The sequence below is a fragment of the Roseobacter sinensis genome, from assembly GCF_025755255.1.
In the GTDB taxonomy this organism is placed as follows: Bacteria; Pseudomonadota; Alphaproteobacteria; order Rhodobacterales; family Rhodobacteraceae; genus Roseobacter; species Roseobacter sinensis.
Genome location: NZ_JALIEB010000001.1, coordinates 1 through 55,038, shown reverse-complemented (window position 1 = coordinate 55,038; position 55,038 = coordinate 1). Strand labels below are relative to the sequence as shown.

Genomic DNA, 55,038 nt, shown 5'->3' with positions numbered 1-55,038 from the left:
TCTCTTGAGCCGCGACTGGGGCAACTGGGCCTTTCTCGGCGCGATCTTCACCACTCTGGAGCTGCCGGTTGATGCGCCCGAGGTCGATCATTGCGGCTCTTGCCGGGCTTGCCTAGACGTCTGTCCGACGGATGCATTTCCTGCGCCTTACCAGCTCGACGCGCGGCGCTGCATTTCCTACCTGACAATCGAACACAAAGGGCCGGTTCCGGAAGAGATACGAAGGCGTATGGGGAATCGTATCTACGGGTGTGATGATTGTCTCGCGGTCTGCCCTTGGAACAAGTTCGCGGTCGCGGCTCGGGACCTGCGGCTGCTCGCCCGACCGGAACTCCGGGAGCCGTCGCTTGATGTGCTGGCACGCCTTGACGATGCTGGCTTCCGGGCGCTGTTTGCCGGCACTGCCGTCAAGCGCATCGGTCGAGACCGGTTTGTGCGCAACGTGCTCTACGCCATTGGCAACTCGGGGTTGCCAGACCTCGCACCCGCCGCCGCCGCGCTCACGGGCGACCCGGACCCGACCGTCGCCGAGGCAGCCGCCTGGGCTGTCGCGCAACTGGCCGCAGGGGACGCATCGTCGTGACGCTGTCGCTGGGGGTGGACACGGGCGGCACCTACACCGATGCGGTGCTGGTCCGGGACGAGGCCGAGGTTGTCGCCTCGGCCAAGGCATTGACCACCCGCGGTGATCTTGCCGAAGGTGTAGAGCAGGCGGTCCGCGCAGTGCTCGACCGGTCGGGTACCGCGCCACGAGAGATCGGGCTCGCCGCCTTGTCGACGACGCTGGCGACCAATGCTCTGGTGGAAGGTCAGGGTGGGCGCGTTGGGCTGATATACATCGGGTTCCGGGCGCGGGATCTGGAGACCCATGGGCTCGCGGCTGCTTTGGGCGGCGACCCGCATCTGATCTGCGCGGGTGGGCATGACCACGCGGGCCAGGAGGCGCAGCCGCTGGATGAGGCGGCGATTATCAGTTTCCTGAAAACCCATCGGGACGGGGTCAGCGGCTTTGCGGTGGCGTCGCATTTCGCGACGCGCAACCCGGCGCATGAGCTGCGCGCGGCCGAGTTGGCGGCTGAGATCGCAGGGCGGCCCGTTTCGGCCTCGCACCAGCTGTCGGCGCGCCTTAACGGGCCCAAGCGGGCGGTGACGGCGGTACTGAATGCGCGGCTCATCGGTATGATCGAGCGGCTGATCGGACGGGCAGAACAGGTCCTCAAGCGTCTCGATATCTCGGCCCCGCTCATGGTGGTTCGTGGCGATGGCGCGCTGGTCGCGGCGGAACAGGCGCGGGCGCGGCCGATCGAGACTATTCTCAGTGGCCCGGCGGCCTCGATCGTGGGCGCGCGCTGGCTCACCGGCGCGGATGATGCGCTGGTCAGCGATATCGGCGGAACGACGACCGACATCGCGCTTTTGCGCGGCGGCCGGCCGGCCATTGATCCTGCGGGTGCCCAGGTCGGTGCCTATCGCACAATGGTCGAGGCGGTGGCGATGCGGACGACCGGGCTGGGCGGTGATAGTGAGGTGCAGGTTGTGGCAGAGGGTCTGAAGGGTGGTCTGACGCTGGGTCCGCGCCGGGTTCTGCCCATCTCGCTCCTGGCCGTAGAGGCGCCGGAGGTCCTGCACGATGCGCTTGAGGCGCAGCTGCGGACCACGGTGCCCGGGGAGTTCGACGCCCGGTTTGTCCGTTCCGTACCCGGCGTGAGCCGCGAGGGCTTGAGCGGCAGGGAAGCGACACTGCTGGACCGGATCGGTACGAGCGTGCGCCCCCTGAGTGAGGTGATACGGGTTCGGATCGATCATGGTGCGCTGGCCCGCCTTCTTGCCCGCGGTTTGGTGCAGACGGCCGGGGTGACGCCTTCGGATGCGAGCCACGTCCTGGGCCTGACCAGCGCTTGGGACGCGACGGCTGCGAAGGCTGCCCTGCGGCTGATGGCACGCAAACGGCTGGGGTCCGGCAAGGTCGTGGCAGCGACGGCGCCGGAACTAGCGCAGATGATCGTGGATCAGTTGACCGCGCAGTCATCGATTGCATTGCTGGAGGCGGCGTTCGCCGAGGAGGCCCACGACTTCGGCGAGGCGCCGCAGGTTCTGGCACGGCACGGGCTCATGCGCGCGGGGCTGGCACAGCATCGCGGCTTGCTGCGGCTAAGTGCCGGGCTCAATCTGCCGGTCGTTGGGCTCGGCGCCTCCGCGGCGAGCTACTATCCCGCCGTTGGCGCGGCCGTCGGCGCAGAGATGATCCTGCCGCAGCATGGCGATGTCGCAAATGCGATTGGCGCTGTGGTGGGCCGCGTGACGATGCGGCGCAGCGGTACAATCACCTCCGTCGGCGAGGGGCGTTTCCGCGTGCATCTGGAGACCGGCCCCACCGATCTGACCGATCGGGACAAGGCCCTCGATCTGCTGGAGACCACGCTGCGCGACGCTGCCCGCGCCGAGGCTTTGGCAGCCGGTGCCGAGGATGTGCAACTGACGGCACAGCGCGACATCCGCTGTGCGACCGTCGAGGAACGCGACGTCTTTGTCGAGGCGGTGGTGACCGTCGAGGCGAGCGGCCGCCCCCGCGTCGCTGCGGGCTGAGGTCGCCGCGGGCCTCGCGGCTGACCCTATTCGGCGGCCTGGGTGCGTTTCGGCAACACCCATCCGGCGCGGGGGAAATGGCAGGTGTAGCCGTTCGGGATACGCTCCAGATAGTCCTGGTGCTCCGGCTCGGCTTCCCAGAAGGCGCCGACCGGTTCCACTTCGGTCACGACCTTGCCGGGCCAGAGGCCGGAGGCCTCCACATCGGCGATGGTGTCGAGCGCTGTCTGCTTTTGCGCCTCGTCCACATAGTAGATCGCCGAGCGATAGCTGAGGCCGACGTCATTGCCCTGGCGGTTCAGCGTCGTGGGATCGTGGATCTGGAAGAAGAATTCCAGCAGGTCGCGGAAGCTGATCACATCCGGGTCGAAGATGATCTCGATCCCTTCGGCGTGGGTGCCGTGGTTGCGGTAGGTGGCGTGTGGTACGTCGCCGCCGGTGTAGCCCACGCGGGTCGAAATCACGCCTGGGCGTTTGCGGATGAGATCCTGCATGCCCCAGAAACATCCGCCCGCCAGAACTGCGCGATGATGGCTCATGATACCTCCTCCACCTGATCGATGTAGTCACCATAGCCTTCCGCTTCCATGTCGTCACGGTGCACAAAGCGCAAGCTGGCGGAATTGATGCAGTAGCGCAGCCCGCCGCGATCGACGGGGCCGTCCGGGAAGACATGGCCGAGGTGGCTGTCGCCGTGGGTCGAGCGCACTTCGGTGCGGACCATGCCCATGGTGGTGTCGCTGAGCTCTTTCACATGGGCGGGCTCTATGGGCTTGGTGAAGCTGGGCCAGCCGCATCCCGATTCGTACTTGTCGGCAGAGGCAAAGAGCGGCTCGCCCGAGACGATGTCGACGTAGATGCCCGGCTCCTTGTTGTGGAGCAGCTTGCCCGTTCCGGGGCGTTCCGTTCCGTTCTGCTGCGTTACGCGGTACTCCTCGAGCGAGAGCTTCGAGATCGCCTCTTGGGTCTTCTGATAGGTCGGCATGGCGGCTCCTTTAACGCTTTGCTCATAAGATGGGTCAAATGCGGCTGAGTTAAAGAGGGGTCAGTGCCTGACATTTGCCGCAGCGGACCTATATCCGCAGCAAGCAGAGATGGAGCACGATATGACACGCTTCAGTGCAGTGATCATGAGCCTGTTCGCCGGGGCCGCGGCACAGGCAGGTGTGGCAGCGCATGAGTTCCCGTCGATCGATGGCGGCACGCTGAACACTGGCGACTGGGCCGGGCAGCCGGTGCTGGTGGTGAACACCGCTTCGCAATGCGGCTTTACTGGTCAGTACGACGGGCTACAGGCGCTCTATGACACCTATCGCGATCGCGGGCTCGTGGTCTTGGCCGTGCCGTCGGACGACTTCAATCAGGAGCTCGCCAGCGCCGAGGAGGTCAAGGAGTTCTGCGAGATCAATTTCGGGCTGGATCTTCCCATGACCGATATCACGCATGTGAAAGGCGCCAGCGCGCACCCGTTCTATCGCGAGCTGGCCGAGGAGACGGGCTTTGTGCCGCGCTGGAACTTCAACAAGGTGCTGATCGGGCCGGAAGGTGACGTGGTTGGCACTTGGGGCAGCTCGACCAAGCCGCAGTCATCCCAGATCACGCAGGCAATCGAGACCCTGCTGCGCTAAGCAATTTTGTCGAACGATCGCATGATGCGGTGAAGGCAGCGCCACCGGGCGCGCCCCGAATGTCGAACCAGCCGTTGTGCGGAGCCGTTTCTAAATTCCACCCCGCCAGACCAGCTGGGCCTTGCCGCCTTCGAGCCCCGGGCTGAGTCCATAGGCGGCCCGGTAGCTCTTGGAGAAATGCGACAGCGACTTGAACCCGCAGGCGACGCAGACATCCGTGACCTTCAGATCCGTTTGCCGGAGCAGATCGCGCGCCTTCTCCAGCCTCAGCCGCAGATAGTACCGCTTCGGCGAGACGCCGATATGCTTGGCAAAGAGCCGCTCGAGCTGGCGCGTCGAGAGCTCCACGAGCGTGGAGATCTCATCTGGCGTCAGGGGGTCCTCGATGTTGTTCTCCATGATCTGCAGCGCCATGGCGAGCTTGCCGTTGCGCACCTGCGCGCGGCCTTGCAGCGTGGCGCGCTGGGCGTGATCGGGCAGGCGCGGGTCGGTATAGACCATCTGGTCGGCGACCCAGGTGGCAAGCTCTGTCCCATGATCGGCCCTGATCCGCTCCAGCATCATGTCCATCGAGGCGGCGCCGCCCGCGGTGGTGAAGACGCGCCCGTCGATCGTGAAGATCGCCGTTTCCATAATCACATCGGGCAGGATCTCGGTCAGCGCCGCGCGGTACTCCCAATGGGTCGTGACCCGCTTGCCCGCAAGCAGTCCCGCCAGTGCCAGCACATAGGTGCCGGAGGAGAGCGCGCCGAAGTCCATGCCGCGCCGGACCTCGCGCCGCAGCCAGTTGATCAGCGCCTTGCTGGTGTTCTTGCCGACGTCTTCGCCTGCGCAAATCACGATGGTCTCGGTCCGTTCCAGTTCGCTGAGCGGTCCGTCGACCCGAATGGTGACGCCGTTATAGGCCGGGACGGGCCCTCCGGTCTCGCTCAACACCCGCCAGCGGTAGTAGGGCCCGCCGCCTGGGTGCCGGTTCGCCAGGCTCAGCGCCTCGAGCGCGCAGGCAAACCCAAGCTGGGAAAAGCCGGGGATCAGCACAAAGGCGTAAGGCTGGAGCGCGTCGCGCGATGTCATCTGGTTCGGGTCCGGGCGCTGGCGGAAAAGCGGGCTGGCCCCGATCCTACTCCCGCGTCGGTGGGCCCGCGTGGTCCGTTTACGCCGCTTTTTGTCGCGAAAGCTGCACAGCGAGGATCCCGAGCGCGATCACGGCGACACCGATCATGTCGAGCGCACCGAGCTGCTCGCCCAGCAGCACGGCGGCGATGGCGACGCCGAGGAAGGGGTTGAGAAAGTGGAAGGTTGCAGCCCGCGTCGCGCCGATCCGGTTCACCAGCCAGAACCACACGAAGGTGGCCGCTAGCCCAGGTACCAACGTGGTATAGATGAAGGCGGCCAGCAGCGGCCAGCTGGGAGAGAGGTGCGGGGTCTCGAAGAGAACGGTGGCGAGCGCCAGCGCGGCACAGCCAACCAGCATCTGAAGCCCCACGATCATCAGGAAGTTGCCGCCCGAGGTGGCGCCGCGTACCGCCAGCGTGGCGACGGTCAGCGCGACGACGCCGATGCCGCAGAGCAGCAGCCCGTCGAGATCGACCCCGCCCGTGATCCGCGTGCCCATGATCAGCCCGACGCCGAGGATCCCCGCGATCAGCCCGGCGATGCCGAGCGGCGGCAGCATCTCCTTCAGAAACAGCCAGCCCGCGAGGGCGACCAGAAGCGGCATGGTCGAGGCGATGATCGCCGCGACCGAGGCCTCGATGGTTTGCATCGCTACGAAGTTGAGCCCCAGATAGACTGCGTTCTGCAGAATGCCGAAAACAATCGTCGCGCGCCACTGCGCCCGCGTCAGATGCCAGGACTGTCCCAGTGCGCGGGCGATGGCGACCCCCAGCAGGCCCGAAATGAGATAGCGCAGGGTGAGCGCCGCGAGCGGAGAGGCATCGGCCACGATGATCCGCGCCGAAGTGAAGGCCGAGGACCACATGAGGGCAAAGGCGAGGCCCGCAAGTATCGCGCGAATGTCCATGAGGCCCCCCAGGTCGGTCCGAGCGCGACCATCCCGGAAATCATGGCCGAGGGCAAGCGTGCTTGTCCGGACCCCGGATCGGTGTCATCAAGCGGCGCGGGGAGGCTTCTATGCTGATCGATCCGAGTGTCATGGCGGTGTTTCTGACCGCCTCCATCGCGCTGGCCCTTGCGCCGGGGCCGGACAATATATTTGTGCTCACGCAGTCGGCGCTGCATGGGCGGCTTGCCGGGATCCTCGTGACGCTGGGTCTGTGCCTTGGGGTGATGGTGCACACCAGTGCGGTCGCCGTGGGGGTTGCAGTGATCTTCCAGACCTCGGCGCTTGCCTTCACGATGCTCAAGGTCGCGGGCGCGGCCTATCTGCTCTACCTAGCCTGGAAGGCGTTCCGCGCAGGTGCCAGCGAGATTGGTGGTGGCGTTGCGCGTCTCGGGCCGCAGGCGCTGTTTCTGCGCGGTGTGGTGATGAATGTCACGAACCCCAAGGTTGCGATCTTCTTTCTGGCCTTCCTGCCGCAATTCGCGGACCCTGCGCGCGGGTCGGTCACCGTGCAGGTCTTTCTGTTCGGGCTGGCCTTTGCGATCTCGGCGCTGCTGATCTTTGGTGTGGTGGCCGTGGCGGCCGGATCGTTGGGCAGCTGGCTGAGCCGGACGCCACAGGCTCAGGTGATGATCAATCGCCTGGCCGGTCTCGTCTTTGTGGGCCTCGCGCTGCGGCTGCTCCTGTCGCAGCGCTCCGCTGTCTAGGATCAGGCGGCGCCATTAACTCGCCTGGCGCTCGGATCTGGCTGACGCGTCACCTTCCGCAGCGCCTGCGCCGATTTTCTCCGAGATCTGTTTGCCGGCCGCGACGAGGATGCGCTTGCAGGTGTCCACGTCGGGATCGTCGCTGGCATGAAGGCGCCGCACATGCGGGATGGTGAGCGCGGCAACCACCTCGCCGCCGTATCCGATGATCGGCACCGACAGGTTCAGCACGCCTTGCACGACGGATGAGGGGCTTTCACAGACACCTGTTGCCGCGACCTGTTCCACGGCGTCCTCGAAGACTTTCATCGCCTCCGGCGTGAAGAATTCGTTGTCGGCGCAGATGTCGCGCCGCTCGGACACCGACAACCGGTAGAGAAGGCTTGCGCCGGAGGAAGTCAGGACCATCGGCACCTGGGCGCCTAGGCGGACGACCGTGATGTTGTTGCCGGGCGAGTCCACCTGCGCGATGACCAGAATGTGGCTGCCATAGGGGATGGCGAGGTGCAGCGACTGGTTCAGGGTCTGGGCGGTCTTCTCCATGATGCTGCCGGCCACGGCCGTCAGCCGCCGGGTCGGTGGAAAGCGATGCGAGAGCTCGAAGAGGCGCATCGACAGCGAATAGCGCTCGCTCTCCTCGTCCAGCAGAACATAGCCGCGCGCGGCCAGCACGAAGAGCATGCGGTAAAGCTCGTTCACTGACCGATTGAGGGCCAGCGCGATCTCGGTCTTTTTCAGACCGTTCGGCTGTGTCGCCAGAAGCTCGAGAATATCGAGCCCTTTCGACAACGCAGGGGCGCTGTACTTCTCGGTGTCACTGGCGATCTTCGTCATTGTCTGCCTGTCCGTCGCGTTCGCAGGCCCGAAGGCCTCAAAGCCCCCATATACCAACCGCGTTGGTCTTGTAAAATGCGGCGCGGTCTTCGGTGGACCACCCCGCCGTCAGGGCGTGCGTGGCCGCGACCCAGGTCTCGAGACCGCCGCCCAGATTGCAGACCGGGCTGTCCGACCCCCACACAAGCCGGTCGTGCCCGAAGGCGTCGACCGTTTCCTCCACGAAGGGGCGCAGGTCGTTCAGTGTCCAGCGGTCGGGGTCGCCATAGGCGATGATGCCCGAGATCTTGGCGCGCACATTCGGGCGTTCGGCCAGGGCACGCAAATCTGTGCGCCAGGGCTCCAGCGCGCCTGTGGCGATATCTGGTACCCCGCAGTGATCGAGGATGAACGTCACCTCGGGCGCATGATCGACCAGCGCGATGGCCAGGTGCAATTGGCGCGGCAGTACGCAGAGATCGAAGGTCTTTCCCGTCCCGCTCAGCCGCTTGATGTTGTCGCGGAACAGGGCCGAGGTGCTGACGTCGTCGGGAACCACATGCAGGACCCGCCGGAACCCGCGCAGAAGCGTCTGCTCCGACACGCGCTCCAGAAAGGCGGGGAAATCGGCATGTTCGGGGCGGCAGGACGAGATGATACCGCGCAGCAGGCCATCCGCCTGGTCGGAGAGCGCGGCGATGACGTCGATCTCCTCCTCGATCTGCGCCTCGGCCACATCCACTTCCATGTGAAAGCAGCCGCTTATGCCAAGCCGCGCCGCAGCCCGGGTATAGGCCTCGAAGGGGTTGTCGCGATTGAGAGCGTCGAAATCGCCCAGCCAGGGATAGCTCAACCGGTCCTTGTAAATCAGGTGCAAATGGGTGTCGAAGAGCATGCGGTGGCCTCCCGGTTGGTCGAGAAGATAGTCGTTGACTAAATATGAAAGTCAAGTTTGTATGTGAATGATGGGGCTCACACCCCAAAACCTGGGAGGAACAGATGGGACATTCGAAGCTGAGAGCGCTGCTGTGCGCGTCGGCCCTGAGCGCGCTTGGTGGCGGAGCGGTGGCCGGAGAATTCGACGGCATCACGTTGCAGGCCAAGCTGATTGGAGGACAGCAGTACGAGGCGCTTTATGCGCGGATTGCGGAGTGGGAGGCCGAGACCGGCGCACAGGTCGAAATCCTGTCGAAGAAGAACCACTTCGAGCTGGACAAGGAGTTCAAATCCGACATCGCGGCCGGAACGCTGGGGTGGTGCGTTGGCTCGAACCACTCCTCCTTTGCGTCGCAATACCCAAGCCTCTACACCGACCTCACGCCATATCTCTCGGCGGAGTTCATCGAGGCCTATGTCCCATCCAACATCGCCGCCTCGAAAATCGGTGACGCCCTGGTCATGTTGCCCCGCGCGCAGTTCGATGTTTCGGTGCTCTACTACCTGAAATCCATCTACGAGGATCCGGAGCGTCAGGCGGCCTACAAGGCCGAGACAGGCCGTGATCTGGCGCCGCCCGACACCTGGGAAGAATACAAGGCGCAGGCGATCTTCTTTACCGACGCGCCAAATTTCTATGGCACGCAATATGCAGGCAAGGACGAGGCCATCGTCGGGCGCTACTATGAGATGGTGATCGCCGAAGGCGGGCAGCTCTTTAACGAGGATTGGTCGCCGGCCTTCAACAGCGACGCCGGCAAGCGGGCGCTGTCGTGGTTTGTCGATCTCTATCAGGCCGGGGCCGTACCACCGGGCACCACGTCCTATCTCTGGGACGACCTCGGGCAGGGGTTTGCGTCGGGGACCATTGCGCTCAATCTCGACTGGCCGGGCTGGGCCGGGTTCTTCAACGGGGAAGACACCTCGAAAGCGGCAGGCGATGTGGGCGTGATCGTGCAGCCGCAGGGCAGCGCGGGCATTCGGACCGGCTGGTCGGGCCACCACGGGTTTTCGGTGACCGAGTCGTGCGAGCACAAGGAGGCTGCCGCATCGCTGGTCGCCTGGCTGACGAATGAGGAGAGCCAGAAGCTGGAGAGCGCGGGCGGCTCGCTTCCCACGCGCACGGCGGTCTGGGATCACGTGCTTGAGGCAGCGAAGTCAGACCCGTTCCGCGCCGAAGCGATCGCGGCCTTTCAGGAAGGATCGGAACACGCCTTCCCCGCCCCGCAGACCCCCTATTGGATCGAGGCAACCAACCTGATCTACCCCGAGCTTCAGGCCGCAATCCTGGGGGACAAGTCGGTCGAGGAAGCGCTGGCCGATGCAGCCAAGGCTGTGGACGAGATGATGCAGGAGAACGGCGTCTATTGAGCCCCGCCACCGGTCCGGGCCCCCACGTGCGCGGTCCGGTGGCTGCGTCCGGTCCGGTACTCTCCTCAAATCAAGGATGCAAGCGATGACGCGCCCCCGCCTTCCTGCGTGGTTTGTCCTTCTGCTGCCCGCGTTCATCGTGCTGGCGGCCGTTGTCCTGATCCCGCTGCTGCTCTCGCTCTACTCCAGCTTCACCTCCTACCGGCTCACGCGGCCCGAGACGCTCTACAACTGGATCGGCACGTTCAATTACGAAAAGGCGGTGCAGAGCGCGCATTTCTGGTCGGCTTTCGGACGAACGGTCCTGCTTCTGACCATCGCGCTCAATCTGGAGATGCTGCTCGGCCTCGGGCTCGCGCTCCTGGTCAACCAGGTGACCTACGGACAACGCCTGCTGCGCACCATCATGATGTTCCCGATGATGTTCTCGCCGCTGTTGGTGGGCTTTCAGTTCAAGTTCATCTTCAACGACAATGTCGGTCTGGTGAACAACGCGCTCCAGTCGCTGGGACTGACCAATGTCGCGATCCCCTGGTTGGTCGACGGGCAACTGGCGTTCATCTCGATCCTGGTGGCCGAGATGTGGTCGTCCACCTCCGTGTTCGCTATTCTGATCCTTGCGGGGCTCTTTGCGGTGCCCCGCGATCCGATCGAGGCGGCGAAGGTGGACGGGTGCACGCCCTGGCAGAGCTTTCGTCACATCACGCTGCCCTACATCATGCCCTTTATCTACATCGCGCTTGCCATCCGGTCACTGGATGTCGCGCGCGCCTATGACATCGTCCAGATCATGACCAATGGCGGGCCGGCGCGCCGCACCGAGCTGATCTGGACGCTTATCGGCCGCACCGGATATGTCGATGCCAAGATGGGATATGCCAATGCCATGGGCTATATCTCGATCTTCCTCGCCATCGCCTTCACGATCTACTTCTTCCGCAAGCTGAACGCCGCGCGGGCCGAACTGGGCATGGGAGGGTGAGATGAACGACGCCCGTCTGCACCGGCTCCGCGCGCGCAGCCTGAAGCTTCTCCAGCTTGCGGCGCTCTTCATCGCCATGTCGATCATCTGCCTGCCCGGTCTCTGGGTGGTGCTGAACTCCTTCCGCCCGACCGTCGAGATCATGGCGAAGCCACCTGTCTGGATCCCGCAGGAGCTGAACCTCGATCACTACCGCGCCATGTTCGGCGACCTGGGCGAAGGCGGTGTACCGGTCATGCGGTACTTCACCAACTCGTTGATCATCTCGGTCACATCGACGGTGATTGCGATCCTTGTGGGCATGGCCGGGGGATACGCCTTTGCGCGCTACCAGTTCAAAGGCAAGGCGGCGATCTTTATCGGGCTGATGCTGACACGCGCCGTTCCGGGCGTCGCACTCTCGCTGCCGCTCTTCATCGTGATGGCGCGCACCGGGCTGATCGACACCCATATCGGGCTGATCCTGGTCTATGTCTCGCTGAACGTGCCGTTCACCATCTGGCTGATCGACGGGTTCTTCCGTCAGGTCCCCGTCGAGTTGGCCGAAGCCGCCGAGATCGACGGCTGCACGCGATGGCAGGCTTTCTGGAAGGTCGAGTTCCCGGTGGCCCGCGCCGGTGTCGCCTCGGCGGGGATCTTCGCCTTCCTGACCTCCTGGAACGAATACGCGCTGGCCAGCCAACTGACTCGCTCGACCTTTTCCAAGACCATGCCGGTGGGGCTGCGCGACTTCACCAGCGAGTTCACCATCAACTGGGGCGGGATGTGCGCGCTGGCGGTGCTGATGATCATCCCCGCCCTGATCCTGACATTCCTCGTACAGAAACACCTCATCGCGGGCCTCACCTTCGGCGGCGTGAAAGGATAGACAGCATGGCACAGGTGACCCTCAGGACGGTGGTGAAGAAATACGGCGCCCTTCAGGTCGTGCATGGCATCGATCTGGATATCGACGACAGTGAGTTCGTGGTGCTGGTGGGCCCGTCAGGCTGCGGAAAGTCCACGACCCTGCGGATGATCGCGGGGTTGGAGCCCATCAGCGGCGGCGAGATTGTCATCGGTGACCGCGTGGTGAACGACCTGCCGCCGCGCCACCGCAACATCTCGATGGTGTTCCAGAATTACGCGCTTTATCCGCATATGACCGTTCGCGAGAACCTTGGCTTCTCGCTGAAGATCGCGAAGCGCGCCCAGGGCGAGATCGACAGGGCGGTCGATGAGGCCGCCGAGATCCTCAGCCTGACCGAGTACCTGGATCGCAAGCCAGGTGCCTTGTCCGGCGGTCAGCGCCAGCGTGTCGCCATGGGGCGCGCCATCGTGCGCCATCCGGATGTCTTCCTCTTCGACGAGCCGTTGTCGAACCTCGACGCGAAGCTGCGCACGCAGATGCGGACCGAGATCAAGAAGCTGCATCAGAAGGTGAAATCCACCATCGTCTACGTGACCCATGATCAGGTTGAGGCGATGACGCTTGCCGACCGCATCGTGATCATGCGCGACGGGCACATCGAACAGATCGGTACGCCGCTGGAGGTGTTTGAAGCGCCTACCAACACCTTTGTCGCGACCTTCATCGGCTCGCCGCCCATGAACCTGCTGGAGGGGCGGGTCGCGCAGGATGCCGTTGCCCTGGCCAATGGCATCACGGTGCCGGTGCCGGAGGCGTTCCGCGCGCATGTCACCGACGGCCAGGAGGTGATCCTCGGCGTTCGGGCCGACAATCTGATGCCAGTGGGGCACGCAATGCCGATGGAAGGGGCGCATGCGGCGTTCGACATGACGGTCAACCTGTCCGAGCCGCTTGGCACCGAAACGCTGCTCTTCGCCACACTTGCCGGCGAGGAGGTTCAGGCGAAGATGCTGAATCCCCGCCCGGTCGCGTCGGGCGAGCAACTGCGCTTTCAGCTGGATCTGACCCGGTGCCACCTCTTTGACGCCCAGAGCCGGCAGAGCTTGAGGTAGTCATGGCCCGGATCGAACATGTCGAGATTTTCATGGCTGACCTGAAGCCCAAGGTCAAACGCACCGATGCCATCCAGAGTTTCGAAAGCCAGGAGACCCCGTTCGTCAGCATCACCGACACCGACGGGCAAAGCGGGCTTGGCTACAGCTATACCATCGGACAGGGCGGCCCGGCGATCATGTCGCTGTTGCGGGCCACGCTCGTGCCGCAGCTGATCGGTCGCGAGGCCGAGGAGATCGGCCGGATCTGGCGGGATCTGCTGTTCTCGACCCACGCCACCAGCGTCGGCGCCATCACCTCGCTGGCCTTGGCCGCAATCGACACCGCGCTTTGGGATCTGCGCTGCAAGCGCGCCGGGTTGCCGTTGTGGCGGATGCTCGGCGGGGCCAAGGCATCGGTGCCGATGTATACGACCGAAGGCGGCTGGCTGCACATCCCGGCGGAGGATCTGGTCTCGGACGCGCTTGCGGCCAAGGCCTCCGGCTTCTCGGGCAGCAAGATCAAGATCGGTCAGCCGCATCTCAGCCAGGACAGGTCGCGCCTCGCAGCGGTCCGCGAGGCGGTGGGACCGGACTACGAGATCATGGTGGATGCGAACCAGTGTTTCACCCGCGCCGAAGCGACGCGGCGCGCCCATATGCTGGAAGAGCTGGGCATCGCCTGGTTCGAGGAGCCGATGCCGGCCGACGATGTGATGGAGCACGCGCGGCTGGCCGCATCCACGTCCGTCCCGGTTGCGGTGGGCGAGAGCATGTATTCGCTCTCGCAGTTCAAGGACTATCTGGTGGCAAGCGGGGCAAGCATCGTTCAGGTCGATGTGGCACGGATCGGTGGTATCACGCCGTGGATGAAGGTCGCGCATCTGGCCGAGGCGCATAATGCGCCGGTCTGCCCGCATTTTCTGATGGAGCTTCACGTGAGCCTCGTTTGCGCGATCCCCAATGCGCCCTGGCTGGAGTATATCCCGCAGCTCGACAGCCTAACCGCATCGCCGATGCGGATGGAGGGCGGGCGGGCCTATCCGTCCGAGGCGCCGGGCCTCGGCATCGACTGGGACATGGACCGCCTGCGTGCTTCCCGGATCGAAGGCCTGTCGGAGACATTCACGCCCTAGGGGCAGGGAGGAGGAGGACGCATGCAGCGTATGGGAATGGTGATCGGCCTCGAAGCGGACCGGGTGGCGGAGTACAAACGTCTGCATGCCGAGGTCTGGCCGGGTGTTCTGAAGATGATCACAGCCTGCAACATCCGGAATTATTCGATCTACCTCAAGGAGCCCGAGAACCTGCTTTTCGGCTATTGGGAGTATCACGGTACGGACTTCGACGCCGATGCAGCGAAAATGGCTGCAGACCCGGAAACGCAGCGGTGGTGGGATGTGTGCATGCCCTGTCAGCGGCCGCTGGAGGCGCGCAAGGCTGGGGAATGGTGGGCGATGATGGACGAAGTCTTTCATCTGGATTGAGCGATGTATGACGAACTGAAGCAGGCCTGGCCCCGCGCCACCCGTCCCAAACCGATTGTGCTCTTTGGGGCCGGGTCCATCGTGACGGACGCACATCTGCCCGCCTACAAAAAGGCTGGCTACGAGGTGCTCGGCGTCTTTGATCCCGACCTCGCTAAGGCACACGCGCTCGCGCAGGCGCAGGGTTTCGAGGCCTTCACCACGCCCGCGGAGGCGGCGAACGTCGGAGACGTGGTTTTCGATCTTGCCACGCCGCCGGATGCCCATGCGGACATCCTGCGGGGGCTTCCGGAGGGCGCGGCGGTCCTGATCCAGAAACCGATGGGCAGCGATCTGGCTGGGGCTTCCGAGATCCTGAAGATCTGCCGCGCGCGACACCTGAAGGCAGCCGTGAACTTCCAGCTGCGCTTTGCCCCGCTGATCCTTGCCCTCTACGATGCGGTCGACCGGGGGCTGCTCGGCCGTATCGTGGATGTCGATGCCTGGCTGGCGCTGGACACGCCCTGGGGTCTGTGGAAGTTTCTCGAGCCGCTGCCCCGCGTCGAGATCAGCCTGCACTCGATCCACTACCTCGACATGATCCGCGGGCTGCTGGGCGATCCGCTGGGGGTTCACGCCAAAACGCTGGGGCATCCATCATCAAAGATCGCGCAGACCCGTACCGCAGCCATTCTCGACTATGGCGAGGAAGTCCGTTGCGCGCTGTCGATCAATCACAATCACGGGTTCGGACGTCGGCATCAGGCCTGCGAATTCCGCATCTGTGGGACGAAAGGGGCCGCCTATCTGCAATTGGGCGTCAACCTCGACTATCCGCGGGGCGAGCCCGATATCCTCGAGCTCAACACCGGGGACGGCTGGCGCGCTGTCGACCTGAAGGGGGCATGGTTTCCCGATGCCTTCGCCAGCCGGATGAGCCAGCTTCAGCGCTTTGCGACGGGCGAGGAAACCACCCTGTTGGGCGGTGTCGAAGATGCCTGGACCACGATGGCGCTGGTCGAAGCGGCCTATGAGAGCAGCGCGCGGCCCGCAACGCCGCTGGCCATGAAACCCCGGTGACAGCGCGGTCGCCGCTCAGAGGAAGAGCTTGCGCCGCAAGGCGGCCTCCTGCCGGCAGATCTTGATGTCACGCTCGAGCAGGCGGCCCTGCGGAGAGGCCGCGATGCTGAAGTGGCGGAAACGGTCAACCCCGCTGGCCAGCGCCACAAGCGGGCGGTCCCCGCTGTCCTGCTTCATCGACGGACGGATATAGCGGATCGCCACACCGATGCGCCGATCCTCGGTGGTGTTCGGCCCCGAGGCATGGAACAGGTGCCCGTGGTGCAGCGACGCCTGACCCGGCTGCAACTCGCACAGGACGGCGTCGGCCTCATCGACGGCAACGGCGATTTCCTGACCGCGGGACAGCAGGTTGTCGTCGGCGTAGGTGTCGACATGCGGCACGATCCGCGTCTTGTGACTGCCCGGCACAAACCGCATGCAGCCGCTTTCACGCGTGGCCGGCGAAAGCGCGACCCAGCAGGTCACCTCCTCGGCATCGTCGAGACCCCAGTAGGTGAGATCCTGGTGCCAGGAGACGATCTTGTCGGACCGGGCGGGCTTGATGAAGAGCGCGGCGCTGTAGACCAGCAGATCCGGGCCGAGGATCGAGGTGACAGCGCGGAGGATCCCCCGGTGCCTGATCAGGGCATCGAAGCTTGGCAACAGCCGATCCGGGTAGGTGCGCAGCAGGCCCAGACGCTCGGCATCGTCTGCCAGCTCCGCCTCGGCGGCCTCGAGGTCATCGCGGAGCGCTCTGGCGTCGCCTTCAGTCAGCACATCGATGGGCAGGGCGAACCCGTCGCGCTCGTAGGTCTCGGCGATGCTGGCCGGTGTTCTGGCGGGGGCGGGTGTGGTCATCATCCTTCGGGTCTCCGGCACATGTCTTGTCGACACCAGTCTGGCACGGGTTTGACCGCCCGAAAAATTGATTTAACAATGAGTTTGCAATCGATTTTTCGGATATGTCATGCGCCTCTCGGGTTTCAACCTCAATCAGCTGACCTATCTCGAAGCGCTGCTGGTTGAATGCAACGTCACCCGTGCGGCGCAGCGGGTTCATCTGAGCCAATCCGCCATGAGCGCCGTTCTGGCGCAGCTGCGCGATCACTTTCGCGATGAGCTTCTCGTCCGCTCGGGCCGAACCATGGTCCGGACCCCGTTTGCGGAAGGACTGATCGCCCCGATGAACGCGCTTCTGTCGCAGGCGCAGTCCTTCGCGGCGCTGCGACCGGGCGCAGGTGTGTCGGGCATCGCGCGGGACCTCTCTGTCGTTGCGTCGGACTACGTGATGCGGAGCTCTGTGGTTCCGGCAATCGAGCGGGCTGCGACCGAGATGCCTGGACTGCGCTTTGACCTTCTGCCGTTGTCCGGCGGCTCTGCCCGGCAGCTCCAGACCGGCGAGGTCGATCTGCTTCTGGCCGGGCAGTCGCTGGATGTGGGCCTGCCGCCGAAAGCGCGTGTCTTCACCGACAGCTTTGTCTGTCTGTCCTGTGCCGAGTGCGGCCCCGAGGCCGGTGCGCTCACGTCATCGGCCTATCTCGAGCGCGACCATGTGGTTGTCCGATACAGCCGGCATCAGACGCTGTTCGATGACGAGGAAGTCCTGCGCCGCGCGGGGCAGAGCCGACGGCGCAAGCTTTCCGTCTGGTCCTATTCGCTTGTTCCAGATCTGATCTGCGGCAAGGGGCTCATCGCGACAGTGCCCGCGCGCGCAGCCCGTCAGATCGCAGCGCGCTGGCCGGTCCGGGTGCACCCCTTTCCCTTCGATCACGACGCGGTCAGCATCTACGCATTCTGGCATTCCAGCCGTGACAAGGACGACGTGCTTGCGCGGTTCCTGCGGATGCTCGCCTGAGGCGCGGCGTCAGGGGAGCGCTCCAGCGTCGAACCAATAAAAAAGGGGCCGCCCGAAGGCGACCCTGAAAAGTCTCAGGTGATCGGGTCTTCAGCCGTTCACGCTGTCCTTGAGCGCTTTGGCGATGGTCATCTTGACCACCTTGTCCGCGTCTTTCTTGAATTGCTCACCGGTGGCCGGGTTGCGCACCATGCGCTCGGGCCGCTCCCGGCAATAGATCTTGCCGACGCCGGGCAGGGTCACGGCGCCGCCACCCGACACTTCGCGTGTGATCAGGTTGCAAACGGCTTCCAGTGCTGCGCCTGCGGATTTCTTGTCGGACCCCATTTCGTCGGCCAGGGCCGCGACCAGTTGGGTCTTTGTCATTGGTTTCGCCATGCTCTTGTTCTCCTTCGCTGCCCGAACAGTTGGGCCTCATAACCGAAATCTACCCGGATGTTGTGTATGAACACAACGATTAGTAGAGCAATGCAAGAAAAAACGTGCAAAATTAACCTATTTTCCGAGGTTTTCGGCCCTCAGAGGAAGGCAGTCTCTTCGAAGGAGCGCAATTTCCGGCTGTGGATACGCTCCAGCGGCATTGTCCGCAACCGTTCCATCGCCTGAATGCCGATGAGCAGATGCCGTGTGACCTGCGTTTTGTAGAAGTCCGAGGCCATGCCGGGCAGCTTCAATTCGCCGTGCAGCGGCTTGTCGGAGACGCAGAGCAAGGTGCCGTAGGGGACCCGGAACCGGTAGCCGTTGGCGGCGATTGTGGCGCTTTCCATGTCCAGAGCGACGGCGCGGGACTGGCTGAGCCGCTGCACCGGCCCCGATTGGTCGCGCAGCTCCCAGTTGCGGTTGTCGATCGTGGCGACGGTGCCGGTGCGCATGATGCGTTTGAGCTCGTAGCCTTCCAGCGCGGTGACCTCGGCCACCGCCTGTTCCAGCGCGATCTGGATTTCCGCCAGCGCCGGGATCGGGACCCAGACGGGAAGGTCGTCATCGAGCACGTGGTCTTCGCGCAGATAGGCATGCGCCAGCACGAAATCCCCGAGCGCCTGAGAGTTCCGCAGCCCGGCGCAATGCCCGACCATCAGCCAGGCATGCGGGCGCAACACCGCGATGTGGTCCGTCGCTGTCTTGGCGTTCGAGGGGCCGACGCCGATGTTGACCAGCGTGATGCCGGAGCCATCGGCGCGCTTGAGGTGATAGGTCGGCATCTGCGGGATTTTGATCGCCTCGGCCAGCGGCTCATCGCCGGTGGTGATGATCGCGTTGTCGGTTGAGACAAAAGCGGTGTAGCCCGAGGCCGGGTCATCCAGCTGCTGACGGGCATAGGCTTCGAATTCCGACACGTAGAACTGGTAGTTCGTGAAGAGCACGTGGTTCTGGAAATGCACCGGATCCGTGGCCGTGTAATGCGCGAGCCGCGCCAGCGAGTAGTCGACCCGCTGCGCCGTAAAGGGCGCCAAGGCGCCCACACCATCCGCTGGCGTATAGGTGCCATTGACGATGTCATCGTTGGTGGTGGACAGGTCCGGTACGTCGAAGACGTCGCGTAGGGTGAAGTCGGCGGCCCCTTCCTGTGGCACGGTGATGCTCGCGTCGTTGGCCACGGCAAAATGCACCGGAATCGGTGTATCGGAGGCGCCGATGATCACCGGCTGATCGTGGTTTTCGATCAGAAGGCCGATCTGCTGCGTGAGGTAGCTGCGGAAGAGATCGGGGCGCGTGATCGTCGCACGAAAGCTGCCGGGTGCCGAGACATGGCCGAAGCTGAGCCGCGTGTCGACTTGCGCGAAGGTGGAGGTCTTGAACATCACCTCCGGGTAGAAGGCGCGGATGCGGCTTTGCGGCGCGCCCTCGCTCATCGCCGTGCTGAAATGAGCGCAGAGAAACTCGGTGGCTTGCGCATAAAGCTCTTCCAGCCGTGCGACGGCGGCTTCGGCATCCATGAAGTCTTCGGCGGGGCGAGCGTCGGGGGTCAGGATCTTGGTCATGAGAGGGGTTCTACAACGGGAATGAAATCAAATCTGCGCACGTCGACCAGGCCGAGATCGGAGATGCGCAGCTCGGGGATGACGACGAGGGCCAGCAGCGAATGCTGCATGTAGGCGTTGTTCAGCGTACAGCCGCAGGCGCACATGGCGGCCATCATCGCGTCCGCTTTTGCCGCGACCTCTGCCGCGGGGCGGTCGGACATCAGCCCGGCGATCGGCAGTTCGACCAGCGCCAGCTCGGCACCGTCTTTGAAGATGACGATACCGCCGCCGATCTCGCCCAGACGGTTCGCGGCCATGGCCATGTGGTCGGCATCGGTGCCGACGACGATCATGTGGTGACTGTCATGGGCGACGGTGGAGGCCATCGCCATGGGCCCCTCGTAGCCAAAGCCCGAAACAAAGGCGTTGGTGACCTGCCCGGTGCCGCGATGCCGTTCGACCAGTGCGATTTGCGCGACGTCTCCGGTGGCCTGCACGCGGCCTTCGGTGACGGGCAGTTCGAATTGCAGCGCCTTGGTGGGCGCTTGGTTCTCGACGACGCCGATCACATTGGCGCGCACGGCATTGGCACCTTTGGGGGCGGGGATCGTGAAATCCTCCGCGGTCAGCGTCTTGCCCAGATGCACGGTCTGCCGGGCCTTGGCGGGCCAGTCGTAATGCGGGCAGTCGACGAGGCATTGCCCGTTCTCGGCGACGATCTGGCCACGCGCGATCACGGTCTCGCTGGGCAGGGTGATGAGGTCAGAGGTCAGGATCACATCGGCGCGCCTGCCGGGGGTGAGTGACCCGATCTCGCGCTCCAGCCCGAAGTGCGTGGCGGTGTTGACCGTCGCCATTTGCAGTGCGATGAGCGGGTCGCAGCCGCAGTCGATGGCGTGGCGCACCACGCGGTTCATATGCCCGTCATTCACCAGCGTGCCGGAATGGCAATCGTCGGTACAGAGGATCATGTTGCGCGGATCGAGGCCCTTTTCGGTCACCGCGGTGATCTGGTTTTCCACGTCATACCAGGCGGAGCCCAGCCGGATCATCGACCGCATGCCCTGCCGCATCCGGGCGATGGCGTCGGCTTCACAGGTGCCCTCGTGATCGTCCGCCGGGCCGCCCGCGACATAGCCCGCGAAGGCGGGGCCCAGGTCGGGCGAGGCGTAATGGCCGCCCACTGTCTTGCCCGCCATTTGCGTCGCGGCGATCTCGGCCAGCATCTTCGGGTCGGCGTTCGACACGCCGGGGAAGTTCATCATCTCGCCCAGACCGATGATGCCAGGCCAGGTCATCGCTTCGGCCACGTCTTCGGGGGTGATCTCGTAGCCCGTCGTCTCCATCCCCGGCGCGGAGGGTGCGCAGGAGGGCATCTGAGTGAAGATGTTGACGGGCTGCATGAGCGCCTCGTCGTGCATCATGCGCACGCCTTCGAGGCCCAGCACATTCGCGATCTCATGCGGGTCGGTGAACATCGAGGTGGTGCCATGGGGAATCACGGCGCGGGCGAACTCTGCGGGCGTCAGCATCCCGCTTTCGATATGCATATGCCCGTCACAGAGCCCGGGGATCATGTAGCGGCCGTCCGCTTCGATGACCTGCGTCTCATGCCCGATACAGTGGGAGGCGTCCGGCACCACGCAGGCGATGCGGCCACGCGCAATGGCGATGTCATGGCCATCGAGCACTTCGCGCGTATGGACATTGACCCATTTGCCTGCGCGAATGACCGTATCCGCAGGGCTGCGGCCGGTTGCCACGGCAATGAGCTGCGGAGCGGTGTCTGGCCATGAGGGGAAAGCTGCGTGCGTCATGTCCCTAGGTGCCACGGGTTTTGGGGATGTTCAAGCGGGGAGGCGCGCTGATGGACTATGAAACCGTGTCGGCGGAGGATTTCGGCAAGAGCCTGCGCGGGATCGGGCTGAACCTGCTGGTGCGTGACGTGCGCGAGACCGCGACATTTCTGGAGCACGTGTTCGGGATGGGGGTGCATCGGCTGAGCGAAGATTTCGCCATCCTCACCTACGGGGTGCAGCTGTTTCAGCTGCACAGCGATGGGACCTATGGGTCGAACCCTCTGCTGGGCCTGCTGCCGGAAAACCCGCCGCGCGGGGCGGGGATCGAAATCCGGCTCTACGATACGGACCCGGAGGCGGCCGTGGCGCGGGCCGAAGCGGCAGGTGCTGTCATCCTTCAGGCGCCAACCGACAAGCCGCATGGGCTGCGCGAGGCCTATATCCTTTGCGGTGACGGCTATGCCTGGGTGCCAAGTCGTCCGCTGGACTAGCCCGCGTCTGTCGCATTTCGGCTAGCCAGTCGCGTTCCGGCATGGTTCAACTTGGACAAATGCGAGGAGGTGCCCGATGTCCGTTTCACATGTTCGCCCCAATATGGACCACTGGCAGGAGCGTGTGGATCTCGCTGCGGCCTTCCGCTGGACGGTGCGGCTGAACATGCACGAGGCGGTGGCCAACCACTTCAGCCTGGCGATCAACGACGATGGCACGCGGTTTCTGATGAACCCGAACCAGATGCACTTTGCGCGCATCCGGGCGTCGGACCTGATCGTCGTGGATGCGAATGACCCGGCAAGCATGGAAGGTCCGGACGCGCCGGACCCCACGGCCTGGGGGCTGCATGGCGGGCTGCATCGGCACTGCCCGCACGCGCGGTGTGCGATGCATGTGCATTCGCCCTATGCCACGGCGCTGGCCGCCTTGGCCGACAGCCGTCTGCCGCCGGTGGATCAGAACGCCTGTATGTTTTTCAACCGGATCGTGATTGACGAGGACTATGGCGGGCTGGCTTTCGAGGACGAAGGCGAGCGCTGCGCGCAGCTTTTCGACGATCCGAAGAAGAAGGTCATGGTCATGGGCAACCACGGGGTCATGGTCATCGGTGACACGGTCGCCGACACGTTCAACCGGCTCTACTACTTCGAACGGGCCTGCATGACCTATATCCTCGCCCTGCAGACCGGGAAGCCGCTGCGCGTGCTGTCGCACGAGGTGGCTGAGAAGACGGCGCAAGAGATCGAGAGCTACCCCGAGCAGGATGCGCGGCATCTGGCGGAGTTGAAGGCGATCCTCGATGAGGACGGCAGCAGCTATGCGAGCTGATGGTTGGGTCAGCCCGGTGGACGATGCAAAGCGGTGGACAAGTACACGGCGCCTGGCTGCGCGGGCCTGATCTGGCCGCGCCCGATCCTGCCCGTTCTGCATTCCCAAAAGAGCCCGCCCGATGACGACCTATGGCCTGACCGACGAACACCGGATGATTGCGGAGACCGTCCGCAGCTTTGTCGAAAACGAGATCTATCCGCATGAAGAGCTGGTCGAGCGCAGCGGCGAGGTGCCCGTCGAGATTGCGCTGGAGATCAAGCGCAAGGCGCTGGAACTCGGGTTTTACGCCTGCAACTTTCCTGAAAGCGTCGGCTGTGCAGGGCTGACCCACCTCGAATTCGCGCTGGTCGAGCGCGAGCTGGGCCGCGGCGCCATGGCGCTGACGCATTTCTTCGGGCGGCCGCAGAACATCCTGATGGCCTGCGAGGGGGAGCAGGTGCAGCGCTATCTGATGCCCGCGGTGCGCGGCGAGAAGATGGATGCGCTGGCGATGACCGAACCAGGCGCGGGCTCGGACGTGCGCAGTATGACCTGTGCGGCGGTCCGCGATGGTGGCGATTGGGTCGTGAACGGAACAAAGCATTTCATCTCTGGCGCGGAGCACGCCGACTTCGTGATTGTCTTTGTGGCGACGGGGGAGGATCAGACCGACAAGGGACCGAAGAAGCGGATCACCGCGTTTCTGGTGGATCGCGGCACGCCGGGGTTCACCGTTCGGGACGGGTATCGGTCCGTCAGCCATCGCGGCTACAAGAACATGATCCTCGAGTTCGATGATTGCCGGTTGCCGGATGCGCAGGTGTTGGGCGCGGTCGATGGTGGGTTCGAGGTGATGAACACCTGGCTCTACGCCACGCGGATCACGGTTGCCGCGATGTCTGTGGGCCGTGCGCGGCGCGTGTTCGACTATGCAGTGCGTTACGCCGCTGAGCGGGAGCAATTCGGCCAGAAGATCGGGAAGTTTCAGGGGGTAAGCTTCCAGCTGGCGGATATGATCACCGAGATCGATGCCGCCGATCTGCTGACGCTGGCGAGTGCCGACCGCCTGGACCGGGCCCTGCCCGCCAACCGTGAGATCGCCAGTGCGAAGCTCTACGCCTCGGAGATGCTGGCGCGGGTCACGGATGCCGCGATCCAGGTGCATGGTGGCATGGGGCTCATGGCGGATTACCCGCTCGAGCGCTTCTGGCGCGATGCGCGGGTGGAGCGGATCTGGGATGGAACCTCCGAGATCCAGCGCCACATCATCAGCCGCGATCTTCTGCGCGCGTTGGGAGCCTGAGGGTTTCATGCCTTCGGCGAGGATATTTTTGGCCAGAAGAAGCCGGGCGGTGCGCGCTTGAGCCCGAATCTGTCGCGGCTGTTGCGGCCCCGGTCGGTCGCGGTGGTGGGGGGTGGTGCGTGGTGCCGGCAGGTGGTGCGGCAGGTGCAGCGCATGGGATTTTCGGGTCCGATCTGGCGGGTGCATCCGGATCCGGCGCCTGTCGAAACCGTGGCCGCTGTGCCCACTCTCGCTGACCTGCCTGGTGTGCCGGATGCGACATTCCTTGGGGTTAATCGGCATCGCACGGTGGAGAGCGTTGCGGCGCTCTCGCGCATGGGCGCTGGCGGTGCCGTCTGCTTCGCCTCGGGCTTCTCGGAGGCGAGCGGCGAAGACGCAGGGGCCGCCGATCTGCAACGCGCCTTGGCGGCGGCGGCTGACGACATGCCGATCCTTGGGCCCAATTGCTATGGATTCATCAATGCGTTGGATGGGGCGCTGCTGTGGCCGGATCAACATGGCTGTGTGCCTCTGGAGAGAGGCGTTGCGATCCTGACGCAGAGCTCGAACATCGCGATCAACCTCACCATGCAGCGGCGCGCGCTTCCGATCGCGTACATGGTGACGTGCGGAAACATGGCGCAGATCCGGCAGGCGCAAATCGCTGATGCGCTGCTGGACGATCCGCGGGTGACGGCCATTGGGCTGCACGTGGAAGGCTTCGCGGATGTGGCAGAGTGGGTCGCCTTGGCACGCAAGGCCTATGCGAAGGATGTGCCGCTGGTGGTGCTCAAAGTCGGGGCGTCGGATCAGGCGCAGCGGGCGACGATCTCGCACACCGCCTCGCTGGCCGGCAGCGACGCCGGGGCGGAGGCTTTGCTGAGCCGACTGGGGCTGGCCCGGGTGCACGACTTGCCCGGCTTTCTGGAGACGCTGAAGCTTTTGCATTGCAACGGGCGCCTGGAGAGCAATGCGCTCTCCTGCGTGAGCTGTTCCGGCGGCGAGGCCAGTCTGGCAGCGGATATGGCCAAACCGTTCGATCTGTCCTTTCCGGAGTTGACGGCGGATCAGAAAACCGCGCTGGGGCAGGTGTTGGGGCCGATGGTCGCGCTCTCCAACCCGCTGGATTATCACACCTATGTCTGGGGAGACGCGTCGAAGATGGCGGCGGCCTGGCGACCGATGGCGGCGGCACATATCGGGCTGTTGTTGCTGGTGGTCGACTATCCGCACACCGATGCCGGCGACTGGGTGAGCGCGACCGAGGCGGCGATCTCGGTGCGCCGCGAAACCGGACGGCCCGTTGCAGTGGCCGCGACCCTGCCGGAGCTCATGCCAGAAGCCGCGGCCACTGCACTCATGGCCGCAGGTGTGACGCCGCTTTGCGGGTTACGCGAGGCGCTGGTCGCGGCGGAGGCGGCGTCGCACAGCGGCGCTCCGCATCCGCTGCCCCCGATCCTGCCGATCCCTGAGGCCCCTGCTTGGGTGATGGATGAGGCGGCGGCGAAGGTGCTGTTAAGCAGCCACGGCCTGCGCACGCCGAGGCACGTGGTTCTGGAGCGGATCGGTCTCGCCGCTGCTTCTGATCTCGAGGCGCCACTTGCGCTCAAGGCTCTGGGTCTGGCGCACAAGTCAGATGCCGGGGCCGTTCGTCTGGGCCTCAGCCATGCCGACCTTGCGGCTGCGGCTGAGCAGATCGAGGCGAGCCGCTACCTGGTCGAGGAGATGGTGCAGGGCGCCGTGGTGGAGCTTCTGGTGGGTATGGCGCGCGATCCGGCGCATGGCGCGGTGCTGACGCTGGGCGCGGGTGGGGTTCTGACCGAGATCTGGCAGGACAGCGTCTCGCGGCTGCTGCCGGTGACCGAGGACGATGTCACGGATGCGCTGGGGCAGCTGCGGCTCTTTCCGGTTTTGGGCGGCTATCGAGGGCGGCCCGCGGCGAACCTGTCGGCTATTGTCGCCGCGGTCATGGCGCTGCAGGACTGCGTGATTGCGCAGGGCGACGCGATCAGCGAGGTTGAGATCAACCCGCTGATCTGTACCACCGACACGGCGATCGCGGTGGACGCGCTGATATCGATGTCATGCGCAAGCAAGCCGGAGGAGACCTGAATGGAGCCGATCAAGACCACCCGCAAGGGCCCGATCCTGCAGGTTACGCTGGACCGGCCCAAGGCCAATGCGATCGATCTTGTGACCTCGCGCGCGATGGGCGAGGTCTTCGCCGGCTTTCGCGACGATCCAGCGCTGCGCGTGGCGATCCTGACCGGGGCAGGCGAGAAGTTCTTTTGCCTGGGCTGGGACCTCAAGGCGGCGGCAGACGGCGATGCCGTCGATGGTGACTATGGTGTGGGCGGTTTCGGCGGGTTGCAGGAGTTGCGCGGGCTGAACAAGCCGGTGATTGCAGCGGTCAACGGTATCGCCTGCGGCGGCGGGCTGGAGCTTGCCCTGAGCGCAGATCTGATCCTTGCCGCCAATCACGCCACCTTCGCGCTGCCTGAGATCCGTTCGGGCACCGTGGCGGATGCGGCTTCGGTCAAGCTGCCCAAGCGCATCCCCTACCACATCGCGATGGAGCTTCTGCTCACCGGGCGCTGGTTCGATGCCGAAGAGGCGCACCGCTGGGGGCTGGTCAACGAGGTGCTGCCGGCCGAGGCGCTGATGCCGCGGGCCTGGGCTCTGGCCGAGCTGCTGGCCTCGGGGCCGCCGCTGGTCTATGCGGCGATCAAGGAGATCGTGCGGGATGCGGAGGATGCGAAATTTCAGGACGCGATGAATCGGATCACCCAACGCCAGCTCGAGACCGTGGACCGGCTCTATTCCTCGGAGGACCAGCTGGAGGGGGCGCGGGCGTTTGCGGAAAAGCGCGATCCCGTGTGGAAGGGCCGCTGACGTCAGGTGCCGCTGCCCGAAGCTGCGGATGAAGATCATGTGTGAGTGTCGATGAAACTGCTCTTTGTGCATCAGAACATGCCCGGCCAGTACCGCGAGATCGTGCGGTGGCTCTTGGCCGCCGGTGAGCACGAGATCGCCTTTCTGACCCAGCGGCGCACACCGCTCCAGTTCGACCGGCTGCGCACGGTGATCTACAAACCGCACCATGCGCCGGGCAAGGATGCCTACGGGCTGTCTAAGGTCTGGGAAGAAGCGGTCGGCGCAGGCTTCGGCGCAGCCATGGCGGCGCGCCGGCTGGAACAGGAGGAAGGGTTCAAGCCCGATATCGTTGTCGGCCACGTCGGGTGGGGCGAGCTGACCTTCTTCAAGCAGATCTGGCCCGATGTGCCGATCATCGGGTATTTCGAATACTACTACAATCTGCACGGCGGGCTTGTCGGGTTCGATCCGGAAGAGCCCGTCTCGGAGCACGCGCCGTTCCTGATACAGGCGCGCAACGCGGTACCGCTGGCGAACATCGAGACGGTCGATCTGGGCCAATGCCCGACGCTCTGGCAGCGCGACCGCTTTCCACAGAGTTTTCATGACCGCATGTATGTGTGCCACGACGGCATTCGGACAGACAGTCTGCGACCCGATGCGGCGGCCTCGCTGTCTCTGGGGCGTCTGGACCGACCGCTCACGCGGGACGATGAGGTGATCACCTATGTCGCGCGCAACCTCGAACGGGCCCGCGGCTTCCACGTCTTGATGCGTGCACTGCCGCGCATCCTGCGGGAGCGTCCGCAGGCGCGTGTGTTGATCATCGGCGGCAACGAGGTCTCCTACGGCGGGCGATCGCAGGCTCCCGGCGGGCTGCGCGCGGAGATGGAGAAGGAGGTCGGCCAGGACATCGACTGGAGCCGCGTGCATGTCCTTGGCCGGATACCCTATCCGGATTTCCAGACGCTGGTGCAGATCAGCCGCTGTCACATCTATCTGACGATGCCCTTCGTGCTCTCCTGGTCGCTGATGGAGGCGATGGCGATGCAGGCGACTGTCGTGGCTTCCGATGTGGCGCCGGTGCGCGAGGTGATCACCCATGGTGAGACCGGGCTGCTGGTCGATTTTCACGACTCCGACGCGCTGGCACGACAGGTCATCGAGGTGGTCACTGGCCCGGGTGCCTTTGCGCATCTGGGTCCGGCGGCGCGGGCCCATATCGTCGCGCACCACGATTTCCTGACGTGCTGTCTGCCCGAGCATCTGCGCCGGATCAACGCATTGGTCCCGGCCTCTCGGCAGATCGAGATCCCGCGTTGAGCGTCTTGCACCCGGGTCCGTCGCGGTCCACTCTGCGGCGATGAGCAAGACACTTCTGTCCTTCGGCCACGGGTTCAGCGCCAGGGCCCTGACGCCGCGGCTGACGGCCAAAGGGTGGCGCGTGATTGGCACCACCCGCAGCGCCGAGAAAGCCCAGGCCATCACGGCGAGCGGCGCAGAGCCGATGGTCTGGCCTGGCACGGATATCTCGGCAACCCTTTCGGAAGCGGATGCGCTTTTGATCTCGGCGGGGCCGGGCCCGGACGGTGACCCGGTGCTGGCCGAGCTGCGCGCGGACATCGCGGCTGCGGCCCCGCGGTTCGCATGGGTTGGGTATCTCTCCACCACGGGCGTGTACGGTGATCACGGCGGGGATTGGGTAGATGAGAGCACGGCTCTGGCACCCTCAACAAGGCGGGGCCAGGCGCGGGTGGACGCCGAGGCTGCATGGCAGGCGATCCCGGATCTGAAGCTGCATATCTTCCGGCTTGCGGGTATCTACGGGCCAGGGCGTGGCCCTTTCGCCAAGGTGCGGAACGGCACCGCGCGGCGGATCATCAAGAGGGGGCAGGTCTTCTCGCGGATCCATGTGGAAGACATCGCGCAAGTCCTGGAGGCCTCGCTGGCGCAGCCCAATCCGGGTGCTGTCTACAACCTCTGCGATGACGATCCGGCCCCGCCCCAGGATGTTATCGCTTATGCTGCAGAGCTGCTGGGCCTGCCGCTGCCGCCCGCCGTCGATTTCGACACCGCCGAGATGACACCGATGGCGCGCAGTTTCTACGCTGAGAGCAAGAAAGTTCGGAACGATCGCATCAAGCAGGAGTTGGGAGTGCAGCTATTGTACCCCGACTATCGGACCGGACTGGAGGCTTTGCTGCGTGACGAACGCGAGGACCATGACGCGCCAGACGTATGAGGACTGGCCCTTGACACGCCTGCTGGACGCCGTCGACCGGGCTGCCGAGGACGACACGGTCGAGCTGCGCGACGTTCTCTCGGAAATCGGCGACCGGACGATCACGCCGGTGATCCTCGTGGTCGCCCTATTGCTCGTCTCGCCGCTGTCGGGCGTGCCGGGCATGCCGACGATCTGCGCGGCGATCATCATCATGCTGTCGCTGCAAGGGTTGACCGGGAGCAGGCTGTGGCTGCCGCGCTGGATGATGCGCGCCGAAGTGAAGGGCGCGCGGCTGCAACAGGCCGTGGGCTGGTTGCGCAGGCCCGCGGACTGGATCGATCGGAACTCTCACCCGCGTCTGCAAGCCTTGACGCGCGGTCCCATGCGTCTGCTGATCCTCGCGCAGTGCGCGGTGATCCCGCTGGGCTGGCCCGCGCTAGAGCTTCTGCCCGGCGTGACCTCGCTCGCCGCGGCGACCGTGGGCCTCTTTGCCTTCGGATTGTTCGCCCGCGACGGCTACTTCGTGATTGCGGGCTACATCGGCATGGTCGCTGTGCCCGCCGGAGCGCTGGCGCTGCTCAACGTCGCGGTGCTGTAGCGATCAGGCCCGCGCCTCGCCGATTTGCGCGATATCGAGGACGTCGAGAACCCTGCCCTCGATCTGCGCGGCGTTCATGCCTGCGACCGCGTACATATCCGCCGGGCTTGCCTGGTCGATGAAGATGTCGGGCAGCACCATCGAGCGGTACTTGAGCCCCCGGTCGAAGATGCCTTCCTCGGCCAGAAGCTGGGCCACATGGCTGCCGAAGCCGCCGACGGCCCCCTCCTCGATGGTGATGAGCGCCTCGTGCTCGGCGGCCAGCTGCAGGATCAGATCGCGGTCGAGCGGCTTGGCGAAGCGCGCATCCGCGATGGTCGGCGCAAGCCCGCGGGCGCGCAGCGCTTCACCCGCCTTTTCCACCTCGGCAAGACGTGTCCCGAAGGACAGCAACGCAACACGCGCGCCCTGCGCGATGACGCGCCCCTTGCCGATCTCCAGCACCTCGCCGCGGTCCGGCATCTCGACCCCCTGCCCTTCGCCCCGCGGAAAGCGGAAGGCGATGGGACCGTCCTCATAAGCTGCGGCCGTGGCGACCATATGCTTCAGCTCGGCTTCATCGGCGGCGGCCATGACCACAAAGCCGGGCAGGTTGGCGAGGTAGGCAATGTCGAAGGCGCCTGCATGTGTGGCCCCATCCGCGCCGACGAGCCCCGCGCGGTCGATGGCGAAGCGCACGGGCAGCCGCTGGATCGCCACATCGTGGACAACCTGATCGTAGCCGCGCTGCAGGAAGGTCGAATATATCGCGCAGAAGGGCTTCATCCCGCCCGCCGCCAGCCCGGCGCAGAAGGTCACGCCGTGCTGCTCGGCGATGCCGACGTCGAAGCAGCGGCTCGGATAGCGCTCGGCGAAGAGGTTCAGCCCGGTGCCGTCCGGCATGGCGGCAGTGACTGCGCAGATCTTGTCGTCCTCGGCCGCCTCTTGCAGCAGGCTGTCGGCGAAGACGCGGGTATAGCTCGGCGCGTTGGAGGGCGCCTTCTTCTGCTCGCCCGTGACCACATCGAATTTCGCGGTGGCATGACCCTTGTCGCGCGCCGTCTCGGCGGGCGCGTAGCCCTTGCCCTTCTTGGTCAGCACATGGATCAGGATGGGCCCCGTCGCACGCGCTTTCACGGTGCGCAGCACGGGCAGCAATTGGTCCATATCGTGGCCGTCGATCGGCCCGAGATAGGAAAACCCGAGCTCTTCGAAGAGCGTGCCGCCGACGGCCATGCCCTTCAGCATGTCCTTGGCGCGTTTGGCACCTTCACGGAAGGGCTCGGGCAGCAGGCTCACCGCGCCTTTGGCGGCGGCCTTCAAGTCCTGGAAGGGTTCTTCGGCATAGAGGCGGCTGAGGTAGCTCGACATCGCCCCGGTCGGCGGGGCAATGGACATCTCGTTGTCGTTCAGGATCACGATCAGTCGCTTGCCGAGGTGACCCGCGTTGTTCATAGCCTCATAAGCCATACCGGCGCTCATCGCACCATCGCCGATGACCGCAATCGCATCGCCGAGGCCTTCGGGCACCACCCCACCCAGATCGCGGGCGACGGCGAAGCCCAGGGCCGCCGAGATTGACGTCGAGCTATGGGCTGCACCGAAAGGGTCGTACGGGGACTCCTTGCGTTTGGTGAACCCGCTGAGCCCATCCTTCATGCGCAAGGTGCGAATGCGGTCGCGACGCTCGGTCAGGATCTTGTGCGGGTAGCATTGGTGACCGACATCCCAGATCAGCTTGTCGCGGGGCGTGTCGAACACCGCGTGCAATGCCACGGTCAGTTCCACAACCCCGAGCCCCGCGCCCAAGTGGCCACCCGTGACCGACACCGCCGAGATCGTCTCGGCCCGGAGTTCGCGGGCCAGTTGGGTCAATTGCCGGTCGGACAGCGATTTCATGTCGGCCGGGCGTCGGATGGTGTCGAGCAGCGGGGTGTGGGGTCGATCTGAGCTCATGGGCTCCTCTCAATGCGCGCGCGTCACAACGAAACGCGCGGCTTCTTTTAGCGTCTCCGCCTCGGCGCCGTAACCGGCCAGGCTGTCGCAGGCCTCCTCGACCAGCCCTGCCGCGCGGTGCTGAGCGGCCTCGAGCCCGAGAAGGGACACGAAGGTGGCCTTGCCCGCATGAGCGTCCTTGCCGACGGCTTTGCCAACCATAGCGCTGTCGCCGGTGACGTCCAGCAGGTCGTCGGCGATCTGGAAGGCAAGGCCGAGGGCGCGCGCGTATCGCTGTAGCGGCGCGGGATCGCTCTGGCCGAGAACGGCACCCGCGGTCGCGGCCCATTCGATCAGCGCGCCGGTCTTTCCCTGCTGCAGGCGGGCGATGTCATCGAGCGACAGCGGGCGTTCGGCAGTTTCCGCCGCGATGTCGAGCGCTTGGCCCAAGACCATGCCCTGCGCCCCGCTGGCTTGGGCGAGGCGCAGGGCAAGATCAGCGCGCACCCACGGCTCGGGACTTGCCTCGGGGCAGGTGACAAGTTCGAAGGCGAGTGTCTGCAGCGCATCTCCGGCAAGCACTGCGGTCGCCTCGTCCCATTTGCGGTGGACCGTGGGCTGCCCGCGCCGCATGTCGTCGTTATCCATGCAGGGCAGATCATCATGTACCAACGAGTAAGCATGCAGGGCCTCGATGGCCGTGGCAGGCCAGATGGCCCGCTCTGGCGCGACACCGTGCAGCCGCGCACCTTCCATCACGAGAAAGCCGCGCAACCGCTTGCCGCCGTTGGTCGCATGCCGCATCGCATGAACCACGGGCAGATCGTCGAGCTTCCCCAAGATGAGATCGAAGTGCGCTTGAATGGCCCGGGCCGTAGCGCCCAGACGGTCGGAAAACATGGCTCAGAGCCCTTCGACCGGTTTTGTCCCGGTGGGCGCGCCATCCCCGTCGAGCGTGATGGCCGCAACCTTTTCCTCGGCTTCCTTCAACTTGGTCTCGCAGCGGGCCTTTAGTGCTGCACCCCGCTCGTAGAGCGCGATGCTCTCATCCAAGGCCACGTCGCCGCGTTCCAGCTGCCCCAGCACTTTCTCAAGCTCGGCCATGGCTTGCTCGAAACTCATCTCGTCTACGGGGGTGTCGGTCATACGGGCTCGCTGTCCTTGTTTCGGACCCGTTCTAGAGCGTTTCCGGGCAGGGCGCCAGACCGGCTTGCGCGACGTTTGTGCGGTGGCGCGCCCGACCGGGCCGGTGGGCCTTGGCCCACCGGCCCGGTCGGGCTACTCCGGCGCAAGCATGTAGCCGGCCCCGCGCACCGTTTGAAGATAGCGCGGCTGCTTGGGGTCTTCTTCGATCTTCCGGCGCAGGCGTGTGATCTGGACGTCGACAGCCCGCTCTTGTGCCTGCCCACGGTCGCGGCCGAGCTCCTCGACCAGCTTGGCGCGGCTGATCGGCTCGTTGCAGCTGGCCGAGAAAATCTTCATCAGCTGCATCTCGGTCGCGGTCAGGCGGATCAATTCCTCGCCCTGCCACATCTCGCCGCGTTCCATATCGTAGCGGATGCCGCCGAGGCTCAGCACCTTGGGCGCGGTCTGATCGGCGGGCGCCTCAGGCATACGGCGCAGGATCGCGTTGATGCGCAGCAGCAACTCCTTCGGCTCAAAAGGTTTGGCAAGGTAGTCGTCGGCACCGGCTTCCAGCCCCTCGATGCGGTTGCCGGTCTCGCCCTTCGCGGTCAGCAGCAGGATCGGGACGCTACGGTCCTCGCGCAGCGCCTTCGTCAGCGACAGACCATCTTCCCCCGGCATCATCACGTCGAGCACGATCAGATCGAAATCCAGCCCCGACAGAATGCGCCGGGCGTGGGCCGCGTCGCGCGCTGCGGTGACGAGAAACCCGTTGCGCATCAGGAATTTCTGCAACAACGTCCTGATCCGTTCATCGTCATCGACGATCAGCAGGTGGGCGTCCATTTCACTCATGTACCACTGTCCTTCAGCCGCGAATAAGCAGAGCGCATTTCCCGATCCATCATCGCCTCCAGCACGGTTCGGAATCCAGCCACGGCTTCAGGGCCCGCGTCGCGGAACGCCATCCGCATCCGCGCGCGCTGCGCGTCCGACAGCTTCTGTTCCAGCGCCCGTCCGGCCTCGGTCAAAAACAGGTGACGCTCGCGTTTGTCCGCCTTTCCGATCCTGCTCTCGACCAGACCATCCTCGATCAGCGTGCGCAAGACACGGTTCAGCGATTGTTTTGTGACCCCGAGGATGTTCAGGAGATTGTTGACGGTGGTGCCGGGCGCGCGGTTGATGAAATGCACCGCGCGGTGGTGCGCCCGCCCGTAAGCCATGTCGGAGAGGATGCGATCAGGATCGGCCGTAAAGCCACGGTAGGCGAAAAACATCGCCTCAATGCCCTGGCGCAATTGCTCGTCGGTCAAAAACAGAAGGTTTTCACCGCTTTGCGCCGAAGAACTGCGCCCGTCCGCCATTACGTGCCTCAAACCGTCCCTGGTCCTTTATGCGCAGCATATGTCAGTGTTGTTGACATTCCAAGGCTTAAGGGCTATCGAATCGCATCTTTTGCGCAATATTATGTCCATGTCGGCCATATTTTGCGCAATATTCGGAAATCTATTGGCCAAGCGTGGAAGGACAGACAATGGCAGGCGCTTACGACGATCGCGACGGGAAAATTTGGATGGACGGCCAGATGGTCGACTGGCGCGCGGCGAATGTCCACATTCTGACGCACGCTATGCACTATGCCTCTTCGGTCTTCGAAGGGGAGCGCGCCTACAACGGCAAGATCTTCCTCAGCCGAAAGCATTCCGAGCGGTTGCACTTCTCCGCAAGCGAGCTGGACTTCGAGATCCCCTATACCGTTGACGAGATTGAGGCGGCCAAACAGCAGGTGCTGACCGCAAATGGCTTCACCGATGCCTATGTGCGCGCGGTGGCCTGGCGCGGTGCGGGCGAGGACATGGGTGTTGCCGCTGCGCGCAACCCGGTGCATCTGGCCATCGCCGCCTGGGAGTGGGGCAGCTACTATGGCGATGCGAAGTCCAAGGGGGCCAAGCTCGACATTGCGAAGTGGAAGCGCCCCAGCCCGGAGACAATTCCGGTCCATGCCAAGGCCGCCGGGCTCTACATGATCTGCACCACTTCGAAGCACGCCGCCGAGGCAAAGGGCTGCTCGGACGCGCTCTTCATGGACTATCGCGGCTATGTGGCCGAGGCGACGAGCGCGAATGTCTTCTTCGTGAAGGACGGAGAAGTGCATACGCCCGACCCGGACAGCTTCCTGAACGGGCTGACGCGGCAGACCGTGATCGGCATGCTGAAGGACCGACAGATCAAGGTGCATGAGCGGGTGATTATGCCTGAAGAGCTGGAAGGGTTCGAGCAGTGCTGGCTGACTGGCACCGCCGCCGAGGTCACGCCGGTGGGTCAGATTGGCGACTACACCTTCGAGGTGGGCGCCATGACGCGCGCCGTCGCCGAAGACTACGAAAAGCTCGTGCGCAGCTGAGGCGTTGGACTACACCGCTTTCGCCGAAGACTGGGAAGCCGCCTGGAACGCCCATGATCTGGACCGCATACTCGCGCATTACAGCGCGGATGTGGTCTTTCGGTCGCAAAAGGCGATGCGGCTGACCGGTCGGGGCGAGATACATGGCCGCGCGGCGCTACGCGACTACTGGGCGAAGGCACTGGCGCAGCAGCCTGACCTGTCGTTCATCGTGGTCGATGTGCTGCGCGGTCACGGAATGGTGGTGAGTCTCTATCGCAATCAACGCGATGTGCTGGCAGCGGAAACGCTTCGGTTTGGTCCGGACGGCCTGGTGGTCGAAGCCTCAGCCTGCCACAAGAACTGAACCTGGTGTCATGAATCTTTGATCTTCCCGTTACACGTGTGTACCTTGAGCGTTACGTTCTGAGGGTCCTATCGCGCAGTAGCCAACCGCCAAATGGAGATCTCTCGTGACACAGCTCATCCGTCCCACCCGCCGTGCCGTTCTGGCCGGCTCGACCGCCTTTGCCGCCAGCCTCGCCATGCCCAGCCTCAGCCGTGCAAGCGCGCGCCCTGTCTTCACCCATGGGGTGCAGTCGGGGGATGTGGATACCTCTTCGGGCATGATCTGGACGCGCGTGGACCGTCCGGCGCGCATCCAGATGGAGGTCTCGACCACCGAGAGCTTTGCCAATGCGCGCCGCCTCGCGCCGATGGATGCGATCCCGTCGGGGGACCTGGCGATCAAACGTCTGGTGTCCGACCTGCCGTCGGATCAGGATATCTTCTACCGCTTTACCGCTGCTGATCTGAGCGATGTGAACGCCACCTCGGCCCCCCTTGTCGGGCGCTTCCGTACGGCGCCAACCGCACGACGGAACATCCGCTTTGCCTGGTCCGGCGATACAGCCGGGCAGGGCTGGGGTATCGACGAGACCGGCATGGCGACCTACGCGACCATGGCCCAGCATCAGCCGGATTTCTTCATCCATTCGGGCGACACGGTCTACGCCGACGGTCCAATGGAGGATGAGGTTGAGAAAGATGGCGAGGTGATCTGGCGCAACGTTCTGCTGCCGGACGAGAAGCGTAAGGTGGCGGAAACGCTCGATGAGTTCCGTGCCCAGTGGAAGTACAACCTGCTGGACGAGCATGTACGGGCCATGAACGCGAGCGTGCCCACCTTCATGCAATGGGACGACCACGAGGTCGTGAACAACTGGTCCGACAGCAAGGATATGATGGCCGATGACCGCTACACCGAGAAGTCGGTGCACCTGTTGCAGGCGCGGGCGACGCGGGCGTTCCACGAGATGACGCCGCTGCGCATCACTCCGGAGGAGCCGAACCGGGTCTATCGCAAGATCAACTACGGCCCGATGCTGGATGTGTTCTTCCTTGATCTGCGCAGCTATCGCGGGCCGAACACGGCTGAGATGACCGCCGAACTGACGGATGAGCAGCGCGTGCTGGGGGCCGAGCAGATGGCCTGGCTCAAGCGCGAGTTGGCCAACAGCCAGGCGACCTGGAAGGTGATCGCCTCGGATCAGCCCATTGGCCTCATTGTCTGGGACAATTTCCGTGAACAGTCGGGCTCTGAAGGGATCGCGGACGGCGTGAGCGGCCCGGCCATGGGGCGCGAGGTCGAGGTCGCGGAGCTTTTGCGGTTCATCAAGAACGCGCGCATCGACAACACCGTCTGGTTCACGGCCGATGTGCATTACACCGCGGCGCACTACTACAACCCCGACAACGCGCAGTTTCAGGATTTCGAGCCCTTCTGGGAGTTCGTGTCGGGCCCGCTGCACGCAGGCACCTTCGGGCCGAATGCGATGGACATGACCTTTGGCGCCGAGGTGAAATACGCCAAAGCTCCGACGGAGGAGCAGGGCGTCAACCTGCCGCCCTCCGCTGGCTTGCAGTTCTTTGGGTTGGTCGACATCGACGCGCAAACGCAACAGATGACCGTGCGGCTGATGGATCGGGCGGATACCGAGCTTTACTCCGTGACGCTCGACCCGCAGGGCACGCGCCTCTGAGGCCCCGCGCCCCAAAGCCTTGCCGGGGGCTTGAGGGACCGTACGTGCAACGGTTGTCCCGGCGGGGACAGCCGCTTGCCGTTTGTTGCGGCTAAACGCCTGATAAGGGGCGATTTCTCAACGTCGATATCACGTCGGTGTGATATCGGTGTTGGGGCGGTTTTTTGGCGCCTGAGCCCAGCTTTCTGAACAGAGGACGACCCGCGCGTGCGGTGATCGTGCGGCCGAGGAAATCTGAGCCGCGGCATCAAACCTCACGCCCGGCCGGCACCGCCGGCCAGCCCCCGACCCTCCCCACGGGAGGGGGCTTCACCCCCACCCAGGGTCGGGGGCTGACCTCTGTGCTTGAGTGGAAGCGTCCTAGCTTTTTCTGGACGCCGCCCTAGCCGAGGTCGAGGTCGGAGGAGTGGTAGACGTGGCGCCCGTCTTCGGAGGGCGTCTCGCGCTTGAGCGCCCAGTACTTGCGCACGTCGTCCATCCCGCGACCCGGATTGTCGGCGAGAAAATCACGCGTGTACTGGTTGAACTGGTTGTGATCCGCGATCTTGCTTTGAAAGCCGGGTTTGACCTCTTCAGCCTTGAGCCGGTGGTATTCGGCAACTGCATCCGCCAGCGTCTTGCCCGCGTTGGCCTTCATCCAGGCCATGAAGGCGATGTTGAATTTGAAGCCTTCGCCTGCATGCGCCTTGAAGAACCGCCGGACGTTCTGGCTGTTGCGATAGCTGTCGGTGATCACGGTCTCCGGCGTCAGCTCGGCGCTGTGCCAGTCGAATTTGGAGCGGGGTTGGCTGCGGACATCTCCAGGCCATTGGGTCTCGCCTGTGTCGAGGTGATGCGCGAGGCGGTCGAGGATGGCGAACTTGCCGCCCGTGGCCCGCACGCCAACCGCTTTCGCCTGCGCCTCCAGCTCGGACTTTAGCCAGTACCAGCGGCGCAGCTCGGCACCGGTGGGGATGCTGGCGATCGCGGGGCGGCCATCGCGGTTTTTCGGCATCGCAGGACCTCTCTTTGAGGCGCAAGATGATCCGCAGGCTCTAAAAATCCACTCCGCGCTGGGCCTTGATGCCGGATTGGTAGGGGTGCTTGACCTCGGTCATCTCGGTCACGAGATCGGCGTAGTCCATCAGCTCGGGCTTGGCATCGCGGCCCGTGAGGATCACCCCGGTGCGGTCGTCGCGGGCCTTCAGGCTGTCGATCACCGCATGGATGTCGAGGTAGTCATAGCGCAGCGCGATGTTGATCTCGTCGAGCACCACAAGGTCATAATCGCCGCTCTGCATCATCTCGACGCCTTTGGCGAAGGCGGCCTCGGCGGCGGCGATGTCGCGGTCGCGGTCCTGTGTGTCCCAGGTGAAACCTTCGCCCATGGTGTGCCAGGTCACATCGCCGAGTCGGTCGAAGAAGCGTTTCTCGCCCGTGATCCACTTGCCCTTGATGAACTGGACCACGCCGACCTTTTGCTTCCAGCCGAGCGCGCGGATCACCACGCCGAAGGCGCTGGAGGATTTGCCCTTGCCCTTGCCGGTATGCACCAGCACGAGGCCACGCCCGGGGTCTTCGGTCTCGGCCACCTTGGCGCGGTGCTTGGCCTGCACCTTTTTCATTTCTTCCTTGTGGGTCTCTGCGTCGCTCATCGCTTTTGCTCCCCTCACGGTGTGCCCGGGGGCGATTGATTGGGTTTCGAGCGGCTGCGGTCAACCCCCAATTGGTGCTCGCGCCAGATGATCAGGATGCCGCCGGCGATCACGAGGCTGGCACCGAGGATGATGGGGCCGGTGGGCAGCTCGTTGAAGGCGAGATAGCCGATCAGGGCGGCAAAGATCATCGACGCGTAGTCGAAGGGCGCAAGCATCGAGGCCGCACCGAAGCGGTAGGAGGAGGTGACCATGATCTGCGCAACGCCACCGATCAGACCGGCGGTGATCAGCCAGAGCACAACCGCCCGTTCCGGCCACACCCAGATGAAACCGGGATGCTCGACGACCCAGCCCAGCGGCGCCGAGAGCAGCGCGAGGCAGCTTGCGGTGACCGAGAAGTAGAAAACGATGGCCGCGGTGTGATCGGTCTGCACCAGCCGGCGCACGTGGATCTGCACCAGCGCGCGCAGGATCGCCGCGATCAGCACCATCACCGCCCCTAGGGTCGCCGCGCGCGAGATCTCGTCGGCGCCGACGCTCAAGCGAGGCGCGATCACGATCATCACCCCAACAAGGCCGAGGGCCACGGCGGACATCCGGATGAGGCGGATACGCTCGCCCAGAAAGAGCGCGGCGAAGATCACCGCGAAGAGCGGCGTCGCATAGCCGATGGCGGTCACCTCGGGCAGGGGCAGCAGTCCGAGGCCCGCGAAGGTGAGCGCCATGGCCGAGGTGCCGAAGACGCCGCGCCAGACGTGGCCCATGAGGTTCGAGGGGATCAGCCCTTGGCGCAACTGCCCGCGCTGGGCGAGCCAGAGCGCGATGATCGGCAGGGCAAAGAGCGAGCGGAAGAAGACGGCTTGGCCCGGCGGGACCTGACCGGAGACGCCCTTGATGATCGCGGCCATCACCATGAACAGAAAGACCGCGCAGAGCTTCAGAGCAATTGCGCGGCCGGGTTTGTGTTCCGTGAGGTCCTGGGCCATGGGGCCCTGATGCGCCTCTGATCCGGAAAGATCAACCGAGTTTGGCGACGCCCAAGGGGACCGAGAACTTTAGGCACCAGATGTAGATTTCGTTGAAGTCATCCACGTTGATCGAGGCGGGCACGGTGTAGGTCTGCTTGCCGTTGAGCATTTTCAGCTCACCCAGATCGCCTGCGGGCACATAGGCGCCGTCCTTGCCGAAGGCGACGCGCGGGTCGGGCGCGCCGTCGAGCGAGAAGTCGTCGTCGAGCGTGACAGTGGCGGTGCCATCGGCATGTGTCTCGATGGTGACGCCGCCGGTGGTGATGTGGTTGCTCTTGCCGGTGAAGGTGCCGGAGGTGCTGCCGCCCGCCATGGCGCCGAGCGTGGCGAGCGTGGTGAGGGCGATGACGAGGAGGGCGGAGAGGAGGTGTTTCATGAAATCGCTTTCTGTGCTGTGTGGGGCGTGTGGCCTTGATTTACAGTTCGGAACTGATTGGTACAATACACGTCTGCGTGAGTTGTGTAACAAGCGGTTCCGAACTATGTTGATGTGCGACCACAGGAGGTACCCATGGCCCGGCCCAGAGAATTCAATATCGACGATGCAATCGGCAAGGCCACGGAGGTGTTCTGGACTAAGGGCTATCAGGAGGCCTCGCTGCCCGATCTGTTGGAGGGCATGGGGCTGACCCGGGGCAGCCTCTACAAGGCGTTCACGGACAAGAAGACGCTGTTCCTGCTGGTGTTGGAACACTACGAGGACAGGGCGGTCGCCGCTGCACAGGCGCGGCTGTCGGACCCGGGTGTCGCCGATGGGCGCGACCGTATCCTCAGCCTGTTTCAGGCGTCGGTGGCCGCGGCAACCTCCGGCGATCATCGCGGCTGTCTGCTCTGCACGGCGGCGGCCGGGGCCGAGATGTCAGACCCGGAGATTGCGGCAGCGGTGCAGCGGGGGCTTCAGGGCATCCGGGAGGGTCTGGAGACCGCGCTGCGGGCGTCGCCCGTGCATGGGGCGCAGGAGGAGGCGGCGATCCGCGCTTTGGCGAATGTGCTGCTGACCCAATACATCGGGCTGCGCGTGCTGGCACGCTCGCAGCTCTCACTGGGGATCGTGGAGCACGGCGTCGCGGGTGTCGCGCGGCTGCTGGAGATGTCCTAGAGCCTGAGCCAGAAACCGCGCCGGGGCCTACACATCGCATCGAGTGCGGCGTTTGGTCCGAGGGACGCGCGAAGCGCCCTCACCTCCATCGAGGAGGGTCGGGCGCTGCCCGGCTTGTCAGCCGGGGGCGCCGGTTGAACCGCTGCTTCAGGTGTTCAGGCCGGGCTCTCGCCGATGTGGCCGCGGTTCTCCCCCACCTGGCCGCGGTGCAGCAGCAGATGGTCGAGCAGCACGCAGGCCATCATCGCCTCGCCTACAGGCACCGCGCGAATGCCGACGCAGGGGTCATGGCGGCCCTTTGTCACGATCTCGGTCTCCTCGCCCGTCTTTGTGATCGTGCGCCGGGCGGTCAGGATCGAGGAGGTGGGTTTGACCGCGAAGCGCAGCACGATATCTTGCCCGGTGCTGATGCCGCCGAGGATGCCGCCCGCGTGGTTCGAGGAATAGACGGGGCCGTCCGGGCCCATGGTGATCTCGTCGGCATTGAGCTCACCCGTGAGCATCGCCGCCGACATGCCCTCACCGATCTCAACGCCCTTCACGGCGTTGATGCTCATCATCGCGGCGGCCAGATCCGTATCCAGCTTGCCATAGACCGGCGCGCCGAGGCCCGCAGGCACGCCGCGCGCGACGACCTCGATCACAGCGCCTACGGAGCTGCCGGATTTGCGCAACCCGTCGAGGTAGCTCGCCCACTCGTCTGCCGCCCGCGCGTCGGGCACCCAGAAGGGGTTGCGGACGATCTCGTCCCAGTCGAACCTGTCGCGGTCGATCTTGTGCGGACCCATCTGGACCATGTAGCCGGTGATCTCCACCCCCGCCACAAGCGAGGCGATGGCAGCGCGCGCGAGCCCGCCAGCGGCCACACGCGCCGCGGTTTCTCGCGCGCTTGACCGTCCGCCACCCCGGTAATCTCGGATGCCGTACTTCTGGAAATAGGTAATATCGGCGTGGCCGGGACGGAACTTGTCCTTGATCTCGCTGTAGTCCTTCGAGCGCTGGTCGGTATTCTCGATCATCAGCTGCACCGGCGTGCCCGTGGTCTGCCCTTCGAAGACGCCCGAGAGGATCTTCACCGCGTCAGCCTCGCGCCGCTGGGTGGTGAACTTGTTCTGCCCCGGTTTGCGCTTGTCGAGCCAGTGCTGCAGCGTCGCCTCGTCAATCGCCACGCCGGGCGGGCAGCCATCGACGGTCGCGCCCAAAGCTGGCCCGTGACTCTCGCCCCAGGTGGTCACGCGAAAAAGATGGCCAAAGCTGTTGATCGACATGCAAACGCTCCTTTGTCCGGCGTGCTTAGCGGCGCGCGTGCCGCGCCTCAAGAGCTTATCGCTTGCCAATCCCGCAGCACGGCGATACCTCTGGACCCACCTCGGGGGGCCAATCCGGCTGAGATGCGCGCACGCGCGGACCCGTAGAACCTGAACCGGTTAAGACCGGCGGAGGGAAGGTGGTCACATCGTCCTCTTTCGCCGTTCGACGCAGATAAAGAGGATACATCATGCGAAGAACTTTCCTTGCACTCCCGCTGCTGCTGGCCACGCAGGCGGGCGCAGAGACGCCCGTGCTGACCGTCTATGCGGGCGACTACTTCACCTCCGAATGGGGTCCGGGCCCCAAGATCGAGGAGGGGTTCGAGGCCACCTGCAAGTGCGATCTGCAGTTTTCCACTGGCGATCTGCTGCCGCGTCTGCTGCTGGAAGGCGAGCGGACCAAGGCGGATGTGGTGATCGGCCTTACGTCGGACGTGACCGCGCGGGCGCGGGAGACGGGGCTGTTTGCACCGCATGGGCAGGACAACTCCACACTGACGCTGCCGATTGAGTGGACCGACGACACCTTCCTGCCCTTCAACTATGGCCACACCGCCTTCATCTACAACGAGACCACGATGGATGCGCCGCCCGCGAGCTTTGATGCGCTGCTGGAGATGGACGACGATGTGAAGCTGGTCATCCAGGACCCGCGCACCTCGATCTCGGGCCTGGCGCTCGTGCTCTGGGTCGAGGCGGTCTATGGTGAGAAAGCGGGCGCGGTCTGGGAGGCTCTGGCGCCGAAGATCCTGACCGTGACCAAGGATTGGTCGGCGAGTTATGGCATGTTCACCGATGGGGAGGTGGACATGGTGCTGAGCTACACCACGTCGCCCGCCTATCACATGTTTGCCGAAGAGGACTTCACCAAGAAGGCGGCGATCTTCCCGGAAGGCCACTACTTCATGGTCGAAACCGTGGCCAAGGTTGCGGGCACGGATCAGCCCGAGCTGGCCGATGCCTTCATGGCCTATGTGCTGAGCGCGGATTTCCAGCGGATGATACCCATGGCCAACTGGTCGCTCCCCTCGGCACTGCCCGAGGATCAGTGGCCCGAAGGCTGGGCCGAGCTGCCGCTGCCGGAGAAGGTGCTCTTCTACTCCGAGGATGAGGCGGAAGCGCGGAAGGCGCAGGCCATAGAGACATGGCGCCGCGCGCTCAGCCAATAATCGGCGCAGGCGGGGTCGCCGCGGGCGGCTGTGTTGTCGCGGTGGTCCTGGCTTCCTTCGTGGGGCTGGGACTGAAGGCTGAGGTCGGGCGCGGCATCGGCCCGGCGGAATGGGCGGCAATCCGTTTCACGGTGGTGCAGGCGGTGCTCTCGGCATTGTTGTCGGTGGCCTTTGCCATTCCGTTGGCGCGTGCTCTGGCGCGGCGGCGCTTTCCCGGGCGCGGGGTCCTGATCACGCTGCTGGGCGCGCCGTTCATCCTGCCGGTCATCGTCGCGGTGCTGGGGCTGCTGGCCGTCTTTGGCCGGACGGGGTGGCTGAATACGGGGCTCGGGGCGCTGGGGCTGCCGGAGCTGTCGATATACGGGCTGCATGGGGTGGTGCTGGCGCATGTGTTCTTCAACCTGCCGCTGGCTACGCGACTCCTGCTGCAAGGCTGGCAGAGCATTCCGGCGGAGCGGTTTCGCCTCGCGGCGCAGCTGAACCTGCCGCCGCGCATGGTGTTCCGGACGCTGGAATGGCCGCTGTTGAAGCAGGTGGCACCGGGGGCGGCGGCGCTCATCTTCGTGATTTGCCTCACCAGCTTCGCGGTGGCGCTGACCCTCGGCGGCGGGCCGCGGGCGACCACCATCGAGCTCGCGATCTATCAGGCGTTCCGGTTCGATTTCGATTTGGCGCGGGCGTCCTTGCTGTCGCTGATCCAATTGGGATTGGCAGGTGGCGCCGCGCTGCTGGCACTTTGGGTGATCCCCAACTTTCCGCTCAGCGCAGGGTTGGACCGGGCGCTGACGCGCTGGGATGCGCGCGGGGGCGGGCAGGCCTGGGCGGACGCCGCGATCATTACATTCGGAAGTGCGTTCCTGCTGCTCCCGCTCTTTGCAATCCTCCTCGCCGGGTTGCAGGGGCTGCCGCTGATGCCGCCGGTGGTCTGGCAGACAGCGGGCAATTCGCTCTGGGTTGCGATCCTGAGCATCGCGGTGCTGCTGCTCATCGCCCTGCCGATGGCAGGCTGGATCAGCACCCGCCAGCGCGGCAGTGCCGAGGCCATCGGGCTCATTGGGCTTTCCGCCTCGCCGCTGATGATCGGGACGGGGTGGTTCATCCTGATCAACCCGATTGCCGACCCGGTGCCGCTCGCGCTGCCAGTCACCGCGCTGATCAACGCGCTGATGGCGCTGCCCTTCGCCTTGCGAATCCTGGTGCCGCCGATGCGCGATGTGCTGGGGGCCTATGACCGGCTCGCCCGGTCGCTGGGGTTGCGTGGCTGGGCGGCTTGGCGCTGGCTGGTGCTGCCGCGGCTCAGGGCGCAGGTCGGCTTTGCCGCCGGGCTCACGGGCGCTCTTTCGGTGGGAGACCTCGGGGTGATCGCGCTCTTTGCCGACCCGGACCGGGCGACTTTGCCCTTGCAGATGTATCGCCTGATGGGCGCCTACAGGACGGAGGCGGCGGCGGGCGCGGCGCTGGTGCTGCTGGCGATGGCGCTCGGGCTCTTCTGGCTCTGCGACAAGGGAGGGCGCTGGCGTGTTGAGGCTTGAAGGCGTGGAGATCGCGCAGGGCGACTTTGCCCTCGCCGCCGACTTCGACGTCACGCCGGGGCGCAGGACTGCGGTGATCGGACCCTCGGGGGCGGGGAAGTCGACGCTGCTGGGGGCGCTTGGCGGGTTCGTGCCGCTGCGCGCCGGCCGGGTGCTCTGGAACGCGCGCGACATCACGCATGACGCGCCTGGCGCGCGCCCGATGGCGATGCTGTTTCAGGACAACAACCTCTTTCCTCATTTGAGCATCGCGCAGAATGCGGGGCTGGGGGTCCGCCCGGATCTGAAGCTGAGCGCGGAGGACAGCGCGCGGGTGGCGCAGGCGCTGGCGCGTGTCGGGCTGGAGGGGCTGGAGGGGCGCAAACCGGGGGAGCTGTCCGGCGGGCAGCAGAGCCGCGCGGCGCTGGCGCGGGTGCTGGTGCAGGACCGGCCCGTTGTCTTGCTCGATGAGCCCTTCGCGGCGCTGGGGCCCGCGTTGCGGCGGGAGATGCTGGATCTGGTGCGGTCGCTTGTCGAGGAAACGGGTGCGACTTTGCTGATGGTTACGCATGATCCGCAGGATGTGCGGCGGATGGCCGAGGACGTCATCTTTGTCGAGGGCGGGCGGGCGGCGGCGCCGCAGCCCGCGCAGGCGCTGCTCGAGGATCCGCCTCCTGCGTTGAGGGCGTATCTGGGAGTGTGACCCGTTCGGGTGCCGAGGGCATTGCCCTCAGGGGGGAGGTCGGGCGATGCCCGGCTTATCAGCCGGGCAGGACATTGTTGCAATCTTTGTTAAGCCGCCGCAGACCGCAGCGCCTCACGCGTCTTCAGGATCCCAAGCGCCGCCTGGGCGGCTTCGCGGCCTTTCTGGACGAAATGCGCGCGGTAGATCGCGGTGTGATGCTCGGTCTCCTGATAGTGATGCGGGGTGAGCGAGACGGAGAGCACCGGGACACCAGTCTCCAGTCCGACCTGCATGAGGCCATCGACTACAGCCTGGGCCACGAAATCATGGCGGTAGATGCCGCCGTCCACGACGAAGGCGGCGCAGGCGATGGCGGCATAGCGGCCTGAGCGGGCCAGATCGCGCGCCATCAGGGGCAGCTCGAAGGCGCCGGGCACATCGATCACGTCAACCTGTGCTTCCGGGATGATTTCAGTGAAGCCTTCCAAGGCGCGGTCCACGATATCAGCGTGCCACTGCGCTTTGACGAAGGCGAAACGGGTGTGTGTCATATGTGATCTCCTTTCGTGGTCCGACACGTCCACCCAAGGCGATCACGGCTGCGCACGGGCCGAAGACCCGCGTCATACGCATTCTCTTTCATCCGGACTGTGACCGTCGGCTCTGGCCTTTCACCAGATCTGCTGGACCAAGGGATTTCTGCAAGAAACCCGTTGCGCTCGCGGGCTCGGAAGCAGGCGCCTCCATACCGCCGGTGGGGACTTCCACCCCGCCCTGAGAATGTGCGCAGCTTGCCAAGGCAGGGCAAAGCCTGCAAGAGGAAAGCCATCGTATGATCGAGGCAGGCTCATGCATCCCAACCCGGTGTTTCATACCCAGACCGAGGATCAAAACCTCGCCTTCGCGCGCGAGCGGGCGTTCGGCGTGCTGGCGGTCAGCGGATCCGAGGCGCCGTGGCTGTCGCATGTGCCGTTCCTGCTCGACGAGGATGGCGCATCGCTGGGGCTGCACCTGCTGCGCTCCAACCCGATTGCGCGGGCGCTGACGGAGCGGCGGCGGCCCGCACGCCTCGCCGTGTCGGGACCCGACAGTTACGTCTCGCCGGACTGGTACGGTGTGGATGACGAGGTGCCGACCTGGAACTACATCGCCGTGCATCTGACCGGAACGCTCGAGCTGCGCCCGCAAGCGGAGTTGCACGATCTGCTGGATCGTCAGTCGGCAGTCTTTGAGGAGCGGCTGCTGCCCAAGACACCCTGGGTGACCGGGAAGATGTCTGACGGCGTGATGGCGCGCATGATGCGCGCGATTGTGCCCTGCCGGATGCAGGTGACCGAGGTCGACGGCACCTGGAAATTGAACCAGAACAAGCCCGATGCCGTCCGGCAGCAGGCGGCCGATCACGTGGAAGCCTTTGGCCAGGGTACGGAGCTTGCCGTTCTGGCCGCGCTGATGCGCGGAGCCAATGGACAGCGACCCTAGCTTTGATAGGGTCCTCCTGGAATCGCAAGGAGGACCGCTCGATGAAGCTCTATCACTCTCCCGCCTCGCCCTTTGTGCGCAAGGTCGTCGTGCTGCTGCACGAGTTGGGCAAGGCCGATGAGGTCGAGCTGATCGACGTGCAGTCGACCGCCTTTGCCTCGGACGCAGGTCTTGCAGCAAGTAACCCCTTGGCGAAGCTGCCGTCTTTGGTGCGCGACAACGGCACGACACTCTATGACAGCCGGGTGATCACGGCATTTCTGGACGACCTATACGGCGGCAAGATGTATCGTACGGGCACTGCGCGCTGGGAAACGCTGACCCTTGAGGCGACGGGAGACGGGATCATGGATTGTGCCGTCTCGATGGCTTATGAAATGCGGCTGCGGCCCGAAGAGATGCAGTACGGCGCCTGGATCGAGGCGCAGTGGGAGAAGGTCGCGCGCGCAATCTCCGTGTTGAACGCGCGCTGGATGAGCCATCTGTCGGGCCCCATGGACATGGGGCATATCTCGGTCGCCTGCGCACTGTCCTATGTCGACTTTCGCCATGGTGCGCGCAATTGGCGTGCGGGCCATGATGCACTGGCGAAATGGCACGCGGAGTTTGATTCGCGGGGCTCCATGGGTGCGACGAAACCGCCCGCTTCGTGAGAAACGCGGCGCAATTAACGATTTGCACGGCCCTCGGGGCTAAGAAACCGCCAATTTGATGAGTGCCTGCGACCCTTTGCGCCTGTTTGGTTACTAGACGTGAGGGAAGCACGGCGCTAAATACCCGCTGGAGAAAGGCTGCGCTCCGGCGCGGCCAGCATTGTTTTTGCCGGTTCCCGGCTCAGGAAATGGAGAAACCCGTGTCCCACGCAGATGATCACGACGGCAGCCGCAGGGATTTCCTCTACTACGCGACCGCAGGTGCGGGCGCCGTGACGGCTGGTGCCGCAATCTGGCCGCTGGTTAACCAGATGAATCCCTCGGCAGACGTGCTCGCGCTGTCTTCGATCCGCGTCGATGTAAGCGGTGTCGAACCCGGCACGCAGCTGACCGTGAAGTGGCTGGGCAAGCCTGTGTTCATTCGCCGCCGTACCGAGGAAGAGATCACCGCGGCACGCGAGGTGGCGCTGTCCGATCTTCCGGATCAGAGCGCAGAGAACGCGAATCTTCCTTCAGGAACAGATGCTTCGGACGAGAACCGCGCGCTGGACGAAGCGGGCGAATGGCTGGTGATGATGGGGGTCTGTACACATCTCGGCTGCGTGCCGCTGGGCGATGCAGGAGACTTCGATGGCTGGTTCTGCCCCTGCCACGGGTCGCATTATGACACCTCCGGCCGGATCCGGAGAGGCCCCGCGCCAACCAACTTGCCGGTGCCCGTTGCAGAATTCGTGGATGAAACCACGATCAAACTCGGTTAAGGGAGAAACCTGATGGCTGGAATTCCTCACGACCATTACGAACCGAAGGCGGCCTGGGAAAAGAGCCTTTCCAAGCGGTTGCCGATCATCGGCCTGATGTACGACACCCTGATGATCCCGACACCCAAGAACCTCAACTGGATGTGGATCTGGGGTATCGTTCTGACATTCGTTCTGGTGCTGCAGATCGTGACCGGCATCGTGCTGGTGATGCACTATACGCCCCATGTGGACATGGCGTTTGCCTCGGTCGAGCATATCATGCGCAACGTCAACGGTGGACACATGCTGCGGTATATCCACCAGAACGGCGCCTCGCTGTTCTTCGTTGCCGTCTACGCGCACATCCTGCGGGGACTTTACTACGGCTCCTACAAGGCGCCGCGCGAGATCACCTGGATCATCGGCATGCTGATTTACGTGCTGATGATGGGCACTGCTTTCATGGGTTACGTGCTGCCCTGGGGCCAGATGTCCTTCTGGGGCGCGACCGTGATCACCGGCCTCTTCGGCGCGATTCCCTTCGTGGGTGAGGCGCTGCAGACCTGGCTGTTGGGCGGGCCGGCTGTGGACAATGCCACGTTGAACCGCTTTTTTTCGCTGCACTACCTGCTGCCCTTCGTGATCCTCGGTCTGGTGATCGTGCACATCTGGGCCTTCCACACGACCGGCAACAACAACCCCACGGGTGTTGAAGTGCGTCGGACCTCGAAGGAGGAAGCCGAGAAAGATACGCTGCCGTTCTGGCCCTATTTCGTGATCAAGGACCTCTTCGCGCTTGCGGTAATCCTTGCGGTGTTCTTCGCCGTGGTCGGCTTCATGCCGAACTACCTCGGCCACCCCGACAACTACATCGAGGCAAACCCGCTGGCGACGCCTGCGCACATCGTGCCGGAATGGTACTTCCTGCCTTTCTACGCCATCCTGCGGGCTTTCGATGACACGGTCTGGGTCGTGCAGATTGCGTCCTTCATCACGGGCGGCATCATCGATGCGAAATTCTTTGGCGTGCTCGCGATGTTCGGCTCTATCGCAGTGATGGCGCTGGCACCGTGGCTCGACACCTCGTCGGTGCGCTCGGCACGCTACCGTCCGATGTTGAAGTGGTGGTTCTGGCTCTTCGTCGTGAACTTCTTCGTTCTGATGTGGGTCGGTGCGATGCCGGCAGAAGGCATCTATCCGGTGATCGCGCTGATCGGTTCGGCCTACTGGTTCGCCTACTTCCTGATCATCCTGCCGTTGCTGGGTGTGATCGAGAAGCCGCTGGCGCAGCCGGAGACCATCGAAGACGACTTTGCCGCGCATTACCCGAAAGCGTCGAAAGAGGCTGCGGGCGGTCAAGCGCAAGCGACGCCTGCGGAATAAGGGAACGCAAACTCATGATCAGAACACTCACACTCAGCGCTGTGGCGGCCGTTGGTCTGGCCACGGCCGGTCATGCCGCAGGTGCTTACGACACGCATATCGAGGACTTCGACTTCTCCTTCGAAGGACCTTTCGGCACCTACGATCAGAACCAGCTTCAACGCGGCTTGCAGGTCTACACCGAGATCTGTGCCGCCTGCCACGGGCTGAAGTTCGTGCCGATCCGGTCGCTGTCCGAAGAGGGCGGGCCCGCGATGCCGGAAGATCAGGTGCGGGCCTATGCCGAGCAATTTGAAGTTTTCGACCCCGAAATCGACGATTTCCGTCCGGCACGCCCGTCGGATCATTTCCCGGAATCCGGCCTTGAGAACGCACCCGACCTCAGCCTGATGGCAAAGGCGCGGGCCGGGTTCCACGGGCCTTATGGTCTCGGGATCAACCAGTTCTTCAAGGGGATTGGTGGGCCAGAGTACATCGCCTCGCTTCTGACCGGCTATACCGGCGAAGAGAAGGAAGAGGCCGGTGTTACGCTCTATGAGAACACCGCCTTCCCGGGTGGCTGGATCTCCATGGCGCCCCCGCTTTGGGGCGAGGATGTGGAGTATGCGGACGGGCACGAGAATGACCTGCACAGCATCTCTGAGGACGTGTCGGCCTTCCTGATGTGGACTGCAGAGCCGAAGATGATGGCGCGCAAACAAGCGGGCTTCGTGGGCGTTGTATTCCTGACGCTATTGTCAGTGCTTCTCTATCTGACGAACAAGCGGCTCTGGGCGCCTGTGAAGGGCAAAGAGACCGCCTGATCTCCCCCTAGAAGTCATCGAAAAACCCCCCGTGCCGAAGGGCGCGGGGGGTTTCCGTCTGCACCTTCTCGAGGAAGGCTAATCACAGACCCTGGGGAGAGTCAGAATTGGATGGTCCGAGGTGTCACGGTTAGTCGGCAGCGCAATGCGTCTTTTGCCGTGATCCCAGTCCTGTCCCTTACTCAAATTCTTCCGTTACCATCTTGTTGGCCTTGTAAATCAAGGCAGATACTCGCTACCGGTCACCACCAATAAGTTAACAATAGGTTAAAGCAGAAGCGGCGTATGTGAACTGGATCACATTCGACGACTTTTCTGTGGACGGTTTGGCCTGTTTGGCTCTGTCAAATGCTGCCAATCTGGCCTGCGCCACGGAAGACCCCGCAATAATCGTTAACGTAACAGCCATTTCCACCTCTCAAAATCGACGGTGAAATTTTTCGACCATGGATTGCGCAACGCGGAACTCGCGATCCGCCTCCACCAGCCATGTCAGGATTGTCCGCACCGTCGAGGCCGAGGGTGTCACCCTCGCCGGATCGGTCGCCTTATCGCCGCGGCGTTTCATGTTGTAGCCCCTTCTTTGCCGTATCGCCTCGGTAATCGCCGAGGCGGATCAGCTCAGAACATTCTGTCCTGATCGTGGAGCAATCTACAGCAAGAGCGAATCCGGGTCTGTGAAACGGGTCACACCCGCGCGCTATATCTGGTGCAGATCGGCCATGACCTGAAGCGCTTCGCGGTCGAGCACCCGGATGCCCCCGCGCGAGGCCTCGATGACACCGGCCCGCTTCCAGAGCGACAATGTCTTCGAGACCGCCTCTCGCGTTGCGCCCACGAATTCTGCAAGCTCGGATTGCGAGAGCGGCAGGATCGCCAACTGCCGGGAACCATCGACGGTCAGATAGAGGATCTTGCGCGCGAGCCGGGCTGGCATCGGCAGGAAGACCTGCTCGTTGAGTTGGCTGCTCATCCAGCGCATCCGCTCGCCGGCGAGCTGGATCATGTCGATGCCCAGATCGGGGGCCTTGCGGATGGCTCGCAGCATGTCGGCGTTCTTGACCCCGCGCAGCCGCGTCGGCTCTAATGCCGTCACCGTCGCCGTCCGGGTCCCCGGATCGAAGAGTGCGATCTCCCCGAAAAGGGCGCCAGGGCGCATCACGTCGAGCGACAGCTTGCGCCCTTCGCGCGACAGTACGCTGAATTCGAGCGAGCCTGAGACGATAGCATAAAGCGTGTCGCCGATATCGCCCTGCTCGAACAGCACCTCACCCTCGTCGAGCGACACCTCGGTTGCGACCGAGGCCATCAGATCGGACAGGTCCTGCGAAGCGTGCGCCAGAAACCCGCTTTTCGGCAATGTGACTGTGTCCATCCTTGTCTCTTTCCTTCCTGGCACTCACCGCCTCGGAACAGGTACCCTACTGTGCCACTTACAGCCTTTCAATCACCGCGGGTAGCCCGCGGGCGACAAAAGACACCAGATGTGGAAGAGGGGGCGCGGTTATGCGCGGCGAAACCCGCCAAGCTGGGCAATTTCTGCGGCACCAAAACCTGCAAGTGGAGCGCGCCCGCGTGTGTCGGCGGATCTGTAGACCGCCCGTTCTACAAGCAGTAACGCCGAGAACCACTGCGCGGCCAAAAGCGCGCGGGCCGTATCGGCCGGTGCCGTTAACGCAGTTTTGCTGGCATGGCGATTGACGGCGGCGCCGCGCAGATGATCGTTCGATGACGTGTTGTCGTACCTCAGTGACCCGGGCTGGTCTAACTCACCGGCCCGGACCGTCTCGCTGATCAGACGCTGAACCGCACCCTGTTGACCGCTCCGGACGCGCACGTCCAGAATCCGCTCAATCCCACCTTCCAATACACCTCTCCCACAAGGTGTCTTCACCGTAGCGACCAAGCCGAACCTTTGTCACGAGATTTCTGGCGCAGGCGGATTATGCGAGAAGCGTCACGTCCGTATGCCCAGTGACCGTGGCCGGCACGATGCTGCCTTCGCGCTGCGGCTGGCTGAAGGCAACGGGACAGAACTGTTCGGTGCGGCCCATTGTGGGGCTCTCAATCAGCACCAGGTGCCGCTTGCCGACCTGGGCGGCGAGGTGTTGTTGCACCTGTCTTGTACCAGCCTCGCGCAAGCGCGCCGCGCGCTCCTTGATGAGCCTGCCATCAACAGCCGGCATCCGTGCCGCGGGTGTGCCGTTCCGCGGTGAATAGGGAAAGACATGCAGCCATGTCAGATCGCAGTCTTTCACAAGCGCCAGCGAATTCTCGAACATCGGATCGGTTTCGGTTGGAAAGCCGGCGATGATGTCAGCGCCGAACGTCATCTCGGGTCGCAGCCTGCGGGCCTCCTGCGCAAAGCGGATGGCGTCGTCCCGCAGGTGCCGGCGCTTCATCCGCTTCAGGATCAGGTTGTCGCCGTGTTGCAGCGAGAGATGGAGATGCGGCATGAGGCGCGGTTCGGTCGCAATGGCGGTCATCAGGTTGTCGTCGACTTCGATGCTGTCGATCGAGCTGATCCGCAACCGCGGCAGGTCTGGCACCAGACGCAGGATGCGCATGACCAGATCGCCGAGCTTCGGCGCGGCGGGCAAGTCGGCGCCCCAGCTGGTCAGATCGACCCCGGTGAGCACCACCTCGTTGAAGCCTTTGTCGACCAGCCGCTTGATCTGATCGACAACCACACCGGCGGGCACCGAGCGCGAGTTGCCGCGGCCGTAGGGAATGATGCAGAAGGTGCAGCGGTGATCACAGCCGTTCTGGACCTGCACATAGGCGCGGCTTCGGGTGCCGAACCCGTCGATGAGATGGCCGGCCGTTTCGGTGACGGACATGATATCGTCAACCTGCACCGCTTCGGTCTCGCCGATGAAATCCGCGGCGAGGCCTTGCCACGTCGCGGCCTGCATTTTCTCGGTATTGCCGATAACCGCATCGACTTCGGGCATCTTGGCGAATGTTTCGGGCTCCGTCTGGGCCGCGCATCCGGTCACGATCAGCCGGGCGTGAGGATGGGTCCGGCGGAGCCGTCGAATGTCCTGCCGCGCCTTGCGTACGGCCTCGGCGGTCACCGCGCAGGTGTTGACGACAACTGCGTTGCCGAGGCCCGCGGCGGCGGCCAGATCCTTCATGGCTTCGGTTTCATAAGCGTTCAGCCGACAGCCCATTGTGGCGAAGACAGGTGCGTTCATGTCAGCGAGGCCAGGAATGCGGGGGTCAGTGTGCCCGAAAAGACATGCGCGGTGGGGCCGGTCATCCACACCCCATCGTCGCGCCAGTCAATAAAGAGCGTGCCACCGTCGAGATCGACTTGAGCGGCCCGTCCGGTCAGCCCCCGCCGCGCGGCCGCGACCGCCGTTGCGCAGCTGGACGAGCCTGAGGCCAGGGTGATGCCTGCCCCCCGCTCCCAGACCCGCATGCGGATCCGGTCTGCTCCGGTGATCTGTGCGATCTGGACGTTCGTGCGCTCGGGGTAGAGCGGATGCTTCTCATGCGTAGCCCCGAACGTCGGCAGATCGATGCTGTCGATATCGTCCACGAAAAAGGTGCAATGCGGGTTGCCCATCCCCGTTGCGACAGGCGCACCCTCAATGGGCAAAGAGAGGGTATCCACGGCCTGCGCCAGCGGGATCTCCGCCCAGTTGAGTTGAGGCTGACCCATATTGACGGAGGTGAGACCGTCGCCCGCATCTTTCGCCATGAGAACGCCGCGCTCCGTGGTCAGGCTGAGCTCGGTCTGCCCGGTTTCCTCCATGACGTGCCGGGCGATGCAGCGCGTTGCGTTGCCACAGGCGGCAGCGCGCGATCCGTCTGCGTTGAAGAACGTCAGATGCAGAGCGTCAGCGCCGTTCGAGATCACCGCCAGTTGGTCGAAGCCGACGCCGCGATGCCGGTCGCCCAGAGCCCGCGCCAGAGCAGCGTCGACGTCGAGGGCGTGCGCGCGCGCGTCCAGCACGACAAAATCGTTCCCCAGCCCGTGCATCTTCATGAAGGGCAAGCCGATATGGTCCGAGCGGCACATTGCGGCCATATAAGCTGCTGCGTCAAAACTATCCAGTGCGTCCTGACGAAAAGCCCGATTAAGGGCTTGACCCTCTCCCACCACCTTTCTAATTAGGCGCCCTAGTGGGCCGTTAGCTCAGTTGGTAGAGCAACTGACTTTTAATCAGTGGGTCGCAGGTTCGAATCCTGCACGGCTCACCACTTCATCGATCTTGTTGTGAGTAGTCACGAGAGTCTTCCACAATTGCCGGGCTTTCTGCCACAAACGTCACGAAGGCTTGCCACATGCATGATGGCTCGTGTTGCTGGGCTATTTTTGTGGTGTTTTTTGGTCACCTTCTTTGAAGAGACTTGGAAGCACTCGCTAGCTTAGATCTCGGTCGTGAGCCCGTTGAGTACGTCTTGGCTATGAGCGGACAGCCCTCAGTTGTTATTGAGGTCGCGGTCGCGGTCGCGGTCGCGGTCCGGCGTGCTGACATTGGCCATGGACGCAAAGTCGTGGTCTAGGCGAACAGACGGTTGGCGGGACAAGGACGAAACCGCTCTCGCGGTATTGGCGCTTGGGGCAATGACAGTGCATTAATTCAGCAGTGGATTTGGTGGATGGG

At 64.3% G+C, this 55,038-nt stretch carries 58 protein-coding genes, 1 tRNA gene and 2 riboswitches (1 of these 61 only partly in view); of the genes, 33 read left to right on the top strand and 26 right to left on the bottom strand.

Annotated features, from left to right (window positions below; translation table 11 throughout):
- On the top strand, positions 1–583 hold the 3' portion of the coding sequence (gene queG, locus MUB52_RS00295; RefSeq protein ID WP_263842184.1) for a tRNA epoxyqueuosine(34) reductase QueG. Its footprint begins 473 nt before the window's first position; only the last 583 of its 1,056 coding nucleotides appear in the window; its start codon lies beyond the left edge, outside the window; it ends in the stop codon at positions 581–583.
- Entirely contained in the window at positions 580–2,586 is a 2,007-nt protein-coding gene (locus tag MUB52_RS00290; protein WP_263842183.1) for a hydantoinase/oxoprolinase family protein, read from the top strand. Before queG ends, MUB52_RS00290 begins: the two co-directional genes overlap by 4 nt.
- 26 nt (positions 2,587–2,612) lie before the next feature.
- Here the strand turns inward: MUB52_RS00290 and msrA are convergent, their stop codons facing one another.
- Positions 2,613–3,125, bottom strand: coding sequence for a peptide-methionine (S)-S-oxide reductase MsrA (gene msrA / locus MUB52_RS00285; RefSeq protein ID WP_263842182.1), 513 nt, complete (start codon positions 3,123–3,125; stop codon positions 2,613–2,615).
- A complete protein-coding gene (gene msrB / locus MUB52_RS00280; RefSeq protein ID WP_263842181.1) occupies positions 3,122–3,571 on the bottom strand; it encodes a peptide-methionine (R)-S-oxide reductase MsrB in 450 nt (149 codons plus the stop codon). The genes msrA and msrB overlap by 4 nt, the downstream gene beginning before the upstream one ends.
- Before the next feature lie 121 nt (positions 3,572–3,692).
- Between msrB and MUB52_RS00275 the strand changes: the two genes are divergently transcribed.
- Complete coding sequence (locus MUB52_RS00275) at positions 3,693–4,214, top strand: glutathione peroxidase (protein WP_404818152.1); 522 nt, start codon at positions 3,693–3,695, stop codon at positions 4,212–4,214.
- Between the two features lie 90 nt (positions 4,215–4,304).
- Here the strand turns inward: MUB52_RS00275 and MUB52_RS00270 are convergent, their stop codons facing one another.
- Positions 4,305–5,288, bottom strand: a complete 984-nt coding sequence (locus tag MUB52_RS00270) for a GlxA family transcriptional regulator (protein ID WP_263842180.1) — start codon at positions 5,286–5,288, stop codon at positions 4,305–4,307.
- Between the two features lie 79 nt (positions 5,289–5,367).
- Positions 5,368–6,237 (bottom strand): DMT family transporter, encoded by an 870-nt coding sequence (locus tag MUB52_RS00265; protein ID WP_263842179.1) that lies wholly within the window; start codon positions 6,235–6,237, stop codon positions 5,368–5,370.
- Positions 6,238–6,347: 110 nt separating this feature from the next.
- Here MUB52_RS00265 and MUB52_RS00260 point away from each other — a divergent pair, with 110 nt between their 5' ends.
- Positions 6,348–6,983, top strand: coding sequence for a LysE family translocator (locus MUB52_RS00260; RefSeq protein ID WP_263842178.1), 636 nt, complete (start codon positions 6,348–6,350; stop codon positions 6,981–6,983).
- Positions 6,984–6,998: 15 nt separating this feature from the next.
- Here the strand turns inward: MUB52_RS00260 and MUB52_RS00255 are convergent, their stop codons facing one another.
- Positions 6,999–7,817: an IclR family transcriptional regulator gene (locus tag MUB52_RS00255; RefSeq protein ID WP_263842177.1), complete on the bottom strand. Its 819-nt coding sequence runs from the start codon at positions 7,815–7,817 to the stop codon at positions 6,999–7,001.
- Positions 7,818–7,854: 37 nt separating this feature from the next.
- On the bottom strand, positions 7,855–8,691 hold the full coding sequence (locus MUB52_RS00250; RefSeq protein ID WP_263842176.1) for an amidohydrolase family protein: 837 nt from the start codon (positions 8,689–8,691) through the stop codon (positions 7,855–7,857).
- Positions 8,692–8,795: 104 nt separating this feature from the next.
- On the opposite strand from MUB52_RS00250, the gene MUB52_RS00245 reads away from it, so the two are divergent.
- From MUB52_RS00245 to MUB52_RS00215, 7 genes are all read left to right on the top strand, one after another.
- The gene (locus MUB52_RS00245; RefSeq protein ID WP_263842175.1) at positions 8,796–10,103 is read left to right on the top strand and encodes an ABC transporter substrate-binding protein; all 1,308 of its coding nucleotides are present in this window, start codon (positions 8,796–8,798) and stop codon (positions 10,101–10,103) included.
- A gap of 85 nt (positions 10,104–10,188) precedes the next feature.
- The gene (locus tag MUB52_RS00240) at positions 10,189–11,085 is read left to right on the top strand and encodes a carbohydrate ABC transporter permease (RefSeq protein WP_263842174.1); all 897 of its coding nucleotides are present in this window, start codon (positions 10,189–10,191) and stop codon (positions 11,083–11,085) included.
- Between the two features lies 1 nt (position 11,086).
- Positions 11,087–11,953 carry a carbohydrate ABC transporter permease gene (locus MUB52_RS00235; RefSeq protein WP_263842173.1) on the top strand — a complete coding sequence of 289 codons (867 nt, stop codon included), beginning with the start codon at positions 11,087–11,089 and terminating at the stop codon, positions 11,951–11,953.
- A 5-nt stretch (positions 11,954–11,958) separates the two neighbouring features.
- Positions 11,959–13,047 carry an ABC transporter ATP-binding protein gene (locus MUB52_RS00230; RefSeq protein WP_263842172.1) on the top strand — a complete coding sequence of 363 codons (1,089 nt, stop codon included), beginning with the start codon at positions 11,959–11,961 and terminating at the stop codon, positions 13,045–13,047.
- 2 nt (positions 13,048–13,049) lie between these two features.
- Positions 13,050–14,162, top strand: a complete 1,113-nt coding sequence (locus MUB52_RS00225; protein WP_263842171.1) for a mandelate racemase/muconate lactonizing enzyme family protein — start codon at positions 13,050–13,052, stop codon at positions 14,160–14,162.
- A 21-nt stretch (positions 14,163–14,183) separates the two neighbouring features.
- The gene (locus MUB52_RS00220; RefSeq protein ID WP_263842170.1) at positions 14,184–14,513 is read left to right on the top strand and encodes an L-rhamnose mutarotase; all 330 of its coding nucleotides are present in this window, start codon (positions 14,184–14,186) and stop codon (positions 14,511–14,513) included.
- 3 nt (positions 14,514–14,516) lie between these two features.
- On the top strand, positions 14,517–15,572 hold the full coding sequence (locus MUB52_RS00215) for a Gfo/Idh/MocA family protein (protein WP_263842169.1): 1,056 nt from the start codon (positions 14,517–14,519) through the stop codon (positions 15,570–15,572).
- A gap of 15 nt (positions 15,573–15,587) precedes the next feature.
- Here MUB52_RS00215 and MUB52_RS00210 read toward each other — a convergent pair whose 3' ends face one another.
- The gene (locus MUB52_RS00210) at positions 15,588–16,415 is read right to left on the bottom strand and encodes a phytanoyl-CoA dioxygenase family protein (RefSeq protein WP_263842168.1); all 828 of its coding nucleotides are present in this window, start codon (positions 16,413–16,415) and stop codon (positions 15,588–15,590) included.
- A 106-nt stretch (positions 16,416–16,521) separates the two neighbouring features.
- Here MUB52_RS00210 and MUB52_RS00205 point away from each other — a divergent pair, with 106 nt between their 5' ends.
- Positions 16,522–17,409 carry a LysR family transcriptional regulator gene (locus tag MUB52_RS00205; RefSeq protein ID WP_263842167.1) on the top strand — a complete coding sequence of 296 codons (888 nt, stop codon included), beginning with the start codon at positions 16,522–16,524 and terminating at the stop codon, positions 17,407–17,409.
- A gap of 90 nt (positions 17,410–17,499) precedes the next feature.
- Here the strand turns inward: MUB52_RS00205 and MUB52_RS00200 are convergent, their stop codons facing one another.
- The 3 genes from MUB52_RS00200 to ade form a co-directional block, all read right to left on the bottom strand.
- Entirely contained in the window at positions 17,500–17,787 is a 288-nt protein-coding gene (locus MUB52_RS00200; RefSeq protein ID WP_263842166.1) for an HU family DNA-binding protein, read from the bottom strand.
- Between the two features lie 140 nt (positions 17,788–17,927).
- Positions 17,928–19,391: an AMP nucleosidase gene (locus MUB52_RS00195; RefSeq protein WP_263842165.1), complete on the bottom strand. Its 1,464-nt coding sequence runs from the start codon at positions 19,389–19,391 to the stop codon at positions 17,928–17,930.
- Positions 19,388–21,190 carry an adenine deaminase gene (ade, locus tag MUB52_RS00190; RefSeq protein WP_263842164.1) on the bottom strand — a complete coding sequence of 601 codons (1,803 nt, stop codon included), beginning with the start codon at positions 21,188–21,190 and terminating at the stop codon, positions 19,388–19,390. The genes MUB52_RS00195 and ade overlap by 4 nt, the downstream gene beginning before the upstream one ends.
- A 50-nt stretch (positions 21,191–21,240) precedes the next feature.
- Between ade and MUB52_RS00185 the strand changes: the two genes are divergently transcribed.
- The 8 genes from MUB52_RS00185 to MUB52_RS00150 all read left to right on the top strand — a co-directional run bounded on the left by MUB52_RS00185 (position 21,241) and on the right by MUB52_RS00150 (position 29,455).
- Positions 21,241–21,663, top strand: a complete 423-nt coding sequence (locus MUB52_RS00185; RefSeq protein WP_263842163.1) for a VOC family protein — start codon at positions 21,241–21,243, stop codon at positions 21,661–21,663.
- Between the two features lie 76 nt (positions 21,664–21,739).
- A complete protein-coding gene (locus tag MUB52_RS00180; protein ID WP_263842162.1) occupies positions 21,740–22,495 on the top strand; it encodes a class II aldolase and adducin N-terminal domain-containing protein in 756 nt (251 codons plus the stop codon).
- Between the two features lie 121 nt (positions 22,496–22,616).
- Positions 22,617–23,780, top strand: coding sequence for an acyl-CoA dehydrogenase family protein (locus MUB52_RS00175; protein WP_263842161.1), 1,164 nt, complete (start codon positions 22,617–22,619; stop codon positions 23,778–23,780).
- A 57-nt stretch (positions 23,781–23,837) separates the two neighbouring features.
- Entirely contained in the window at positions 23,838–25,871 is a 2,034-nt protein-coding gene (locus tag MUB52_RS00170) for an acetate--CoA ligase family protein (protein ID WP_263842160.1), read from the top strand.
- A complete protein-coding gene (locus tag MUB52_RS00165) occupies positions 25,872–26,651 on the top strand; it encodes a carnitinyl-CoA dehydratase (protein WP_263842159.1) in 780 nt (259 codons plus the stop codon). It abuts the gene before it with no gap.
- Positions 26,652–26,702: 51 nt separating this feature from the next.
- A complete protein-coding gene (locus MUB52_RS00160) occupies positions 26,703–27,956 on the top strand; it encodes a glycosyltransferase family 4 protein (protein ID WP_263842158.1) in 1,254 nt (417 codons plus the stop codon).
- Positions 27,957–27,996: 40 nt separating this feature from the next.
- A complete protein-coding gene (locus tag MUB52_RS00155; RefSeq protein ID WP_263842157.1) occupies positions 27,997–28,875 on the top strand; it encodes an SDR family oxidoreductase in 879 nt (292 codons plus the stop codon).
- Complete coding sequence (locus MUB52_RS00150; protein WP_263842156.1) at positions 28,856–29,455, top strand: exopolysaccharide biosynthesis protein; 600 nt, start codon at positions 28,856–28,858, stop codon at positions 29,453–29,455. Before MUB52_RS00155 ends, MUB52_RS00150 begins: the two co-directional genes overlap by 20 nt.
- Before the next feature lie 3 nt (positions 29,456–29,458).
- Here the strand turns inward: MUB52_RS00150 and dxs are convergent, their stop codons facing one another.
- The 5 genes from dxs to MUB52_RS00125 form a co-directional block, all read right to left on the bottom strand.
- Positions 29,459–31,390 (bottom strand): 1-deoxy-D-xylulose-5-phosphate synthase, encoded by a 1,932-nt coding sequence (dxs, locus tag MUB52_RS00145; RefSeq protein ID WP_263842155.1) that lies wholly within the window; start codon positions 31,388–31,390, stop codon positions 29,459–29,461.
- Between the two features lie 9 nt (positions 31,391–31,399).
- Positions 31,400–32,269, bottom strand: coding sequence for a polyprenyl synthetase family protein (locus tag MUB52_RS00140; protein WP_263842154.1), 870 nt, complete (start codon positions 32,267–32,269; stop codon positions 31,400–31,402).
- A gap of 3 nt (positions 32,270–32,272) precedes the next feature.
- The gene (locus MUB52_RS00135) at positions 32,273–32,515 is read right to left on the bottom strand and encodes an exodeoxyribonuclease VII small subunit (protein WP_263842153.1); all 243 of its coding nucleotides are present in this window, start codon (positions 32,513–32,515) and stop codon (positions 32,273–32,275) included.
- Between the two features lie 132 nt (positions 32,516–32,647).
- On the bottom strand, positions 32,648–33,349 hold the full coding sequence (locus MUB52_RS00130) for a response regulator (protein ID WP_263842152.1): 702 nt from the start codon (positions 33,347–33,349) through the stop codon (positions 32,648–32,650).
- Positions 33,346–33,858, bottom strand: a complete 513-nt coding sequence (locus MUB52_RS00125; RefSeq protein ID WP_263842151.1) for a MarR family winged helix-turn-helix transcriptional regulator — start codon at positions 33,856–33,858, stop codon at positions 33,346–33,348. Before MUB52_RS00125 ends, MUB52_RS00130 begins: the two co-directional genes overlap by 4 nt.
- 170 nt (positions 33,859–34,028) lie before the next feature.
- Here MUB52_RS00125 and MUB52_RS00120 point away from each other — a divergent pair, with 170 nt between their 5' ends.
- From MUB52_RS00120 to MUB52_RS00110, 3 genes are all read left to right on the top strand, one after another.
- The gene (locus MUB52_RS00120; RefSeq protein ID WP_263842150.1) at positions 34,029–34,898 is read left to right on the top strand and encodes a branched-chain amino acid aminotransferase; all 870 of its coding nucleotides are present in this window, start codon (positions 34,029–34,031) and stop codon (positions 34,896–34,898) included.
- A gap of 4 nt (positions 34,899–34,902) precedes the next feature.
- Complete coding sequence (locus MUB52_RS00115; protein ID WP_263842149.1) at positions 34,903–35,244, top strand: nuclear transport factor 2 family protein; 342 nt, start codon at positions 34,903–34,905, stop codon at positions 35,242–35,244.
- Between the two features lie 106 nt (positions 35,245–35,350).
- On the top strand, positions 35,351–36,919 hold the full coding sequence (locus MUB52_RS00110; RefSeq protein WP_263842148.1) for an alkaline phosphatase D family protein: 1,569 nt from the start codon (positions 35,351–35,353) through the stop codon (positions 36,917–36,919).
- A gap of 382 nt (positions 36,920–37,301) precedes the next feature.
- Here the strand turns inward: MUB52_RS00110 and MUB52_RS00105 are convergent, their stop codons facing one another.
- From MUB52_RS00105 to MUB52_RS00090, 4 genes are read right to left on the bottom strand one after another with little or no spacing between them, the layout of a single operon-like run.
- Positions 37,302–37,913, bottom strand: a complete 612-nt coding sequence (locus tag MUB52_RS00105) for an SAP domain-containing protein (RefSeq protein WP_263842147.1) — start codon at positions 37,911–37,913, stop codon at positions 37,302–37,304.
- Between the two features lie 40 nt (positions 37,914–37,953).
- Positions 37,954–38,553 (bottom strand): cob(I)yrinic acid a,c-diamide adenosyltransferase, encoded by a 600-nt coding sequence (cobO, locus tag MUB52_RS00100; protein WP_263842146.1) that lies wholly within the window; start codon positions 38,551–38,553, stop codon positions 37,954–37,956.
- A 14-nt stretch (positions 38,554–38,567) separates the two neighbouring features.
- Positions 38,568–39,542, bottom strand: coding sequence for a DMT family transporter (locus MUB52_RS00095; protein ID WP_263842145.1), 975 nt, complete (start codon positions 39,540–39,542; stop codon positions 38,568–38,570).
- 31 nt (positions 39,543–39,573) lie between these two features.
- On the bottom strand, positions 39,574–39,960 hold the full coding sequence (locus MUB52_RS00090; RefSeq protein WP_263842144.1) for a DM13 domain-containing protein: 387 nt from the start codon (positions 39,958–39,960) through the stop codon (positions 39,574–39,576).
- Between the two features lie 135 nt (positions 39,961–40,095).
- On the opposite strand from MUB52_RS00090, the gene MUB52_RS00085 reads away from it, so the two are divergent.
- Positions 40,096–40,683: a TetR/AcrR family transcriptional regulator gene (locus MUB52_RS00085; RefSeq protein WP_263842143.1), complete on the top strand. Its 588-nt coding sequence runs from the start codon at positions 40,096–40,098 to the stop codon at positions 40,681–40,683.
- 155 nt (positions 40,684–40,838) lie between these two features.
- Here the strand turns inward: MUB52_RS00085 and aroC are convergent, their stop codons facing one another.
- Positions 40,839–41,951, bottom strand: coding sequence for a chorismate synthase (aroC, locus tag MUB52_RS00080; RefSeq protein ID WP_263842142.1), 1,113 nt, complete (start codon positions 41,949–41,951; stop codon positions 40,839–40,841).
- Between the two features lie 92 nt (positions 41,952–42,043).
- Positions 42,044–42,145, top strand: a riboswitch (TPP riboswitch).
- A 36-nt stretch (positions 42,146–42,181) separates the two neighbouring features.
- Here aroC and MUB52_RS00075 point away from each other — a divergent pair.
- Genes MUB52_RS00075 through MUB52_RS00065 form a run of 3 tightly spaced genes read left to right on the top strand, consistent with a single transcriptional unit; the run spans position 42,182 to position 45,376 of the window.
- The gene (locus MUB52_RS00075; protein WP_263842141.1) at positions 42,182–43,162 is read left to right on the top strand and encodes a thiamine ABC transporter substrate-binding protein; all 981 of its coding nucleotides are present in this window, start codon (positions 42,182–42,184) and stop codon (positions 43,160–43,162) included.
- Positions 43,138–44,694: a thiamine/thiamine pyrophosphate ABC transporter permease ThiP gene (locus tag MUB52_RS00070; protein ID WP_263842140.1), complete on the top strand. Its 1,557-nt coding sequence runs from the start codon at positions 43,138–43,140 to the stop codon at positions 44,692–44,694. The genes MUB52_RS00075 and MUB52_RS00070 overlap by 25 nt, the downstream gene beginning before the upstream one ends.
- A complete protein-coding gene (locus tag MUB52_RS00065; RefSeq protein WP_263842139.1) occupies positions 44,681–45,376 on the top strand; it encodes a thiamine ABC transporter ATP-binding protein in 696 nt (231 codons plus the stop codon). The genes MUB52_RS00070 and MUB52_RS00065 overlap by 14 nt, the downstream gene beginning before the upstream one ends.
- A gap of 89 nt (positions 45,377–45,465) precedes the next feature.
- On the opposite strand, the gene MUB52_RS00060 is transcribed toward MUB52_RS00065, so the two are convergent.
- Entirely contained in the window at positions 45,466–45,936 is a 471-nt protein-coding gene (locus MUB52_RS00060; protein ID WP_263842138.1) for a 6,7-dimethyl-8-ribityllumazine synthase, read from the bottom strand.
- Between the two features lie 49 nt (positions 45,937–45,985).
- Positions 45,986–46,144, bottom strand: a riboswitch (FMN riboswitch).
- Positions 46,145–46,207: 63 nt separating this feature from the next.
- Here MUB52_RS00060 and MUB52_RS00055 point away from each other — a divergent pair.
- The 5 genes from MUB52_RS00055 (at position 46,208) to MUB52_RS00035 (ending at position 50,422) form a co-directional block, all read left to right on the top strand.
- Positions 46,208–46,840, top strand: a complete 633-nt coding sequence (locus tag MUB52_RS00055; protein ID WP_263842137.1) for an FMN-binding negative transcriptional regulator — start codon at positions 46,208–46,210, stop codon at positions 46,838–46,840.
- Between the two features lie 41 nt (positions 46,841–46,881).
- Positions 46,882–47,493, top strand: a complete 612-nt coding sequence (locus MUB52_RS00050; protein WP_263842136.1) for a glutathione S-transferase — start codon at positions 46,882–46,884, stop codon at positions 47,491–47,493.
- A gap of 200 nt (positions 47,494–47,693) precedes the next feature.
- Entirely contained in the window at positions 47,694–48,254 is a 561-nt protein-coding gene (petA, locus tag MUB52_RS00045; protein WP_263842135.1) for a ubiquinol-cytochrome c reductase iron-sulfur subunit, read from the top strand.
- A gap of 12 nt (positions 48,255–48,266) precedes the next feature.
- Positions 48,267–49,619: a cytochrome b gene (locus MUB52_RS00040; RefSeq protein ID WP_263842134.1), complete on the top strand. Its 1,353-nt coding sequence runs from the start codon at positions 48,267–48,269 to the stop codon at positions 49,617–49,619.
- A 14-nt stretch (positions 49,620–49,633) separates the two neighbouring features.
- The gene (locus MUB52_RS00035) at positions 49,634–50,422 is read left to right on the top strand and encodes a cytochrome c1 (protein ID WP_263842133.1); all 789 of its coding nucleotides are present in this window, start codon (positions 49,634–49,636) and stop codon (positions 50,420–50,422) included.
- A gap of 418 nt (positions 50,423–50,840) precedes the next feature.
- Here MUB52_RS00035 and MUB52_RS00030 read toward each other — a convergent pair whose 3' ends face one another.
- The 5 genes from MUB52_RS00030 to dapF all read right to left on the bottom strand — a co-directional run bounded on the left by MUB52_RS00030 (position 50,841) and on the right by dapF (position 54,458).
- On the bottom strand, positions 50,841–50,990 hold the full coding sequence (locus MUB52_RS00030; protein ID WP_263842132.1) for a hypothetical protein: 150 nt from the start codon (positions 50,988–50,990) through the stop codon (positions 50,841–50,843).
- A gap of 132 nt (positions 50,991–51,122) precedes the next feature.
- The gene (locus MUB52_RS00025) at positions 51,123–51,797 is read right to left on the bottom strand and encodes a Crp/Fnr family transcriptional regulator (RefSeq protein WP_263842131.1); all 675 of its coding nucleotides are present in this window, start codon (positions 51,795–51,797) and stop codon (positions 51,123–51,125) included.
- Positions 51,798–51,926: 129 nt separating this feature from the next.
- Entirely contained in the window at positions 51,927–52,289 is a 363-nt protein-coding gene (locus MUB52_RS00020; RefSeq protein ID WP_263842130.1) for a hypothetical protein, read from the bottom strand.
- Positions 52,290–52,365: 76 nt separating this feature from the next.
- Entirely contained in the window at positions 52,366–53,619 is a 1,254-nt protein-coding gene (mtaB, locus tag MUB52_RS00015) for a tRNA (N(6)-L-threonylcarbamoyladenosine(37)-C(2))-methylthiotransferase MtaB (RefSeq protein ID WP_263842129.1), read from the bottom strand.
- A complete protein-coding gene (gene dapF / locus MUB52_RS00010) occupies positions 53,616–54,458 on the bottom strand; it encodes a diaminopimelate epimerase (RefSeq protein WP_404818151.1) in 843 nt (280 codons plus the stop codon). The genes mtaB and dapF overlap by 4 nt, the downstream gene beginning before the upstream one ends.
- 97 nt (positions 54,459–54,555) lie before the next feature.
- Between dapF and MUB52_RS00005 the strand changes: the two genes are divergently transcribed.
- Positions 54,556–54,631: transfer RNA gene (locus MUB52_RS00005), tRNA-Lys, on the top strand.
- Positions 54,632–55,038: the final 407 nt, after the last annotated feature.

Coding starts and splice junctions, on each gene's coding strand:
- dxs (WP_263842155.1), bottom strand. CDS start 31,390: ATGAGCTCAGATCGACCCCACACCCCGCTGCTCGACACCATCCGACGC.
- MUB52_RS00055 (WP_263842137.1), top strand. CDS start 46,208: ATGCATCCCAACCCGGTGTTTCATACCCAGACCGAGGATCAAAACCTC.
- aroC (WP_263842142.1), bottom strand. CDS start 41,951: ATGTCGATCAACAGCTTTGGCCATCTTTTTCGCGTGACCACCTGGGGC.
- dapF (WP_404818151.1), bottom strand. CDS start 54,458: ATGGCCGCAATGTGCCGCTCGGACCATATCGGCTTGCCCTTCATGAAG.
- cobO (WP_263842146.1), bottom strand. CDS start 38,553: ATGAGCGACGCAGAGACCCACAAGGAAGAAATGAAAAAGGTGCAGGCC.
- MUB52_RS00235 (WP_263842173.1), top strand. CDS start 11,087: ATGAACGACGCCCGTCTGCACCGGCTCCGCGCGCGCAGCCTGAAGCTT.
- MUB52_RS00250 (WP_263842176.1), bottom strand. CDS start 8,691: ATGCTCTTCGACACCCATTTGCACCTGATTTACAAGGACCGGTTGAGC.
- MUB52_RS00260 (WP_263842178.1), top strand. CDS start 6,348: ATGCTGATCGATCCGAGTGTCATGGCGGTGTTTCTGACCGCCTCCATC.
- MUB52_RS00165 (WP_263842159.1), top strand. CDS start 25,872: ATGGAGCCGATCAAGACCACCCGCAAGGGCCCGATCCTGCAGGTTACG.
- MUB52_RS00160 (WP_263842158.1), top strand. CDS start 26,703: ATGAAACTGCTCTTTGTGCATCAGAACATGCCCGGCCAGTACCGCGAG.
- MUB52_RS00155 (WP_263842157.1), top strand. CDS start 27,997: ATGAGCAAGACACTTCTGTCCTTCGGCCACGGGTTCAGCGCCAGGGCC.
- MUB52_RS00040 (WP_263842134.1), top strand. CDS start 48,267: ATGGCTGGAATTCCTCACGACCATTACGAACCGAAGGCGGCCTGGGAA.
- MUB52_RS00255 (WP_263842177.1), bottom strand. CDS start 7,817: ATGACGAAGATCGCCAGTGACACCGAGAAGTACAGCGCCCCTGCGTTG.
- MUB52_RS00120 (WP_263842150.1), top strand. CDS start 34,029: ATGGCAGGCGCTTACGACGATCGCGACGGGAAAATTTGGATGGACGGC.
- MUB52_RS00035 (WP_263842133.1), top strand. CDS start 49,634: ATGATCAGAACACTCACACTCAGCGCTGTGGCGGCCGTTGGTCTGGCC.
- MUB52_RS00215 (WP_263842169.1), top strand. CDS start 14,517: ATGTATGACGAACTGAAGCAGGCCTGGCCCCGCGCCACCCGTCCCAAA.
- MUB52_RS00240 (WP_263842174.1), top strand. CDS start 10,189: ATGACGCGCCCCCGCCTTCCTGCGTGGTTTGTCCTTCTGCTGCCCGCG.
- MUB52_RS00175 (WP_263842161.1), top strand. CDS start 22,617: ATGACGACCTATGGCCTGACCGACGAACACCGGATGATTGCGGAGACC.
- MUB52_RS00130 (WP_263842152.1), bottom strand. CDS start 33,349: ATGAGTGAAATGGACGCCCACCTGCTGATCGTCGATGACGATGAACGG.
- MUB52_RS00220 (WP_263842170.1), top strand. CDS start 14,184: ATGCAGCGTATGGGAATGGTGATCGGCCTCGAAGCGGACCGGGTGGCG.
- MUB52_RS00030 (WP_263842132.1), bottom strand. CDS start 50,990: ATGAAACGCCGCGGCGATAAGGCGACCGATCCGGCGAGGGTGACACCC.
- MUB52_RS00075 (WP_263842141.1), top strand. CDS start 42,182: ATGCGAAGAACTTTCCTTGCACTCCCGCTGCTGCTGGCCACGCAGGCG.
- MUB52_RS00085 (WP_263842143.1), top strand. CDS start 40,096: ATGGCCCGGCCCAGAGAATTCAATATCGACGATGCAATCGGCAAGGCC.
- MUB52_RS00140 (WP_263842154.1), bottom strand. CDS start 32,269: ATGTTTTCCGACCGTCTGGGCGCTACGGCCCGGGCCATTCAAGCGCAC.
- MUB52_RS00180 (WP_263842162.1), top strand. CDS start 21,740: ATGTCCGTTTCACATGTTCGCCCCAATATGGACCACTGGCAGGAGCGT.
- MUB52_RS00105 (WP_263842147.1), bottom strand. CDS start 37,913: ATGCCGAAAAACCGCGATGGCCGCCCCGCGATCGCCAGCATCCCCACC.
- MUB52_RS00125 (WP_263842151.1), bottom strand. CDS start 33,858: ATGGCGGACGGGCGCAGTTCTTCGGCGCAAAGCGGTGAAAACCTTCTG.
- MUB52_RS00025 (WP_263842131.1), bottom strand. CDS start 51,797: ATGGACACAGTCACATTGCCGAAAAGCGGGTTTCTGGCGCACGCTTCG.
- MUB52_RS00205 (WP_263842167.1), top strand. CDS start 16,522: ATGCGCCTCTCGGGTTTCAACCTCAATCAGCTGACCTATCTCGAAGCG.
- MUB52_RS00135 (WP_263842153.1), bottom strand. CDS start 32,515: ATGACCGACACCCCCGTAGACGAGATGAGTTTCGAGCAAGCCATGGCC.
- MUB52_RS00230 (WP_263842172.1), top strand. CDS start 11,959: ATGGCACAGGTGACCCTCAGGACGGTGGTGAAGAAATACGGCGCCCTT.
- MUB52_RS00195 (WP_263842165.1), bottom strand. CDS start 19,391: ATGACCAAGATCCTGACCCCCGACGCTCGCCCCGCCGAAGACTTCATG.
- MUB52_RS00210 (WP_263842168.1), bottom strand. CDS start 16,415: ATGATGACCACACCCGCCCCCGCCAGAACACCGGCCAGCATCGCCGAG.
- MUB52_RS00265 (WP_263842179.1), bottom strand. CDS start 6,237: ATGGACATTCGCGCGATACTTGCGGGCCTCGCCTTTGCCCTCATGTGG.
- MUB52_RS00070 (WP_263842140.1), top strand. CDS start 43,138: ATGGCGCCGCGCGCTCAGCCAATAATCGGCGCAGGCGGGGTCGCCGCG.
- MUB52_RS00245 (WP_263842175.1), top strand. CDS start 8,796: ATGGGACATTCGAAGCTGAGAGCGCTGCTGTGCGCGTCGGCCCTGAGC.
- MUB52_RS00270 (WP_263842180.1), bottom strand. CDS start 5,288: ATGACATCGCGCGACGCGCTCCAGCCTTACGCCTTTGTGCTGATCCCC.
- msrB (WP_263842181.1), bottom strand. CDS start 3,571: ATGCCGACCTATCAGAAGACCCAAGAGGCGATCTCGAAGCTCTCGCTC.
- MUB52_RS00095 (WP_263842145.1), bottom strand. CDS start 39,542: ATGGCCCAGGACCTCACGGAACACAAACCCGGCCGCGCAATTGCTCTG.
- MUB52_RS00275 (WP_404818152.1), top strand. CDS start 3,693: ATGACACGCTTCAGTGCAGTGATCATGAGCCTGTTCGCCGGGGCCGCG.
- MUB52_RS00150 (WP_263842156.1), top strand. CDS start 28,856: ATGACGCGCCAGACGTATGAGGACTGGCCCTTGACACGCCTGCTGGAC.
- msrA (WP_263842182.1), bottom strand. CDS start 3,125: ATGAGCCATCATCGCGCAGTTCTGGCGGGCGGATGTTTCTGGGGCATG.
- MUB52_RS00050 (WP_263842136.1), top strand. CDS start 46,882: ATGAAGCTCTATCACTCTCCCGCCTCGCCCTTTGTGCGCAAGGTCGTC.
- MUB52_RS00200 (WP_263842166.1), bottom strand. CDS start 17,787: ATGGCGAAACCAATGACAAAGACCCAACTGGTCGCGGCCCTGGCCGAC.
- ade (WP_263842164.1), bottom strand. CDS start 21,190: ATGACGCACGCAGCTTTCCCCTCATGGCCAGACACCGCTCCGCAGCTC.
- MUB52_RS00225 (WP_263842171.1), top strand. CDS start 13,050: ATGGCCCGGATCGAACATGTCGAGATTTTCATGGCTGACCTGAAGCCC.
- MUB52_RS00090 (WP_263842144.1), bottom strand. CDS start 39,960: ATGAAACACCTCCTCTCCGCCCTCCTCGTCATCGCCCTCACCACGCTC.
- MUB52_RS00185 (WP_263842163.1), top strand. CDS start 21,241: ATGGACTATGAAACCGTGTCGGCGGAGGATTTCGGCAAGAGCCTGCGC.
- mtaB (WP_263842129.1), bottom strand. CDS start 53,619: ATGAACGCACCTGTCTTCGCCACAATGGGCTGTCGGCTGAACGCTTAT.